The organism is Bacillota bacterium (genome assembly GCA_012839765.1).
Lineage (GTDB): Bacteria > Bacillota > Limnochordia > DUMW01 > DUMW01 > DUMW01.
The window spans coordinates 1-57,671 of the sequence record DUMW01000027.1; the positions used below are offsets into that span (position 1 = coordinate 1).

General features: G+C 55.0%; 47 protein-coding genes and 1 riboswitch (1 of these 48 running past the window's edge). Of the genes, 35 read left to right on the forward strand and 12 right to left on the reverse strand.

Annotated features, from left to right (window positions below; translation table 11 throughout):
- Positions 1 to 360 (forward strand): CPBP family intramembrane metalloprotease (locus GXX57_02470; protein ID HHV43520.1); only part of this gene is annotated, 360 nt, incomplete at its 5' end.
- Positions 361 to 683: 323 nt separating this feature from the next.
- Here GXX57_02470 and GXX57_02475 read toward each other — a convergent pair.
- On the reverse strand, positions 684 to 1,415 hold the full coding sequence (locus GXX57_02475) for an HAD family hydrolase (GenBank protein HHV43521.1): 732 nt from the start codon (positions 1,413 to 1,415) through the stop codon (positions 684 to 686).
- A 152-nt stretch (positions 1,416 to 1,567) separates the two neighbouring features.
- On the opposite strand from GXX57_02475, the gene GXX57_02480 reads away from it, so the two are divergent.
- The 9 genes from GXX57_02480 to GXX57_02520 all read left to right on the forward strand — a co-directional run bounded on the left by GXX57_02480 (position 1,568) and on the right by GXX57_02520 (position 16,287).
- On the forward strand, positions 1,568 to 2,383 hold the full coding sequence (locus GXX57_02480; GenBank protein HHV43522.1) for a carbon-phosphorus lyase: 816 nt from the start codon (positions 1,568 to 1,570) through the stop codon (positions 2,381 to 2,383).
- Positions 2,384 to 2,754: 371 nt separating this feature from the next.
- Positions 2,755 to 3,711, forward strand: coding sequence for a hydroxyacid dehydrogenase (locus tag GXX57_02485; GenBank protein HHV43523.1), 957 nt, complete (start codon positions 2,755 to 2,757; stop codon positions 3,709 to 3,711).
- A 33-nt stretch (positions 3,712 to 3,744) separates the two neighbouring features.
- Positions 3,745 to 5,094, forward strand: a complete 1,350-nt coding sequence (locus GXX57_02490; GenBank protein ID HHV43524.1) for a DUF4139 domain-containing protein — start codon at positions 3,745 to 3,747, stop codon at positions 5,092 to 5,094.
- A 199-nt stretch (positions 5,095 to 5,293) separates the two neighbouring features.
- Complete coding sequence (locus tag GXX57_02495; GenBank protein HHV43525.1) at positions 5,294 to 6,367, forward strand: hypothetical protein; 1,074 nt, start codon at positions 5,294 to 5,296, stop codon at positions 6,365 to 6,367.
- On the forward strand, positions 6,364 to 7,923 hold the full coding sequence (locus tag GXX57_02500; protein HHV43526.1) for a hypothetical protein: 1,560 nt from the start codon (positions 6,364 to 6,366) through the stop codon (positions 7,921 to 7,923). The genes GXX57_02495 and GXX57_02500 overlap by 4 nt, the downstream gene beginning before the upstream one ends.
- Positions 7,910 to 8,665, forward strand: coding sequence for a hypothetical protein (locus GXX57_02505; protein HHV43527.1), 756 nt, complete (start codon positions 7,910 to 7,912; stop codon positions 8,663 to 8,665). The genes GXX57_02500 and GXX57_02505 overlap by 14 nt, the downstream gene beginning before the upstream one ends.
- Entirely contained in the window at positions 8,652 to 13,064 is a 4,413-nt protein-coding gene (locus GXX57_02510; GenBank protein HHV43528.1) for a hypothetical protein, read from the forward strand. Before GXX57_02505 ends, GXX57_02510 begins: the two co-directional genes overlap by 14 nt.
- Positions 13,065 to 13,152: 88 nt before the next feature.
- Positions 13,153 to 14,235, forward strand: a complete 1,083-nt coding sequence (locus GXX57_02515) for a DUF2961 domain-containing protein (GenBank protein ID HHV43529.1) — start codon at positions 13,153 to 13,155, stop codon at positions 14,233 to 14,235.
- 228 nt (positions 14,236 to 14,463) lie between these two features.
- Entirely contained in the window at positions 14,464 to 16,287 is a 1,824-nt protein-coding gene (locus GXX57_02520) for a hypothetical protein (GenBank protein HHV43530.1), read from the forward strand.
- A gap of 139 nt (positions 16,288 to 16,426) precedes the next feature.
- Here the strand turns inward: GXX57_02520 and GXX57_02525 are convergent, their stop codons facing one another.
- The gene (locus GXX57_02525; GenBank protein HHV43531.1) at positions 16,427 to 19,030 is read right to left on the reverse strand and encodes a hypothetical protein; all 2,604 of its coding nucleotides are present in this window, start codon (positions 19,028 to 19,030) and stop codon (positions 16,427 to 16,429) included.
- A gap of 354 nt (positions 19,031 to 19,384) precedes the next feature.
- Between GXX57_02525 and GXX57_02530 the strand changes: the two genes are divergently transcribed.
- From GXX57_02530 to GXX57_02540, 3 genes are all read left to right on the forward strand, one after another.
- Positions 19,385 to 21,172: a hypothetical protein gene (locus tag GXX57_02530; protein HHV43532.1), complete on the forward strand. Its 1,788-nt coding sequence runs from the start codon at positions 19,385 to 19,387 to the stop codon at positions 21,170 to 21,172.
- Positions 21,173 to 21,252: 80 nt separating this feature from the next.
- The gene (locus GXX57_02535; protein ID HHV43533.1) at positions 21,253 to 22,533 is read left to right on the forward strand and encodes a sugar ABC transporter substrate-binding protein; all 1,281 of its coding nucleotides are present in this window, start codon (positions 21,253 to 21,255) and stop codon (positions 22,531 to 22,533) included.
- 104 nt (positions 22,534 to 22,637) lie between these two features.
- Entirely contained in the window at positions 22,638 to 23,408 is a 771-nt protein-coding gene (locus tag GXX57_02540; GenBank protein HHV43534.1) for a hypothetical protein, read from the forward strand.
- A 350-nt stretch (positions 23,409 to 23,758) separates the two neighbouring features.
- On the opposite strand, the gene GXX57_02545 is transcribed toward GXX57_02540, so the two are convergent.
- Positions 23,759 to 24,058: a hypothetical protein gene (locus GXX57_02545; protein ID HHV43535.1), complete on the reverse strand. Its 300-nt coding sequence runs from the start codon at positions 24,056 to 24,058 to the stop codon at positions 23,759 to 23,761.
- A gap of 644 nt (positions 24,059 to 24,702) precedes the next feature.
- On the opposite strand from GXX57_02545, the gene GXX57_02550 reads away from it, so the two are divergent.
- On the forward strand, positions 24,703 to 25,701 hold the full coding sequence (locus tag GXX57_02550; GenBank protein ID HHV43536.1) for a spore photoproduct lyase: 999 nt from the start codon (positions 24,703 to 24,705) through the stop codon (positions 25,699 to 25,701).
- A 1-nt stretch (position 25,702) separates the two neighbouring features.
- On the opposite strand, the gene GXX57_02555 is transcribed toward GXX57_02550, so the two are convergent.
- Both GXX57_02555 and GXX57_02560 read right to left on the reverse strand, forming a co-directional pair.
- The gene (locus tag GXX57_02555) at positions 25,703 to 27,091 is read right to left on the reverse strand and encodes an MATE family efflux transporter (protein HHV43537.1); all 1,389 of its coding nucleotides are present in this window, start codon (positions 27,089 to 27,091) and stop codon (positions 25,703 to 25,705) included.
- A 191-nt stretch (positions 27,092 to 27,282) separates the two neighbouring features.
- Positions 27,283 to 28,524, reverse strand: a complete 1,242-nt coding sequence (locus GXX57_02560; protein ID HHV43538.1) for a mechanosensitive ion channel — start codon at positions 28,522 to 28,524, stop codon at positions 27,283 to 27,285.
- 206 nt (positions 28,525 to 28,730) lie between these two features.
- Here GXX57_02560 and GXX57_02565 point away from each other — a divergent pair, with 206 nt between their 5' ends.
- Positions 28,731 to 29,876 (forward strand): amidohydrolase, encoded by a 1,146-nt coding sequence (locus tag GXX57_02565; protein HHV43539.1) that lies wholly within the window; start codon positions 28,731 to 28,733, stop codon positions 29,874 to 29,876.
- A gap of 31 nt (positions 29,877 to 29,907) precedes the next feature.
- Here GXX57_02565 and GXX57_02570 read toward each other — a convergent pair whose 3' ends face one another.
- Positions 29,908 to 31,194: a hypothetical protein gene (locus tag GXX57_02570; GenBank protein HHV43540.1), complete on the reverse strand. Its 1,287-nt coding sequence runs from the start codon at positions 31,192 to 31,194 to the stop codon at positions 29,908 to 29,910.
- Positions 31,195 to 31,359: 165 nt separating this feature from the next.
- Between GXX57_02570 and GXX57_02575 the strand changes: the two genes are divergently transcribed.
- From GXX57_02575 to GXX57_02610, 8 genes are all read left to right on the forward strand, one after another.
- Complete coding sequence (locus GXX57_02575; protein HHV43541.1) at positions 31,360 to 32,649, forward strand: hypothetical protein; 1,290 nt, start codon at positions 31,360 to 31,362, stop codon at positions 32,647 to 32,649.
- A gap of 153 nt (positions 32,650 to 32,802) precedes the next feature.
- The gene (locus tag GXX57_02580) at positions 32,803 to 33,057 is read left to right on the forward strand and encodes a (2Fe-2S) ferredoxin domain-containing protein (GenBank protein HHV43542.1); all 255 of its coding nucleotides are present in this window, start codon (positions 32,803 to 32,805) and stop codon (positions 33,055 to 33,057) included.
- Positions 33,057 to 34,781, forward strand: coding sequence for a PAS domain-containing protein (locus tag GXX57_02585; GenBank protein HHV43543.1), 1,725 nt, complete (start codon positions 33,057 to 33,059; stop codon positions 34,779 to 34,781). The genes GXX57_02580 and GXX57_02585 overlap by 1 nt, the downstream gene beginning before the upstream one ends.
- Positions 34,774 to 35,925: a SpoIIE family protein phosphatase gene (locus GXX57_02590; protein HHV43544.1), complete on the forward strand. Its 1,152-nt coding sequence runs from the start codon at positions 34,774 to 34,776 to the stop codon at positions 35,923 to 35,925. Before GXX57_02585 ends, GXX57_02590 begins: the two co-directional genes overlap by 8 nt.
- 19 nt (positions 35,926 to 35,944) lie before the next feature.
- Entirely contained in the window at positions 35,945 to 36,457 is a 513-nt protein-coding gene (gene nuoE, locus GXX57_02595; GenBank protein ID HHV43545.1) for an NADH-quinone oxidoreductase subunit NuoE, read from the forward strand.
- Complete coding sequence (locus GXX57_02600) at positions 36,450 to 38,333, forward strand: NADH-quinone oxidoreductase subunit NuoF (GenBank protein HHV43546.1); 1,884 nt, start codon at positions 36,450 to 36,452, stop codon at positions 38,331 to 38,333. Before nuoE ends, GXX57_02600 begins: the two co-directional genes overlap by 8 nt.
- Positions 38,334 to 40,331: a 2Fe-2S iron-sulfur cluster binding domain-containing protein gene (locus tag GXX57_02605; protein HHV43547.1), complete on the forward strand. Its 1,998-nt coding sequence runs from the start codon at positions 38,334 to 38,336 to the stop codon at positions 40,329 to 40,331.
- Between the two features lie 15 nt (positions 40,332 to 40,346).
- Positions 40,347 to 40,991 (forward strand): redox-sensing transcriptional repressor Rex, encoded by a 645-nt coding sequence (locus tag GXX57_02610; GenBank protein HHV43548.1) that lies wholly within the window; start codon positions 40,347 to 40,349, stop codon positions 40,989 to 40,991.
- Between the two features lie 108 nt (positions 40,992 to 41,099).
- On the opposite strand, the gene GXX57_02615 is transcribed toward GXX57_02610, so the two are convergent.
- The gene (locus GXX57_02615) at positions 41,100 to 41,333 is read right to left on the reverse strand and encodes a hypothetical protein (GenBank protein ID HHV43549.1); all 234 of its coding nucleotides are present in this window, start codon (positions 41,331 to 41,333) and stop codon (positions 41,100 to 41,102) included.
- 55 nt (positions 41,334 to 41,388) lie between these two features.
- Between GXX57_02615 and hslO the strand changes: the two genes are divergently transcribed.
- The 3 genes from hslO to GXX57_02630 all read left to right on the forward strand — a co-directional run bounded on the left by hslO (position 41,389) and on the right by GXX57_02630 (position 44,887).
- On the forward strand, positions 41,389 to 42,285 hold the full coding sequence (gene hslO, locus GXX57_02620) for an Hsp33 family molecular chaperone HslO (GenBank protein HHV43550.1): 897 nt from the start codon (positions 41,389 to 41,391) through the stop codon (positions 42,283 to 42,285).
- 134 nt (positions 42,286 to 42,419) lie between these two features.
- On the forward strand, positions 42,420 to 43,574 hold the full coding sequence (locus GXX57_02625) for a Gfo/Idh/MocA family oxidoreductase (protein ID HHV43551.1): 1,155 nt from the start codon (positions 42,420 to 42,422) through the stop codon (positions 43,572 to 43,574).
- A gap of 119 nt (positions 43,575 to 43,693) precedes the next feature.
- Entirely contained in the window at positions 43,694 to 44,887 is a 1,194-nt protein-coding gene (locus GXX57_02630; GenBank protein ID HHV43552.1) for an HD domain-containing protein, read from the forward strand.
- A 36-nt stretch (positions 44,888 to 44,923) separates the two neighbouring features.
- On the opposite strand, the gene GXX57_02635 is transcribed toward GXX57_02630, so the two are convergent.
- On the reverse strand, positions 44,924 to 45,694 hold the full coding sequence (locus GXX57_02635) for a MerR family transcriptional regulator (protein ID HHV43553.1): 771 nt from the start codon (positions 45,692 to 45,694) through the stop codon (positions 44,924 to 44,926).
- A 144-nt stretch (positions 45,695 to 45,838) separates the two neighbouring features.
- On the opposite strand from GXX57_02635, the gene GXX57_02640 reads away from it, so the two are divergent.
- From GXX57_02640 to GXX57_02650, 3 genes are all read left to right on the forward strand, one after another.
- On the forward strand, positions 45,839 to 46,189 hold the full coding sequence (locus GXX57_02640; protein HHV43554.1) for a hypothetical protein: 351 nt from the start codon (positions 45,839 to 45,841) through the stop codon (positions 46,187 to 46,189).
- Positions 46,190 to 46,206: 17 nt separating this feature from the next.
- Entirely contained in the window at positions 46,207 to 46,704 is a 498-nt protein-coding gene (locus GXX57_02645; protein ID HHV43555.1) for a hypothetical protein, read from the forward strand.
- Positions 46,705 to 46,846: 142 nt separating this feature from the next.
- On the forward strand, positions 46,847 to 48,634 hold the full coding sequence (locus GXX57_02650) for an ADP-ribosylglycohydrolase family protein (protein ID HHV43556.1): 1,788 nt from the start codon (positions 46,847 to 46,849) through the stop codon (positions 48,632 to 48,634).
- 33 nt (positions 48,635 to 48,667) lie between these two features.
- Here GXX57_02650 and GXX57_02655 read toward each other — a convergent pair whose 3' ends face one another.
- Complete coding sequence (locus GXX57_02655; protein HHV43557.1) at positions 48,668 to 49,093, reverse strand: threonine/serine exporter; 426 nt, start codon at positions 49,091 to 49,093, stop codon at positions 48,668 to 48,670.
- A complete protein-coding gene (locus GXX57_02660) occupies positions 49,093 to 49,860 on the reverse strand; it encodes a threonine/serine exporter family protein (GenBank protein HHV43558.1) in 768 nt (255 codons plus the stop codon). Before GXX57_02660 ends, GXX57_02655 begins: the two co-directional genes overlap by 1 nt.
- A gap of 302 nt (positions 49,861 to 50,162) precedes the next feature.
- Here GXX57_02660 and GXX57_02665 point away from each other — a divergent pair, with 302 nt between their 5' ends.
- From GXX57_02665 to GXX57_02675, 3 genes are all read left to right on the forward strand, one after another.
- A complete protein-coding gene (locus GXX57_02665) occupies positions 50,163 to 50,417 on the forward strand; it encodes a hypothetical protein (GenBank protein HHV43559.1) in 255 nt (84 codons plus the stop codon).
- A gap of 72 nt (positions 50,418 to 50,489) precedes the next feature.
- Complete coding sequence (locus GXX57_02670; protein ID HHV43560.1) at positions 50,490 to 51,437, forward strand: aldo/keto reductase; 948 nt, start codon at positions 50,490 to 50,492, stop codon at positions 51,435 to 51,437.
- Between the two features lie 39 nt (positions 51,438 to 51,476).
- Positions 51,477 to 52,526, forward strand: coding sequence for a hypothetical protein (locus tag GXX57_02675; GenBank protein HHV43561.1), 1,050 nt, complete (start codon positions 51,477 to 51,479; stop codon positions 52,524 to 52,526).
- Positions 52,527 to 52,535: 9 nt separating this feature from the next.
- On the opposite strand, the gene GXX57_02680 is transcribed toward GXX57_02675, so the two are convergent.
- Entirely contained in the window at positions 52,536 to 53,897 is a 1,362-nt protein-coding gene (locus tag GXX57_02680) for a hypothetical protein (protein ID HHV43562.1), read from the reverse strand.
- A 273-nt stretch (positions 53,898 to 54,170) separates the two neighbouring features.
- A riboswitch (cyclic di-GMP riboswitch) is annotated at positions 54,171 to 54,254 on the forward strand.
- 101 nt (positions 54,255 to 54,355) lie between these two features.
- Between GXX57_02680 and GXX57_02685 the strand changes: the two genes are divergently transcribed.
- Complete coding sequence (locus tag GXX57_02685) at positions 54,356 to 54,793, forward strand: prepilin-type N-terminal cleavage/methylation domain-containing protein (protein ID HHV43563.1); 438 nt, start codon at positions 54,356 to 54,358, stop codon at positions 54,791 to 54,793.
- 495 nt (positions 54,794 to 55,288) lie between these two features.
- Here GXX57_02685 and GXX57_02690 read toward each other — a convergent pair whose 3' ends face one another.
- Positions 55,289 to 56,137, reverse strand: a complete 849-nt coding sequence (locus GXX57_02690) for an AraC family transcriptional regulator (GenBank protein ID HHV43564.1) — start codon at positions 56,135 to 56,137, stop codon at positions 55,289 to 55,291.
- 163 nt (positions 56,138 to 56,300) lie between these two features.
- On the opposite strand from GXX57_02690, the gene GXX57_02695 reads away from it, so the two are divergent.
- Positions 56,301 to 57,383, forward strand: a complete 1,083-nt coding sequence (locus GXX57_02695; protein HHV43565.1) for a hypothetical protein — start codon at positions 56,301 to 56,303, stop codon at positions 57,381 to 57,383.
- Between the two features lie 175 nt (positions 57,384 to 57,558).
- On the forward strand, positions 57,559 to 57,671 hold the 5' end (the start) of the coding sequence (locus GXX57_02700) for a nitroreductase (protein ID HHV43566.1). Its footprint extends 403 nt past the window's final position; the window shows 113 of its 516 coding nt (coding positions 1-113); it begins with the start codon at positions 57,559 to 57,561; its stop codon lies off the right edge, out of view.

The following is a 57,671-nucleotide window of genomic DNA, read 5'->3' on the forward strand; positions in this document are numbered from 1 at the left end:
GCCATCATCCCCAATTACCTGCAAGGAAAAAGACTGTTGCCGACCCAGTTCAGTTTCCCGCTCCTCAATGTCCTGGTCATTGCCCCCACCTTTGAAGAGTTTCTGATGCGCGGTGCCATCCTGGGAAACTTGCAGAAAAAATATGCCTTTTGGACAGCTAACGTAATTACCTCTGTCCTCTTCGTCGCTCTCCATGTCCCTGGCTGGTACTTTATGGTGGTCCTCTGGGATAATCTCACCCAACCGGTGGGCGGTGCTCTTTCCATTTTTCTCGTGAGTCTAGGCTTTGGCTATGCCACCTACCGTGGTGGTTCGGTGATGGGGGGCATCCTGTCTCATTTCTTGAACAATCTGTTTTAGGAATCGAAAAGGGCCAGTACCCAGCACAAAGTGGTGTAACCGTCCCGATGGGTTGCCACTGCACTGGACCATCCTTTATGCCCCAAGGGTAAGTTAAGAGACTCCCTATTGCAGGGTCTATGTAGTATCATTGGGTCAACCCTTAGAACCAGACAAAGCCCTAACTCTCGGTGGATCCCCTACGAGTGGGAAAATCATAGGGCACGTGCACATATAAAGCGATTGGATCCCGTCGCGAGTACCAAAGAATGCTGCCATTAAGGCCGTGTGTACCTCCGCCAACAGAAGAGCCCACGTCCGACCTGGTTTGGGCATGAAGCTGACTATAGTCCTAGTTTGGCAAACTGCCTGCTTTCCACAAAGGCCACCAAGTCCCGAAAGGTTCCTCGAAAATGGGGCGTTCGGTAGAAGGGACCATCGTCTAACAGGCAATCCTCCACCAAGTAAGTGACGATTCCTAGGTCCGCCGCCACCAGATCCTCACAGGTATTGTTGCCAATCATCATACACTGTCGGGGACTGCGGTCCACCTTCTTTAGTATCTCTTGGTAGTACTCCACGTGGGGCTTACAGTAGGTAGAATTCTCATAGGTGGTCACCAGGGTGTAGGGCAGATCATGGAGGTTGCCCCAGCGGAGACGTTCTTCGATGGCAACCCGGGGAAAAACGGGATTCGTGGCGATCACCACCTGGTACCCCTCCGCCAGCAACCCTGCCACCAGCGACCGGGCTTGGGGAAGGGGAGTGGGCTTCAGGATCTGTTGAAGCTTTGGGAAATCCCGGACATAAAAATCATCCAACACCGGCAGAAGCTTGTCCACATCCAGATCAATGCTCTGTCGGAAATGGTCCCAGAAGACCTCTTCATTGCTTCGACTGGGATCCAGGGAATTGAGCATCGCGGTGGTGGAGGCCAACAGCTGCTTGACGAATTTCTTGGGATCTACGAAGGAAGCCACCTTGGCACCGATAGCTTGCAGGTAGGCCTGCAGGAATTCGTCGTAGCCAAAATGTACAAGCGTACCATCAAGATCAAAAAGCAGTGTGTCAATCAAGAAAGCCACCCCAGACTTTTACCCATAGACTGCCTCTATTCTACATGATCCCTTTGGCAAGAATCAAATGCGGGTTGGCAGGTATCCTAAGTGTTGGCGCAGAACTATTGGGTGACTAGCCCAGTGATTTAACACGAAAGGATGATTCCCCAGTGAAGATTACGTTCCTAGGTACTGCCGCGGCCGAGGGCATTCCTGGCCTATTCTGTCGATGCTCCATCTGCCAACACGCCTGGGTGAACGGGGGCAAGGATGTGCGCGCCCGTGCCTCAGTCCTGGTAGATGATATTTTCAAAATCGATTTCGGCCCCGATAGTTACCAGCAATCCCTTCGTGCCCAGCAACCTTTGCATCAAGTAAAACATCTGTTAATCACCCATACCCACAGCGACCATTTCTATCCTGAGGATCTGCATATGCACAAGCAACCCTTCATTGCCGCATCTTCCCCGGGGCATCTCCTCAACATCTATGGATGTCCGGCGGTAGGAGAAATACTGGAAGAAGAAGCGAAAACCGACGACAGTGTGGTGTTCCATCCCCTGACGGCCTTCGAGCCCCACAACATCGAGGACGCCACGGTGGTACCCTTGCCCGCAGAACACTCCAGCCGCGGCCAGCCCTTTATCTATCTTTTCCAGCGGAATGGGATCACCCTTCTTCATGGTTACGATACGGGCTACTTCTTCGAGGAGGTCTGGTCCTACCTGGAGGGCAAGACCATCGACGTAGCCCTGTTAGACTGCACCGCGGGCAAGTTTCCCAGTAGGGGCCATATGGGGATCCCCAATATTCTCGAGGTAAAAAAGCGCATGCTAGAATCCGGAATCGCTACGGAAAAGACGGTCTTTGTGGCCACCCACTTCTCCCACAACGGCCAGTTGCTCCATCATCAACTGGAAGAGCGGCTGCACCCCGAAGGTTTCCTGGTGGCCTATGACGGTATGGTGTTGGAAATCGAAGCCTAATTCAGAAGGGGCAAAGTCCCAAGGGAGCCAGTGGCCCCTTGGACTTTGCCCTCCTGCCCACGAAAGCCAAGGCTCCCAAACAAGCTTTCCCTTCTCCTTTACCCGCTCCCCAGCTAGCATTCGGCGGAAGGAATTGCCCAAGATACCGAGAATATTCTAAGCAGGTGGTCCTTGCTCCCCCCCAAGAGACTTGTACTACCGATCTGAATCAGCCCCGGGATAGGGAGATCCCCAAGCCGTCTTTCAACACGGATTTCCGTCGGATAGGTCCCGGGATTAGTTCTGTAAATCACAATCGTTGATGTGCCCATAGTTTTTGTTTAGGAGGACTAGGATTGAAAAGAAAAGCACTGATTTTAGCCGACGAACCAATGCTGACGTTAGTCTTTGGACCAAGGCAACGGGCCTTGTTAGCAGAACTCACCGACCTAGAGGTTTTCTCTGGGGATTACCGGGACATGGACAGTGTCTTGGCCTCCCTGAAGGACGTAGAACTCCTGTTCGGTACCTGGGGGATGAAGACCTTGAACGAAGAGTTCCTGGCCGCGGCCCCCAAGTTAGAGGCAGTCTTCTATGCGGCCGGTTCCATCCGGAGTTTCGTTACGGACGCCTTCTGGCGTAGTGGCATTACCATCTGCAGCGCCTGGGCCGCCAACGCCATCCCCGTGGCGGAGATGACCCTGTCCTTGATTGTCCTGTGCCTCAAGCAATTCTTTGCCCACAGTAAGAATTACACCAGTCCCGAAGGATACCGGCGCCGGCCGGTGGCGGGAGCCTATCAGAGTACTGTAGGACTCATTGGTCTTGGGATGATTGGACGCAATGTGCGGCACCTGCTCAACAATCTGGAGCTAGATGTACTGGCCTACGATCCTTATCTCTCGGAGGAAGAGGCTAAGGAGTTGAAGGTAACAAAGGTATCCTTGGAAGAGCTTTTCGCCCAAAGTGATGTGGTCAGTCTCCATGCCCCCAACATCCCCGCAACCCGGCACATGATCCGGGGCGAGCACTTCCGGGTGATGAAACAGAACGCAAGCTTCATTAACACCGCCCGGGGTGCGTTGGTTCACGAAGGGGAGATGATCGAAGTCTTGCAGCAACGACCGGATATCACCGCCATCTTGGACGTAACCCATCCGGAACCACCGGAGGCGGGATCTCCCTTGTACACCTTACCCAACGTCATCCTGACCCCCCACATTGCCGGATCCATGGGGCAGGAGTGCTGGCGGATGGCCCAGTTCATGGTGGAAGAATGTCAACGTTATCTAGCCGGTGAGAAACTGTTGTATCAAGTGACCGAAGAGATGATGAAAACCATGGCGTAACAAAAATCCCCTACTTTAAGGAGGCGACGCCCGATGAAGCGCAGTTTGATTGGGATCCTACTTGTCCTTATTGTCTCCTGTGGCGTGGTGGGAGCCACCGGTAGTCTAACCATCTACCAGGATAACCTCGGTCTGGTTAAACAAAGGGTAGACATTCCCCCCACCGCCAAAGGACAGAATTTCTCGGTGACCGGGATGGCCACCCAATTGCTTGTGGATAGCGTCCAGCTGCAGTTAGCCTGCGGCACGTCCATCGCAAGACAGTGGTATGTGGGTGAAGTCACTTCCTACGGAGCGCTTCTGAAGGCTTACGTAGGGAAAGAAGTGCTGTGGCGATACGAGGAACAGGGTGAGAGCATCACCAAACCGGTAAAGCTAGTGAGGGCGGACAGCGGGTTCACCGTGATCCAAGTGGAGGAAGAGCTGTGGGTCAATCCACCGGGGACGATCCTCTTCCCGGCCGATACCAGCCCCTTCCACTCGGCTATGTACTTTGAGGTCTCTGAGGATGTGGCCGCCACCACAGGTAGCATAGCCTATCTTACCCGGGGACTATCCTGGAGCGTCTACTATGACCTCCTCCTATCGGAGGATGAGCAACAGGCCACGCTCCTTGGTCGGGCGCAGCTGTCTAACCAGTCAGGGGCCTCCTTCACCGATGTTTTGGTACGTCTGGTGGCAGGGGAACTGAACACCGACTCCACCGCAGGAGTTTTCAACTTCGCCATGGAAACAGCGATGCTAGCCCGGGCCACCGCGGTCCCTGAGTCACAGCAGTTCTTTGAATACTACGTCTACGATCTGCCGGCACCGGTCACCCTCGAACAGGGGGCCCGGGTCTTTGTGCCCTTCATGGAGCAAAGGGACCTGACGGTAGAAAAAAGCTACATCTTAGCCCAAAGCAACGCCCTAGATACTACTAAACGGTCAATTGAAACATGGATTACTCTACCGGTGGAGGACCCCGTACCCGCAGGACTGGTCCGGGTCTACCAAGGGGATGGCACCTTAGGGGATCTAATCGGGGAGACCCGCATCGCTCACACCTCTTCAGGTGAGAGGTTGGAATTGAAAGTAGGCACCCCCTTCGACCTCGATGCGGAAAAGGTCATCCTCGATCAGTCATCGGCCACCGAGGTCCTTGGCGAATTGCGAAAGACCACCAACACCTACAGGATCGCCATCACCATCGAGAATTATAAGGACCAAGAGGTTGTGGTCACCGTTCCCCAAGGCCTGCCCTGGGATAATTACGAGGTGACCGTAGAAAGCGGTCATCCCATGCGGAAGATTGAACATCGGCTGGTGGAATTCGATGTGACCGTGCCGGCCCAGGGTCAGGCTCAGTTGGTCTATGTGGTGGAAACTGTCTCCATCAGATAAGTAGGGTGGCGGGAGCCTTTCCCGCCACCCTTTTCCAGCGGTCCCCACCCGGACATCCCTGGTTCTCCACCCACTTTTGTCACCGTCCCCAAAAAGGAGGGAACCGCCACCAGGAAGGCGAAGGGATGGAGAAGGAAACAGGGCTATGCTGCCTTGTGAATCTTTGGTTTACAGAGGAGCAATGTAGTACAAGGGTAGGGTGACCGCGGGTTTGAAGGAACAGATCATGGCCTATCTGGCTCAACAGAAGCGCAAACAAATCGAAACAAGGAAGATCGAGGACCATGTGCAGGCGAGCCTGGGTGAAGACTACTGGAAGGCAGGAGGCTATCCTCTCTTTGCCCGGAAGATAGGGGAGCTGGTGGAGGAGGGCATCCTTGCCCCCATCAAGGCCTGGCAACGGAATGGCCTGAATCCACCCCTATATAACGGCTATCGGATCCTGAAGCTAAGGGATAAGGGAGACCCTGACCTTACCAGGGAACTGCTTACCCAGTATCATCCCTTGCTCCAGATGCGCGCATATCTCGACCAACCGGACCAATACCAGGCGGATCGGGTGTATCTGAAGCTCCTTAGTGACTACTTGACCCACAGGGAACCCCTTTCCACGAAGCTCACCGTAAACGAAAGATCCTTTGCCATCTTCAATGATGAGAAGTTTCTGGCCTCGCCCCGGGGACAGGCCCTCTTGGCCCGGGTGGGTTTGACTTTAGCAGACCTGCATTGTTATCCCACCTATGAACCCTTTTTCTATTACCAACGGGGCATCCCAGAGGGGCAGATCAATGTGTTGATCGTGGAAAACAAGGATACCTTTTACTCCCTAAAGTCCCTCCTGCAAAGGGGCTACTACCGTTGGGATAATCTCGCGGTGGACCTTCTCGTCTACGGAGAGGGCAAGAAGATCCTCCGCAGCCACAGCTACTTCGAGGAATTGGATCAACTTCCGGTTCTCCCCACAGAGTTTTTCTACTTCGGTGACCTAGATCCGGTGGGGGTTAACATTTGGCATCGCCTAAGCCAGGTGCGGCCGGTGAAGCCCTTCGTCTTTTTTTACAGACACCTGTTACAGGACCATTTTTCCCGGGCCCCACAACTACGGACCAGGCAACAAGTGGGAGAGACCTCCCTGCGGGCTTTCCTAGCCCACTTTGCCCCCAGGGAAGCCCAATTGATCGAGGAGCTTTTCGCCCGCCATTGCTATTTGCCCCAGGAGGGGCTTCATTTCGCCAAGCTACAAGCCTTGGCCGCGGGGGGAGAGGAAAGATGACCCATTGGCAGGACATTTTCGCAGGCTTTGCCCAGCGTATGAACAATATTGCCGCCTTCGCCCCCCTGTTACAGCTAGCCCAGAAGACCTCGTACCAAAGGTATTCCCTACCGTCCCTGGGTTTGGCGGTGATGCTATTCATCCTCGAGGATATGCTTCGGAACACCAAGCAGAGTACCTACGAGAACATCGCTTCGTTCCTTAGGGAGATAATCCTCCGCCACTACCATGAGGACCTTACCCGGGAGGAGGCCCTAGAGCTAACCTACTTCCTCGTCAAAGAGGGCCTCATGAATCAGGGACAACCCCATCAATACACCTACCCCGATTTCGAACGGGGGGAAAACCACACCCATAAGTTCCACTTGGTGGAACTGGCCGAATACGACGTGGGGGAGCGGAAGGTGCTGCTTAAGCTTTCTACCACAGGCCTTGACCTTCTGTTCAAGACCAAGGAGATATACAACGAACTGCAAATCTCCATCGCCCAGTTGTACCTGCGGCAACAGATCCAAAAGGGGGTCTTTGACGGGGCCCTACGCACTGTGGAGGAGCTGGCCTTGGCCGTACGCACGGAGAAAGAAAGGATCCAGCGGCTTGAGCAGCGAATTATCCAAGACGTGCTGCAGGTGGCCAGGGAACAGGAACTAGAAAAACAACTGGAGCGCATCGACAACCAGCTGCAGCGGGAACAGGAGGTTTTCCGGGAACTGACAGAGCTCATCGACCACACCCTATCCCAGTACCAGGGGGGAAAACTGAGCCCCACCGAAGAGGCGGGACTCCAGTCCATGATGACCGTACGCAGGCGACTGTTGGATGTCATCTATGAACATGAATCCTTGTTTAAGGACAAGCTCCGGGTCCATCAACTGATGCTGGAGGCCATCGAAGCCATGATCCTCACCTCCTTCACCACGAAGGTGAACTTCGAGACGGAGTTTCTACAGCCGGTGGTGACCCAAAACGCTCCCATCACCGTCCTGAAAGGGATTATCGATCCCGTATTACCAGTAAGGATACGTAAAGCCTTCCATCCGGCCCGGGCCTTTCTGCCCCAGGTATTGCCCAAAGAAGCGGAAGAAGAGCTCAGCGCACAAGAGCTTTTGGAACTGGATGCCCAGCGGCAAAGGGAAGCGGAAAGCAGGGAACGGGCCCTGTACCAGGAGCGTCTAAACCGCCTAGAAAGCTATTTATCGCTCCTTTTGGAGCCTTTGCTCCGGCAACGGGAGATCCCCGTAAGCCAGATCCTAGCGAAGCTAGAGCAAAAGGATCCGGAGAAATACCGGAAGATCACAAGCCAGATGGACTTTTACGCCTGCCTAGTACAACTGCACCAGCTGGGAGTAGTCCCCATCTACAACGAAGCCCAGGTAGATCTGTTGGTGCTAGACGATCTACCAAAGGTCTTAGTAAAACTGGCCACCACCAATCCTGCCATCCAGGGGCTCGGAGCCTTTGAAGTGCTGGCCACCGAAGGAATCATCACCCTGCCGGCAGGCTATGTCATGAGCGATTTTCTACTCAGGAGGGCAAGGGAAGATGGAATGGACTAAGGAAGATGTACAACTGGCCTTCCGGATCTTCATTGAGCTGTTGGACCGACAGGTGACCGATGAACGGGAGCTGCTTTACGCCTATCAACGGAAAGAAGTCAGGGAGATCCTCGAAACGGTGATCGAAGCAGAAGCGGGGGTAAAGATCTTCGCCCTCGCAGACCGGCTCTACCTTTCCCCGGGACTAGACAACCGGATCTTCGGCTATACCAACGAGGAACTGCGGGAAAAAATGAAGCTCCAGGACAACCAGGAGCTCTACTTGGCGTATTTCACCATCCTATGCCTACTGGCCAAATTCTACAACAGCGATGATCAGAGTCTCGCGGCTCGGCAGTTTCTGCCCTTGGAGGAACTGGAGGAGACCATCACCGCCTATCTCCAACGGGTTCGGGAAACAGCCCCGAAACAGGTGGAAGAGGCCAGCCAAGAGCTACAGCTGAACCTAGCCAGCTGTGCGGAGATCTGGCTGGACATGCCCGCCTTCGACGAATCCCTCAAGCATCCCCGACGGGGCCGGAACAACCGGATCAGTTTCCTTTTGCGGGTGCTGAGTTTCCTGGAGAACGAGGGATTGGTGCAGATCATCCAAGATGCGGAGGTGCGCCTACTGCCCAAACTGGAGCACCTCATCCTCCGCTATTACTTCCACAGCCAACGGAAAGATGAGTTGTTAGCGCTCCTTTCCACACCCGAAAGCTTTACCAAGGGCCTAAGGGGGACAGAAAATGCCGCGCATTAACCGGATTCGCCTAGGGAACATCATCTACGACCACGGCAAAAAACATATTGGAGACATCTGCTTTAGTCTCGGAGGACAGGATACGGTCTTTTTGTTGGGCAACGGGGGAGGGAAGACGCTCCTGGCTCAACTGGTCCTGCAGACGATTCTCCCCAACGCCCGGTTGGGCAACCGAAAGCTTGCGGACCTGCTTCAATCCCAGCGCTTTACAGGACATGTGGCGGTGGAATGGCGGCTAGACAGTACCGGTAGGGCGGAACAGTATCTTTGTACGGGGTTTTGCTTCACCAATGGTCTCACCCCCGAGGAGCCCATCCGCTACTTCAACTATCTGTTCGATTACGAAACCAAGGGACCAAAGAACTACTCCCTCTTCGGGGAAGAAGATGTAGATGGGCAGCTTTCCATCACCCAACTGCCCTTCACGGTGGTGGATGGGGTACTGGGAATCCGGACACCCATCGGCTACCAAGAACTGTGGGACTGGCTAGAGGAGCGCAAGGACCAAGGGGTACAACTGTTCCGCCAGCAGCCCAAGGTCTATCAGGACCGTCTACGGGTGTATCAGCTATATGCAGAGGAATGGGAAAACATCCAGAAGACCAATGGCACCGAGGGAGGCGTAAGCCGGTTCTTCGAACGGGCCAAGACCACCACTCAGCTTTTGGACCAGCTACTCATCCCCAGTATGGAGCAGGTGATCTACCGCAGTGAAGAACGAAAAAAAGAACTCCTGGCCGGGTTCATCGAACATCAGAACCTCCTTTTACAGATCCCCCAAATCAAGCAGAATATCCAGGATTTCAATGTGATCCAAGACGAGGCAGAGGGGCTGGTAGAGGAAGTCAAGAAGCTCCATAACAGAGAAGTCGAGGCCCAAAGAAAGGCCGAAAACCTCTTCCGCCTGGCCCAAGGAGTTTACCGTCAACAACAGGAAAGCAGTAAGCGATGTGCCCACTTGGAGGAAGACTTAGGCCAAAAACACCAAACCCTCCGGGAACTCAAATGGCAGGAAGCAAGTTACGAAGTCTTCAAGCAGGAGCAAGAAGTTCAAAGGCTAAGGGAACAACTAACCCTAGCCCAGGAGGAACTGGCCCGGCGCCAAGACCAACTGGCGAAGGCCCAACAAGAGGAACGAAAACTCCACGCAACAATCCAATACCACCGACGGCAACGGGCCCGGGAAGAACAGGAATACTATGCCCATCAACTGGAGCTTTTAGATAAAGGGGAACCGGAACTGCAGGAAGAACTAGAAACCACCAGTGGCAAGGCCCGGTTCGCCTGGGAGAAGAAGAGAGAGGAATTCACGGTAGCCCGCCAAAGGACCAAAGAACAGCTAGTCCAACGGGAAGAAACCCTGCAGGAGTTGCAGGGTAGAATTCAGACCCAGCGAACCCGTCTCGAGGAACTGATCGACACCATGGGCCGGCTAAAGGGTTGGTTTGAACAATACAAAGCTAAAGAAAAGCAAATCCTGGTCCTGGTCCCCGACCTGAACCGCCTTACGCCCCAGGACACCCTCCGACAACGGCAAAGGATGCTAGACCAACTGGAGAAACAGACGGAGGCCTGCCGCACAGAGATCGACAACCTCACCCAGGAAATCCGTCAATGGTGGGAACACAACAGGGAATTGACCGGGAAACTGGCCATCCTGCAAGGACAACTGACCGGGATCCAAGAAAACCTCGCCACTTTTGGGCGGACCAAAGATCAGTTAGTACAGTTGCTCCATGGGGCGGGGATCTTTATCCGGGATCCCTTTGAAGAACCGGGACTTTTAGCCCGCGTCCATAGTTTGTGGGAGGAGGCCCAGCGGGAATGGATCGCTGCCCAGGCCAAACTGGCCAGTCTCGAGGAAACCGCGGCCACCATCACCCACAGCGAATACTTCGTCCCCCACCGGGAGCTGGTAGCCATCCAAGACTACTTGGCCCGACTAGACATCCCTGTCATCCTGGGTAGCCAGTGGCTCCAAGAGCATTTTCAGGATGAGACGGCCCGGGAGGAGTTTTTGAAACAAGAGCCCCTCCTTCCCTTTAGCATCGTCATCGAAGCCGGGCAAGTAAAGACCATCGGTCGGTACCTGCGCCAGATGCGGGATCTTTCCTGTGAGTTTCCCATCATCCTTTGGGTGAAGGGCGCACCCCAAAGGACTACGTCCCAAGGGGAGCTTGTATCCATCGGACCTAGGGAACAGTACGTTTTCCTTCCGGAAAGCAGGTCCCTATATACTTCTCCCCAGGCCTTCCAGGAATTCAAGGAAAGGCTCCAGGAGAGGATTAACGAACAAAGGAACCTGGTGCAAGGCCTCCGGGATAGGGAAGAGGAAAGACGCTATCTGAAAGAACAAACCCAACACTTCTTCCGAACCTATACCAAGGAGCAAATCCTCCAGTGGCAGCAACAAGCGGAGGAACTTACCAAGCAGTGTGCCGAAAGGGAGAAGGAAATAGGAGACACCAAAGCCCGGTGTAACGAGCTAGAAGAAAGACAACGTTTGACCCAAGAGAATCTTAGGGACCTAGTGGAAAAACAACACCGCCTGGCAAGCCTGGTGGCAGATCTCGAGGAGTTTGTGCAGTGGTATCACCAGTACCAAGAGCACCAGGCCACCAAAGCCAAGGTGGAAAGGGAGATCGCCCACCTCCAACAACAGCGGACCCTGCTCGAAGAGGCCACCTCCCGCATCCAAGGGGAAATCTCCGCGCAAAGGGTGCAGTTAGCTAGCCTAGATAAAGCTTTGGCGGATCACCAAAGGGAACTGGTGGATTTGGCTTTGGATAGAACAAGCCCCCTGGCTACCGACGAGGATTACGCCACCTGCCGGGCCCACTTAGAAGCGGTAAAACTCCGCTTAGCCCAAAAACAGGTAGATCGCCAGAACCTGGAAAAACTCCTGGCCAAGGCCAATGCAGAATACGCGGAGACCCAGGCCCAGATCCAGGCTAGCGGCATCAGCGAAGAGATCCTTGCCAGCGAGGCCCGACCCGTAAGCAGTGAAGAACTAGCCCAACAGATCAGGACACGCCAGGAACTAGAAAGGGACTGCCGCGACCAGGAAAAGAAGGTGGACTCCTTGGAATCCACTCTGAAAGGGCTAGAATTCATCAGGGATCGGTTGGCCGCGGAGGTGGAAAGGGAGTATCAAAGGCCCCCCTACCTGACCTTCGACCCGGCCACGGCCCAGGCCCAGTATCAATACCTGAGGGAAAGGTTGGCCCAGGTGCAGGGGGAAATCCAAGACATCCAAAAGGCCATCGACGAAGAACGGGCCTGGCAGCAACAACTGGCCATTGCCGGTGACTTGCTGCGGGAAAAGGTGGCCTCTCTAGACAAACCCGCTTCCACCGATATCCCATTGGATTGGCGCCACTACGGCACCGAGCCTTTGAAAGCCATTCAGGCGGCCATCCGGGAACAGGAGGAAGCCGCAGACCGCGTGCGGCAGCAACAACTGGAGGTGAGGGAACGTTTTCGAAAATACTATTTCCGGCTCCAACAGACCAACAATCCCAAGGTGAACCAGTTTCTGCGGGATGTTCAGGCCCTGATGGACGAGGATCGGATCTACAACTTCGATTTCGTGGAAACCCAGTTTCTGCGCATCTTTGAAGCCCTCGACTACTACCGTCGGCAGGCGGAGGAGACGCTGCACCAGTGTGAGACCAGTTTCCACCAGCTGGTGCAACTGAGTCTTCGCCGGGCCCGGGAGGTCCACCGGAGCATCATGGAACTGCCGAAGAATTCCCGGGTAATCCTCTATGACCAGCCCGTTCAGGTGATCCGCATCGAGTGGCCCATGCAAGAGGAGGCCCAGGCCCAACAGAGTATGGAACAGTACCTGGAGAAGCTGCTCAGAGATCTACAAGTCTGGAAGGCCCAGGGCATCGACGACGATGAGCTGAACCGGCGCATGGAGGATATGCTTTCCACTAGAAATTTGATCAACGTCTTAGCGCCCATCGAGACCTGTCGGGTCACGGTGTATAAACCCCGGAAGGAGTCCATCGCCAGGGTGGAGCGTCCCGAATACTTCCCCTGGGATGAGGTAACCCGCTGGTCTGGCGGGGAGGAATACAGCGTATACATCACCATGTTCATGATCATGCTCACCCATATCCGCCGCCAGTCCGAAGGGTTGCTCCACTCTTGGAAGGTCCTCTTGGCCGATAATCCCTTCGGCGTGGCTTCGTCGGATCACATCCTGGACACCATGTTCCAGGTGGCCCGCGGCAACCGGATTCAGCTTTTGTGCCTTACGGCCCACCGGGAGGCCAGCATCCTCAAGCATTTCCCCACGGTCTACAGTCTCCAGCTGCGGCCAGCTTACGGAAAGGAAACCCTGACCGCCGAGCAAATGGAAAAGGGATTCTATGCAGAGATTAGTACTTAGGATAGGCAATTTTGCGTGGTGGCAAGGAGAATTCCTGCTCACCACCGTCATCACCATCAAAGGAAAGTCAGTAAAGGAGTGAGACTGCATGAGCAAATTCAATGGCCTGGGAACAGACTTACATAACCTGTTCCTGTTGTCGTCGGCGAAGACCCGCTCTATCAGTGCAGAGAATTTTACCGGCGCCAAGGGGGAGGGAGGGAAGGCCACGGAAGGGACGGGCGCCCACTTCGCCCGGGAGCTGGGGCCAGGGTGGAAGATCTCACCTTCGGTATTCGTGGAACCAGGAACCACCTTCACCCTCGCGGACATCACCGGCCCCGGCGCGATCCAGCAGATCTGGATGACCTGCCACGCCAAGTTTTGGCGGAGCCTGGTCTTGCGCTTCTACTGGGACGGCGAGGAAGAACCCTCCGTGGAGGTACCCTACGGGGACTTCTTCTGCAATGGCTGGTGTCAACTGGCTTTGGTGGGTTCCCTCCCTGTGGCCGCCAACCCCAACGGCGGCATGAACAGCTACTGGGAGATGCCCTTTAGGAAATCCGCCCGGATCACCATTGAGAATGTGGGTTTTGAGAACGCGGTCCTCTATTACCAGATCAACTACTGCCTGACGGAAGTACCCGATAACGCCGCCTATTTCCACGCCCAGTGGCGCCGTAACAACCCGCTGCCCTACAAAGAAGTGCACACCATCCTGTCCGATGTGAAGGGTCAAGGGCACTACGTGGGCACCTACATGGCTGTGGGGGTCACCAACAACGGCTGGTGGGGAGAAGGGGAGATCAAGTTCTACCTGGACGGGGACAAAGACTATCCCACCATCTGCGGCACCGGTACCGAAGACTATTTCGGCGGCGCCTGGAACTGGGAGTTTCCGCCGGGGCAATACTGCACTTATTCCACCCCTTACCTGGGCCTTTGCCAGGTAATTAAGCCCGATGGCCTTTACCGAAGTCAGCAGCGTTTCGGCATGTACCGCTGGCATGTGAGGGATCCCATCCGCTTCGAAGAGGATCTCAAGGTCACCATCCAGGCTTTAGGCTGGCGGAGTGGCTCCCGGTACTTGCCGCTTCAGTACGATATTGCGACCACCGCCTTTTGGTATCAGACAGAACCGCACCATCCCTTCCCCACGCTACCCTCCAGGGACGAACTGGAAGTCATCTAGGGCTCGGGGGAGCCGCAGGCTCCCCCTGGCCTTCGGGCATATCCACCAATATTTCATCGTTTACTACAAAAAATAATGTTCTAAAAGCAGGAGTTTGTCCGGTCTAGAAGAATTAGATCAACATTACGTGAAAAAAAATAGGACCGATGGGTCTTAACACATAGTTCAACCAGAGGAGGAAATACTGTGACGGAGCGACTTTTGCCGTTGAAGCTGCAACCGCTACCCATGGTGGAGATCAAGCCCCAAGGCTGGCTAAAGGACCAGTTAACCATCCAGAGTAAGGGTCTAAGCGGACATATCGAGGAGGTTTGGGAAGACCTAGGCCCGGACAACATGTGGCTGGGCGGTACCCGGGACGGTTGGGAACGGGGTCCCTACTACGTAGATGGCCTGTTACCCTTAGCCTATCTCTTGGAGGATCCCGCGCTTAAAGCCAAAGCCCACAAATGGATACAGGCCTTCTTAAACTACCAAGATGAATCAGGCTGGATCGGACCGATAAAGGCCAATGACCGAGGCACCTATCCCCGGGATCCCTGGCCGATTTTCGTCGTCTTCAAGGTCTTTGTTCAGTACTACGAGGCCACCAAGGAAGACCGGGTGCTGGAGGTCATGCTGAAGTTCTGCCGGACCCTACATCAGCAGCTGGAGTATATGCCCCTGCGCTCGTGGGCGATGTTCCGCTGGGCCGATATGGCTTGGTGCGTCCAGTGGCTGTGGGAAAAGACCCAGGAAGACTGGTTGCTGGATCTGAATAGGAAGCTAGCAGAACAAGGTTACAACTGGCCGGATCACTTCACCAACTTCACCTACCAACGGCCTGCCACAGAGTCTAAGTTCGAGACCCACGTGGTGAATAACGCCATGGGTATCAAGACCGGCGGGGTCTGGTACCGCCAGTCCCAAAGGGAAGCAGATCGACAGGCAGCTTACCGTGCCATCGAAAACTTGGATAAATACCACGGACAAGTAACTGGGCTTTTCACCGGTGACGAGCACTTCGCCGGTAAAGATCCTTCCCGGGGCACCGAGCTTTGCGCCGTGGTGGAGTATATGTTCTCCCTGGAGGTGCTCATGGCCATCCTGGCCGATGTGCGCCTGGCGGACCGCTTAGAGCTCATCGCCTACAACGCGCTCCCCGCCACCTTTAGCCCTGATATGTGGACCCACCAGTACGACCAGCAGGCCAACCAGGTACTGTGCAGCATCGTGGATCGGGGCTGGACCAATGGGGTGGAGGCCAATATCTTCGGCCTGGAACCCAACTTCGGTTGCTGCGCCGCCAATATGCACCAGGGTTGGCCGAAATTGGCGACCCACACCTGGATGAAGACCCCCGACGGGGGACTGGCCACCATCGTCTACGCACCCAGCACCGTGACCACCAACATCGGCGGACAGAAGGTCTCCCTCACCCAAGACACCCAATATCCCTTCCGGGAGACGGTGACCATCCGGGTAGAAACAGAGCAACCGATCCGGTTCCCCTTACATCTGCGGATCCCCGGGTGGGCCAAGGGGGCTTCCGTCACCTTGCCCGACGGTACCCAACCGGAGATAACCTGTGGGGAGTACCTGATCGTCGACCGCACCTGGAACGGGGGAGAGGAAGTAACCTTGCATTTCCCCATGGCGATCACCGTAAAAAGAGGCTTCAACGGTTCCGTGGCCATCCAGCGGGGTCCCTTGGTATACTCGTTGAAAATCGGGGACCAGTGGGTACTGGTGGACGGCACCGATCCTTACGGTGACTACGAAGTCCATCCCACCACCCCGTGGAACTACGGCCTGTTGGTAGATCTGGAAAGCCCCGACAGTAGTTTTGAAGTACGGCTAAAACCGGTGGGCGACATGCCTTTCTCCCCGGAAGGAGCGCCGGTGGAACTGGTGGCCCAAGGGAAACGGATCCCCCAGTGGCAGCTGGTCAACGGCTCCGCAGGGCCCATTCCCCAAAGTCCCGTAAGTTCCGATGCTCCCACTGAAACGATCATCCTCATCCCCTATGGGTGCACCAACTTGCGGATCACCGAGTTTCCGCTGGTAAAGTAAGCCCTTCCGGCGGATAGAAGAGGGGCCCGGTCACTGCCGAACAAGGCACTGGCCGGGCCTTTTTTTTACATAATCTGCGGACCATACGAAAAGGCCCACCGGAGCAATCAGACATCCGGTGGGCAGCCCGTGATTACCCCTACAGGGTCAAGACCACGGGGTCGTCTCCGGGGGTAAAGTCAGGGGCGTGAAGGTATAGGTTACGGTCCACATAGACCGCCAGACCCGGTAGATACTCTCCCGGGATCCCCGGCGCTTGCCAGGTGATCTTTAGTTCCTGCCCCCGATAGGGAATATTCTCCATCGAGAAATGCTCAAGTCCCAAGGGCAAGGGATCGATGGTAATCTTTCCTTCCTCGGTAATCATCAGCCCCACCACATGTCGCACGTACAGATCCACCCACCAGGAATGCATGTAGTCCCGGAAAATGCTCAAGGGGGCACCGGTCAAGGGATTGTACCGCTCGTAGAAGTCCGCCCGGGGAGTCAGATGGTTGCGCACCGCCCGGTGGAACAAAGTGGCCGCCTGGGGAAGCAAGGTCCGATCCAGCTCCTTGGCCGCGGTGGCAAAGGCCTCGATGACGTGGCTGGTGGCCGCGGGCCACGCGGGTCCCTGCCAGAAACTGTTGGGATCAAAGTCTGAGTCCTCCTTGGACAGAGCAGGAACAGGATGGGGCAACCAGAAACGTTCTGGGTTCAACAAGTGCTCCCTGAACACCCGCAATTGCTCGGCGGTACCGGCTCCGGCGAAGAAGGGATAAAAGGTGGTGATGGTGATCGTACGGGCCCACTCTTGACGACGGGGATCCAGATCCCTGTAACATCCCGCCTTGTCATCCCAAAGCAGTGAGTTCAAAGCCGCCGCGGCCTTCTGGGCATACTGGGCGAAGTAGGTGGCATCTTCGTCTTCACCGAGGGCTGCGGCCAGGGCCGCCACCGCCTGGAGGTTGATATATGCGTAGCTGGTGGCATCGATGGCCTCGTAGGGCAGCTCCGGATCCGGCCAGCGGTAAAGGTCATCCATCCCGGTCTCCAGCTGATGCTCCACCGCAAAAAGCCCATTGCCGTCCGTATCCCGAGCCCGGATCCACCACCGCAGGTTCATGGCTAAGGCGGGGTAGACCCGCCGCACCAAATCAAGGTCATGGTGAATCTGATAATGGCGCCACACCGCATAGGGCAGCAAAGACAGACCCGTGCGGGATGCATGGTGCAAGGGCACCAGATTGGTTCCCGGCGTAGTGTACCAGGGGAACCGGCCGTCCTCGTAAATGGCATGACACATATTAGCCAAATGGCCATATCCCACCTCGGCATCCCGGGCCCAGTTCAGATCCAAAGCCATGAAGGGGGCACTATAGCAGCAATAGGTTTGGTAGGCTTGCCTGCCCTCCAAGACCACCGGGTACTGCAAGTAGCCTAGATCGCCCCCAGCGGTGGAAAACCGTAGCAAGAACCATCGAAAGGCATAAAGCTCATCCAAACCAGGATCCGAGGAAGAAAAGCGGGGAATCTCTTCCTGATAAAACCGCTCCCAAACCTGGCGGTTTGCGCCAATGGGATCCTCTTCCGCTAAGACCCGGGATAGGTTCGCCACCGCCGTTTCCCGTTGGGGATGAACAGCACAGGCCACCTTAATCGTCCGGTACTCGCCCGGCTTCAAGGAAGCTTCTAAAACAAACCGATAGGTACCCGCGGGGGAGGTCTTTACCTCCTTTAGTTCTTCGGAACTACCGATGGCCACCGACAAACCCTCGGCCAAAATCCCACCAAAAGCCCTGGGATCCTGCAACACCACGATCCCCTCCAGGTATGTGGAAGACTTGCTTCCCCCAGGGGTCTCCCGCCAATCGTGGGCGTTGCGTAGATCACCCCTTACGTTAAGCTTCCAGTCCAGAGGAACCTCTGCGGGGTTGTAAAGGTGGATCATCGCCACCAGCACATCATCCTCGGTGACACACACTTGCCGAAGCTCCTGGACCACACCAAGTAAGACTTCTTGTTCTGTGGCGTTATGGATCTCCACGGCCTCAATATTCACGTTGGGCTGGGGACTGGGTGTGGGATTTGGGCTCAGCAATGCATGATCGGGCCACCAGTTGACGGTGTAACCGTTAAAGGCCGTACAGATTTCACCCAGTTCGTAGGTGGCATAAAACACTTTGCTCTGGGTCCCTGTATACAGGGCTACGTTCCTCCCGCCACCCACACTGTTTTTGTCGGCCCGGTTGCCCACCAGGTCCAAAAGGGGAGACGGGGGCACCGCCAATCCCGGCAGCTGGGACCTTTCCGGAACCTGATCCGTCACCATAAGCCGTATCACGTGCCTACCTGCGGGTAGCTCCGGCAGTAAGATGCGGCTGCGGGCAAAGTGTCCCGGCTCCTCTCCCCAGCCACCGGTCTGCCCGTAGGGCAACAGTCCCACTTCCACACCGTCCACCGTCACCTGAAAATAGCCACCCCCAGCAAAAGCCCGGGCATAGCTGACCGTCAACACAGGGGAGCTCCATGCTTCCTCCAGAGAAAAGGCATACTCCACAAAGTGCCCGATAGCACTGCCAAATTCCCTACCCAGCACCTCACCGGTAATGGCACCGGCCTTGAAGTCTCGACCTTGGGACCCTAGTTGTGTAACATAAGAAGGGCCCGGCAGGATAATCCGCGAGGACTGGGCGAGGCAGCGGGCCACTGGACACAAGAAAAGCACCAGCGGCAACAGCGCCAGCAATAGTGGGTATTTCATCATATCCGCTCCTTTGAAATAGTACTATAGTAATAACGACCGCCGCACTCTCCTTCGTCCGTCTTCATTATAGGTGACGACGCACAGTAACACAATCTACTTTGGTGGAAAACGCTATGGAACGATCAAAATACCGAAGAGTAGCCCCTTTGGACCCCATCCCCCCCTCAGATCATTGTCCTTCTTGCAAAAACCGGACCAAAAGGTTAAATTTCCTATCGTTTAATAAAGGAAAAATTGTACCAATGTAGAACTATAGAATTACGGACCGCCAACTACCTTCTACAAAAGGAAGCTCGAGCCACCAGCGGTGGCTCTGCCTTCCCACATTTCACACGGAGGAGATGGTAAGCGTTGGGTCTCATCAGAATGTTGACACCTCTGGAAACAATGTCATTGATCGTCCTTTGTTTGCTACTGCTGTTGGTTGTGGGCAACACCCTCATCCCGGTGGCTTGGGCAGAATCGGCAGATCCCGCCGCGCCATCAGAGGAAGACTCCGTGGTGGTACTGCCCACCCTGGTAGTCCTCTTCACCCAAAGCGACCTGAAGACCGCCACCCAACAGGATATTGCTGCCTTCCATGGCCAGATGGCGGCCATCAAGGAGTTCTTTATTCAAGAGGGTGGCCAACACATCGAGCTGGAGCTGGACTACCTACAGATCGATCGGCCTTTGGCCCTGGCGGAATTCGGTTCCCCGGGGGACGGACGCTATCATCTGTATGGTAACAACGCGCTCCCCTTCCTGCGGCAAAGTGGCATTGATCTTACATACTACCCCATCATCATCGCCTTCTGGCCGTGGCGGGCCCCAAACGAGTTCGGCGCCACCAAGGCCTACGGTGGAGCCGCGGAACGTCCCTTCTTCGGTCGCTACCTCTACGGCACCTACAACTCCCAGGGCGTCTTCGATGGGGACTACCGGGTCATCAGCCGGGTGGGGATCCATGAGACCCTGCACAATATGGATGCCCTCTTGCACCATTCGGGAGTGGAACGGTTCTGGCATGCGGATCATATGGCTACTTTGATGCCAGAATTACTGTCGGAAATCCCCGGTGCCTTCTTACCCCGTTTTACCGATGAAGAGATGCTGGAACTGGCAGAAAAGGAGAAGAACCGCCAATACTCTTTCCCTTGGCAGGATCAGATGGTCTTCTATCGTCAGATGATGCGGCGCACCACCCCGGAGGAATGGCGTGCCTTGAGTTGGGGATACCGAAAACCCCTCGAAGAGCTTAACCGCATCACCAACGACTACTACCTCGAACCCCTCTACAACAATATGTGGGTACCGGCCGATGATCCGGTGTATGTGCCGGTGGTCCTGCGGGATCACGCAGGTCGCCCCGTCACCACGGCCACAGTGACCTTAGAAGACATCACCCTCAGCTATGAACCTTACACCCATACCGACGGGCCCTTGGTCCTGTACGAAAACGGCTTGTACTGTGGGTGGGTGGACCCCGGCGTAGAAGGGACCCTCAGCATCCAGGCCCAGTTCGGGGACCAGCACCTCAACTCCCAAGTGACCATCCACCGTCAACGCCGGATAATGCTCCAGGCCCCGGCCCGGGTGGAATGGACGATGGATGCCGAACCAATGGGCAAGATTCCGGTCACCGTCACCTGGGAACATCTTCCCCTTGACCAGGTTATCCTGGAGGAGCTGCCCACCGATTACGTCCTTAGCGCCAGCTGGCAGGGTGCTCCCCTGGAGGTGGAACCGGTGGAGGGACATCGGTTCAACGTGCTGGTAACTCCGGATCTAGTTGAAAAACCCACTTCCTTGGAAATTACCCTCGAGGTAGAAAGTCCCCTGGGTTACGATCAGCGGCCCGTGATAGTGGATAGCAAGGTTTCTTGGTCCATGCGGGTTCGGCCGGTGCGGGGAGAAGTAGGTCAACCAACGGAAATCGAAGTGTTGGTCCTGGCCGGTGGTCGGCCCAGCAGTGAAGAGTTTGAGCTCTGGGGCGAAACCGCGGATGGGCAGAGGCTGACCTTTGTACAGCGCAGTACCGGTCGCTATGTGGCTTCCTGGACACCCCAGATTGCGGGCACCGTTGCCATGAAAGTGCACGCGCGTAAGGCCAATACCACCTATTACACCACCGAGGAGTTTACCGTCGAGGTACAGTAACGACAATTGCCTTGAAGGTTCCCAAGGCAATTTTGCAGCAACATAGCATTCATAAGTACAAGAGAATGGAGGTTCTCAGTATGAAGCGTGCAAGCTTTTTCACCTTGGTCCTGTGCCTTGTGATAGCCCTGGTAACAGGATCAGCCCTGGCAGAACGGGTACGAGTTAAAGCAGTTATCTGGGGTTCGCAAAACGAATTGGAAGTGGAACTGGAGATTGCCGAGAAGTTCAATGAGCTATATCCGGATATTGAGCTAGTGGTAGAGACCTACGGTGGCGAGTACAACGACAAGATCCTGGTGGAAACCGCCGGCGGCGTAGGACCCGATGTGATGTTGTTAGACTCCATCTCGGTACCCTACTGGGCGGAGAAGGGGATCCTGATCGACCTGACACCCTACCTGGAAAAGGAAGCTCCTGATTTCCTCGACCAGTTCTTCCCCAATGTAGTGGACGCCGGAAGGATCGGAGACAAGCTCTACGCCCTTCCCAAGGACTTCACACCCCAAGTCCTATATTACAACAAACGGTCCTTCGATCTATCGGGCATCAGCGAGCCTTCATCGGGTTGGACTTGGGATGAGTTCATGGAGAAGGCCCCGAAGCTTAGAAGTGACGAACCGCGTCGGGAGCGCTACGCGGTCTACTTCAGCGATTGGATTTACCGTTGGATCAACTGGGTCTGGTCCCTGGGTGGGGAGGTCTTGGGTATTAACCAGGACGGCTACCTGCAGGCTTCCGGTTTCCTCAATTCCCCTGAGACCCTCCGGGCCTTTGAAGACTTCATCGGCTTGCGGAACGACCGGGATGTGGCCATCGCCTCGCGGGATATCGGCATTCTGGGTGTGGATCCCCTGCTGACAGGCCGGGTGGCCCTGTGGGGTTCCGGTCACTGGTGGCTAATCACCCTGCGCCGCATGCGGGCCTTTAATCCCGATGAGATCCGGGTGGTAAACTATCCCGAACGGGAGACCCGGGCTAACCTGATGGCCGAGTCGGGCTTTGCCATGACGATCAATACAAAACATCCAGAGGCCGCTTGGGAAGTAATCAAATTCTTGACCGGCCCCTACGCCCAGGAGAAACGGGCCGAAAGCGGATTGGCTATTTCCGCCAACATCAGTGTGGCCCAGGAATTCGCCTATGCGGATCCTATCGAGATGGGCTTCCTGGTGGAGGTACCCTTCATGCGGGTCCACGTCATAGAGCATCCGTCCTCAGACCAGATCGCCTCGGCCATCGACAAAGCCTTGCACTCGGTAATCTATGACGGTGAGGCGCTAGGGCCTGCCATGGAAAACGCAGCCCGTGAAGTGGATGTCATCCTGAAGGAGACCCCCTGGTCCCCGATCTTTCACTAAGACTAAGGTAACTAAGGCTAGGGAGGAAGTCGTCTCCCTAGCACAAACCCCGGCATAACGGGACTCCTTTGGTGTCCCAAATATAAAGAAAGGAGAATGACCTAATGAACAGAAGACTAAGTCTCATCATCACTGCCATCACTGTCCTTGTTTTGTCGGTGGCACCGGCCTTCGCGGAGAAGAATCCCCAGCGGGCAAAGGCCTATTTCCTCGCCACTCCGCCCACCATTGACGGGGACCTTTCCGATTGGGATCTGAGCACTCCCTCCATCATCATCGGAGCCGGTTCCAACGTCATGCGGGGAGACTGGGAAGGGGAGCACGATCTCACCGCCAAGATCTACATTGGTTGGGACTATGGGTATCTCTATTTCGCGGTGGATGCCATTGACGACTGTGTTCTGGGCACCTTCGATCTCAGCGACTACTGGGCTCGGGACCGGATCAACTTCGCCTTTGACGCCCTGAATAACACCACCGCGGATGCCTTCACCACCGACAGTCCCGGTCGGACCCGTTGGCAAGACGACGACTACTGGATCTACGTCATCCCCTTCGATGGTGACGAGGAGCAGGGTTCCCTGTCCATGCAACACAACAGCTTCTGGAAGACCCCGCCGGGCTTCCGCGTAGCCTCCTCCCGCACCGACAATGGCTACGTATGTGAGATTATTGTGCCCATCAGCGAACTGCCGGAGATGTGGGTAGACGAGGGTGTAGTCATCGGCTTTGACGTGTTCATCACCGACGGAGACGTCGACGATTGGGGTATCCTCACCATGTCCGAGATTATGTGGGGCAGGTTCGATTACCCCGGCACCGCCATCAAATGGCAGTACTGGAAAGTGGGAGCACTGGAGTTTGTGATGGAGTAACCCCTACTCAAGACGCCAGGGAACCTTTCCCTGGCGTTTCCCTTTCTAAACCTACTGGATATCCACCGGGAGAAAGATGCCCGTGGCGGCAATCCCAGACTAAGGGCCAAAAGGGGAGGAGCCCACAGAAGAGATTCCTGCCCAAAGAAGGTGCGACAACAAGCCGAAAAAGGGGCTACACCATGGTGGGATTCGCGAGGTCAAGGAAAACTCCACCTCGCTCCGCCGACCACAGGAGCGGTGAATCAACTGTTAGCCCCGTTCCCAGCCCTTCGATGCGAAGATGCCGGCCGGCTTTGATCATCTTTCGCGAAAGCTAAGAGGTCCTGTTTTCCCTTCGACATGACAGTTTATGGAAGAACCGGATCAGGGGAAACCGAAGACTCCCGAGAGATGGGAGGCTCAGCTGCCTCCACTAGCTCTCCCGGCACAGCTTCCTGTAATCCTCCCTGGTGGACACTCCTGATCAACCAAACTTGGTCCTGGAAGACAAGTTCCACCATCACCCGGCATGTTTCGTGTATCCCCAGGCATGGGTTCTTGAGGGTCGCCCCTACTGTTACAATGACCCGATCCGCGTCCGCAAGCTCCCACTCCATATGGGTTTCGCTGCGCATCTGATCCCCAGCCTTAATCCAGGGTCGGTCCAATTCCTTATAAATTCGAACTCCTCCCTGGTCACCCGTACGGTGCGGTCTTCCCAAGGAGCGACTAGCTGCACCGGGATCCAAGTACACATAACAGGACACATCCACTTCCGAAGCAAGGTGAGGAGCAATGGAGAACACCGTTCCCAGAAGGTAGTGGGACGAAAACTCCTGGGCGATATTCCTCGCATGCTCCAGGATCAGGACAATCCCTTCCCGATAGGTCAGCTTTGGCTCCCCATGTTCCGCTTGTCCATCATCCTGGGTCCCCCGCAGTTCTCTAGGAGAATATTACGATATTTTCCGACAAAACCACCTACATCCGGTACACCTTCGCGTTATCGTAGTGATTCCATCAACAACTATCTAATCCTTCCTTAGCGGTCGGTCTGTTTCCTTTACTGCTTGGGGTGTAAAGCAACAAGGACCCGCTGAACTAGCCATCCCTGGGCACTGTGCTAGCTACTTTGAGATGACAGTGTCAATAGTCTGTACAACACACCCAAAGCCGTTGCGCCTTGCTGCCAACCACAACCCGCCCAACAATAAACTCCCAGCCAAGCTCTGATACTACGGGGGAAGAATAGGGGGGAAGGGGGTTGGTGGCCATCAAGACATTTTCATTACCGAGACAAACCAAACTCTTCATGCCTACCCAGGTGTATATAGAAGAGAAAGCCTTAGACTATCCCCTAGGGCGCCACCTGCAGAACCTTTTTGCCTTACGGCAGATCCCCATCACCATGGTCCCGTCCCATAATCAGCTGAATATCCCCGGCAGCACCTCCGCAGAACGGTTTCACCGGGCTAAAGAAACCTTGGTGGTGGGAGTAAAAAGGGATCTTAACTTTCGCCCCTGCCGACCCTCCGCGGATTTCCGGCTGGTAGAAAACACCAGTTGTCCGGGGAAATGCCAGTACTGCTATCTGGCCGCTAATCTGGGAGAGCGGATCTATCCTAGGGTGTATGTAAATGTAGATGAAATCCTACTAGCAGCAAGGAGGAAGATCCAAAGCCGCATCCCGGAACTTACTACCTTTGAGGCCAGTAGTTCATCGGACCCCGTAGCCCTGGAACACTTCACCGGTTCTTTGGCAAAAACCATCGAATTCTTCAGGGACCAACCCTACGGCAGGCTGCGGGTGGCGACCAAATTTGCCGCCATCGAACCTTTCTTGGCGTTGGAGCACGGTGGACACACCAGATTTCGCTACAGCCTCAACACAGAACGCATCATCCGAGAGTACGAGGAAGGCACCGCCCCTTTAGAAGCACGTCTACAAGGATCAAGGCGCCTTGCGGAAGCGGACTATCCCATCGGCTTCATCATCGCACCGTTGATGATCTATCCCCAATGGCAGGAGGAATATGGGCAGCTTTTGGATCGGGTGCGGGAAGTCCTAGGACCCTGGGGGAAGAGGGAAATCCCCTTTGAACTGATTATGCACCGCTTCACCGCCCGCTCCAAAAGACTCACCCAGGCGCGGTTTCCCCAGTCCACCCTAGATTTCGACGCCGCCGCACGAACCCATAAGGGTTTCGGAAAATATGTCTACACACCAAAGAAGGCCCAGGAATTGGCCGAGTTTTTCCAAAAAGAAATCCCCCGCCGTTTTCCGCAGGGGACTGTCGCCTACTTCACCTAATTTAACCCTGGTTGGATTGCAATTGGTTTTTCACCACGGCCTTTTCCCGCCAGCGGCCGAAACGGAAGACAACGTAGTGCAACACAAAGCCCATGTAGGGACTAAGGGCCAAGGCGATCCACACACCGGCCACCCCCAGCTGGGGAAGAGAGGACAGGTAAGCCGCCACCGGCACCCGCACCACCCACAGGGAAAGGAAAGTAAGGAGCATGGTAGAAAGGGTATCGCCCGCACCCCGCAAGACACCGCCTAGGGTAAACATCAAGGCCAAGGGTACATAACCCAGACTCATATATCTTAGGTACTTAGCGCCTTCCTCCAGTACCCCCGGCTCATCGGTAAACAGGCGCAGGAAAAGCTCCGGAACAAAGAAGGAGAGAAGTGAAAACACCAGGGTGATGGCTGCCCCCAGGATGAAGCTCCAGCGCACCGTTTCATACACCCGCTGGACTTTCCCAGCCCCAATGTTCTGCCCCACCAGGGCAGAGACTGCGATACTGATACTCATCGCGGGCATGAAGGCAAATTGATCTACCCGGGCACCGGCCCCAAAGGCAGCCACCACGGTAGCCCCAAAGGTATTCACCAACGCAGAGACCACCAGAGCCCCTAGGGAGACAAAGGTTTGCTGAATACCTGCGGGCAGGCCCAAGCGGAAGGTCAGCTTCGTCAACTGCCAGTCAAAGCGGAAGGTCCCCCGCTGGTAGCGCACCAGCCCCGAGGAAACGTAGAGGTAACGTACAGACAAGATGGCGGAGACCACCTGGGAAAGGATCGTGGCCAAGGCAGCACCCCGTACCCCCATCTGGGGGATAGGACCCAAGCCGAAAATGAAGATGGGATCCAGGATAATATTCATCACCGTGGCGTAGGCCAGGTATCGTAAGGGGGTGCGGGAATCCCCCAATCCCCGGAGGATGGAACTGGTCACGTTGTACAGGAAGGTGGCGATCAATCCCGACATGAAGATGCCCAAGTAGGCATCGGCCTGCTCCATGATCTCCGCGGGGGTACGAATCAGCCTCAACAGGGGCCCGCGAAAAGCTACCCCAATAATCGACGCTAAAAGACCCAACACCGTCAGAAGCAACATGGAGTTGTTGATGGTTTTCGTCACCTGCTTGTGATCCTGGGCACCAAAGTACTGGGAGACAAGGATGGTCGTCGCCATGGTCACACCGTTAACCAAGGCGATCAGGGCGAAGATGATGGGAAATCCAACCGAAACCGCCGCCAAAGCATCAGGACCGAGAAACCGTCCCACCCAGATACTATCTACGGTATTGTATAACGCCTGGAGCAAATTCCCCAGAAACATGGGAAGGGAGAACACAATCAAGTGTTTTGCGATACTGCCTTGGGTGAAGTCTACCGTTTTTTTCGTTTCCAAGTTCAAAACCTGCCCAACAATATGTATTACTCGGCACCAAGATACCTTTGGCCCAGGTGCACAAACCCTTGAAACCATCAAGAATACACCGATAATACTACGGAAAAGGCCAGGCTTTGTCAAGGGAAAGCCAGTGTGAGCAAAGGATTAGCCCCTTTCCCAGGGCGGCGGAAAAAGTCCGCCGCCCCTCCCTAGTCCACAGGGCGCATCGCTCCATTGACACGATTTGCCCCCAAAGTCTGCAGATCATATCCCGAGGGACTCTGAAACACCCGCAGATCAAAGTGGGGCACCGCGGCCAGGATGTGGTCGAAAATGTCCGCCTGGACCCCCTCGTAGTTCACCCAGGCGGTATCGTTGACAAAACAATAGATCTCGATGGGCAGCCCCTCCGCCGTGGGTTGCAGGTGGCGCACCAATAACATCATGTCCTGGCGGATCCGGGGGTGATTGCGCAAATACGCGGTGACGTAGGCCCGAAAGGTACCCAGATTGGTCATCCGTCGACCGTTGACGATATGGGAGGGATCCACCTGGTACGCCTGGTTGTACTCGGCGATCTCCCGCCGGCGGCTTCGAACGTAGTCCCTAATCAACTGGATCCTTTCATACCGGTCTAGCATCTCTTCATCACAGAAACGGATGCTCGATTGGTCGATCATGATGGCCCGTTTGATCCGCCGTCCCCCGGACTCCGCCATCCCCCGCCAGTTACGGAAGGGATCCTCCACCAGCCGGTGGGTGGGAATGTGACTGATGGTCTTGTCCCAGTTTTGCACCTTCACCGTGTGTAGTCCCGCCTCGATCACGAAGCCGTCGGCCTCGAACTTAGGCATCTCGATCCAGTCGCCCACCCGCACCAAATCGTTATTGATAATCCGAATCCCCGCCACAAAGGACAGAATCGTATCCTGGAAGATGAGCATCAACACCGCGGTGAGGGCACCCAGGCCGCTTAACAGCACCAAGGGCGAAACCCCCAAAAAGAGGGAAATGGCCACCACACCCGCGGCAAGATAAATCACCAGTTTCACCGTCTCCAGATACCCTTTGATGGGACGGCGGGACCCCCATTCGGAAGCACCGTAGATGGCAAAAAGGGCTGTGGCCAGCCTGCCCAAAAACCCAGCGATAATTAAGATCATCCAGGCAGCGGTCAGCTTTTCCACCACGGGCCCAGTAACCGGTAGCCACGGGGTCCCGAGGTTAAAGATGATCGCGGGCACGAGGGGAGTGAGGCTGTTGAAGACCCCATGTTCCACACAGATATCATCCCAGGTGATCCGCGTCTGGACAACCATTTTATGTAAGAACGAGATAACGTAGCGTCGCACCAAAAGGTGCCCGATGATACTGACCAACAACAAGCCCACCAAGGTGAGCGCCTCGGCAAGGAAAGGCCGTTCAGCCAAAATACCCAGCAGGTCCGACATCTACAATCACCTTCCTTATATAATGCATTATACCCCAAGGGGAATATAATGCATTATACCCCAAGGGGACTCCTTTCCCAACCAGATCATACCACCCGGCCCACTGGTTTTCCGAAAAAGGACCTTGTGTGAATCACAGCGAAGGATACATCCAAGCTTTCACATATATTATGGACTCTCAAATCTAAGGGAAGGGTGTGAAGAACATGCTGGCAATAGTCAACGGTAAGATACTCACCATGGCTGGAAGAACATTTGATCCCGGGACTATCCTTATTGAGGAAGGAAGGATCGTCGCGGTGGTGGAGGGGCAACCGGAGCTAGGGGACAAAGAAGTCATCGATGCCAACGGCAAGGTAATTACCCCGGGACTCATCGATGCCCATTGCCATGTGGGCCTGTACGAAGAAGGGATCGGCTGGGCCGGCAACGATATCAATGAGATGACGGACCCGGTGACTCCCTTCCTACGGGCCATCGATGGCATCAACCCCGAGGAACAGGGACTGAAAGACGCGGTGATGGGTGGGGTCACCACCGTCTGCACCGGCCCGGGTAGTTCTAACGTCATTGGTGGCCAATCGGTGGTGATCAAGACCCATGGCCGGGTGGTAGATGAAATGGTCCTGAAGGCCCCCGCAGGGCTAAAGGTAGCCTTTGGAGAGAACCCCAAGCGCTGTTTTGAACAAAAGAACGTAAAAACCCGCATGGCCGTGGCCGCGATCTTGCGCACCCAACTGGCCAAGGCCCAGGACTACTTGGCCAAAAAGCAACGGGCCACGGAAGACCAGGTCCTAGACCGGGATCTGGGGTTGGAAGTGATCGGCCAGGTCTTAAGGAGAGAGATCCCCCTTAGGGCCCATGCCCACCGGGCCGATGACATCATGACTGCCATCAGGATCGCGGAAGAGTTCAATGTGGATTTAGTGTTAGAACACTGTACCGAAGGGCACAAGATCTCGGACATCCTGGCCCAGAGGGGTTATCCAGCCATCGTAGGTCCCACCCATAGCTCCCGGAGCAAGTATGAGCTTAAGGACACGGCCCCCGCCAACCCCACCATCCTCGCGAAAGCAGGAGTCCTGGTGGCCCTCATGACTGACCATCCGGTAATCCCCATCAACCACTTGATTTTGACCGCGTCCTTAGCGGTGAAGGCGGGGATGGACAGGGAAGAGGCCCTCCGGGCGGTAACCATCAATCCCGCGCAGATCCTGGGAGTAGAGAAGCGAGTAGGCAGCATCGAAGTGGGAAAGGATGCGGACTTGGTCCTGTGGTCCCAGGATCCCTTGGATGTGCAGGCCAAGGCAGAGCGGGTACTGATCAACGGCAAAGTGGTGTATCAACAATAGACAAGGGGCCGCCACGGCCCCTTTTTTCCTTCTACAGGATCAAACACCAGATCTCCTCTAGCCTTTGAAAGTAAAAGGAGACTATTTGCGTATCGCTTTGCAACACCCGCCCGAAGCTGTCCCGCTGGGTGTTACGCAGTTCCACCTCCACCTGGATCACCTGGCGATACACCTCGTTAGTACGGGGATGGCGCCACTCCTCAAGTTCCCTTTCACCAATAATCCCAATCCGGTCCACATATCGATACTGGGTTTCCACGAAGTTGCGGGCAAAGAAACGGAAATCACCCTCCTCCCACTGGACCTTCAACCGAGGGTGCAAATGCCACTGGTAGATGCGGTCAAAGTCCCGGTCCACCAAAAGCCACTTGAGGATGGAGTCCACCGAAGCATTGCGGGGATCCGCTTCCCTTAAAGTAGCCGCCAGGAAGGGATGGGCGAACATGTCACCAATATCTAGTTCCATCCAGCTGCCTTCCCGGCCCGCGCTGAAGTAGGCCGCGCCCACCAGGAAGAGATAAACCAAGGCCACCAGACCCACCACCTGCCAGATGGAGGCCCGGGTGCTCCCTTCCCGCCGCACCGGTGAAAGGGCGGGGACGGACCGCCGCGCATATTCCTCCGCACTGAGGGTAGACTCCACCTGCAGATTCAATTCATAGGGGATCTCCCGTTTAACCAGGTCCACCGTCCGCTTTTCGTCACTGGGATCAAAGGGACCGGCAACGATTAGAACACCGTCTTCCCACCGAGCGGAGACTAGACCCAGGCGGGGCAGGCCAAAGCGTAAAGCAAGGTGATATCTCACCAGCCCCGCAACCATCCCCGGCCGATCCCAAAGGCCACCCAGGGCCAAGAACCAGTGCAGACTCCGGCGGTAAATCCAAAAAAGCATAGGCACCACCAGAATGGTCAACAGGCGGTAAAGCTCCGTCACCGCCTGACTGGCTGCGGTGGTACCGGCCCACCACCAGACCAGGATCAGTAAAGCCACAAGCACCGCATCGACCAGCCGAAAACGCTGGAACCGTAGGGGGAGCCACCGGGTAAGCAGCACATACAAAGCTCCGGTGCCCAACAAAACAAGGAACAACCCCATAAGATCCCGCGGAAAAAACACCGTCTTCCCAAAAGACCCGATATACTTCAACACCACCAGCACCGGCCCCACGGGCAACGCGGCCAGGGCACCCAATAGGCAGGCCAAAGGCAGGGGTAGGGCAGAGCTCAACCCCCCACAACAGGTACTTTCCAGTTGGGGATCTCGGACACAGCGCAGGGCCAAATCCAGCGACCCGCGGACTTTACGAAACCACACCGTACCACCCCCGGGGGTGCATAAATTTCTTCTTAAGGAAACATCTTCTCCCCGGTTACCCTCAACTCCTGCCCCCGGCCCAGGAGGAATTTCCCCCGCCCCAGCGAAAGATAAGTAGATATGTAATAATATACGACAAATTAACCGACGGTGAGGTAACAACCCATGTCTCCAGTTTCCCTAAAGGACTTAGCTATGTTTTACTTCCCCCTGTGTTCCACCAGTTTGCTGTTTTACCTGATCCAGACCCTCCTCCATGGGGGATTGGCCCGCACCCCGGATTTCCCCCTCTCCCTCAGCGCCTTCGCCCTGGCCCGTAGCCTCACCCTCATGATCTGCGCCTACGTCTTTACCATCCCCCAGACCATTACCGCCCTGGCCAAGGACGCGGTCACCTTCCAGCGGGTCTGCCGCCATTTCCAACACCTCACCCTCCTCACCGGAGGGTTACTCGCCTTCCTGGGCTGGACCCCCCTGGGTCCCTGGGTCTTTACCCGCCTTATGGGGGCCACGGGCCCTTTGCTCATCAAAAGTCAGCAGGCGATCCGGCTCCTGGTCCTGTTGCCCTTGGTAATGACCCTCCACCAAAGGGAAGTAGGGCTCCTCATCAGAGCGAAGAAGACTCACCCGATTCTCGTCGGCGCCCTGATCCAACTGGTCACCGTCGGCCTGTTAGTCTTCGGCCTCGGTGCCACCGGTCTGCCCGGGGGTGTGGTGGGATCCCTAGCCTATGTGGGCTCCTTTGGGGCCAACTACTTATTTTTGCGCCAGGTGCCCAAGGCCCCGTGGCCAAAGGAAGATTCAGCAGAATCCCTGGCCCTGACCGCCATTAGGAACTTTTCCCTACCGTTGATCCTCACCGCCTTTGTGGGCATGGTCTTTCCACCGCTGGTCAATGCCGCGCTTACCCGTTCTCACAATCCCAATTTGTTTCTCCCGGCCTTTGAAATTGGCTTCCACTATGGTATGCTACTGGTTGGTCCGCTTTTTCAGCTGCACCAGTGCGGTTTGAATTTCACCGCTAAGGCAAACCGGCGGCAGGTTACAAGATTCACACCCCTGGTGAGCGGCGGCAGTGTTTTGGGTTTGTTACTTGCAGGGTTTACCCCCGTAGGACGTTGGGTCTTCCTGCGTCTTTTGGCCGTGGATTTACCGGTAACCCAGGAGGCCATTAGGGTAGTACAGGTCATGGCGATCCTGCCCGTACTTGCCGGTGCGAGGGAGTATCGGTGGGGCCTTTTCATGGGAACAGGGCAAGCAGCCTACATCGGCCGGGGAAAGGCCCTGAATCTGGGGATAACCTTGGCGGGTGTGGTGATAGGTATCCGGTGGTTTCCCTGGCCCTCCGCGGTCAGTGCTTTGTGGCTGTTGGTCCTGGCGGAGGTGGTGGAGTACGGCTATCTTCGTTCCCGCCCGGTGATACAGTGCGTAACCCAAGACCACCACTGTCCTTAAGTCTAAAACTTCCCAGCACCAGGACCGTCCTGGGGGGGAGTCTGTGCCCAAACTTCGAGAAATTATGCACGAATTGCCTTGACATTGCCCTAGGCATGTGTTATTGTTGACTCGGGAAAAGTTTCACGAGTCTTGGGCTGGGGAGTGGGTGCCGTGATTACCATCGAAGTTTGCGTCGGTAGCTCCTGTTACTTGAAAGGGGCCCACCAGATTGTCCAATACCTCCAGGAGGCCCTGCAAGAAGCGGACATCACCGACGCGGTGGAACTGCGTTGCGTCTTCTGTCTTGGTCAATGCCAGAACGGTCCCAATCTGTTGGTGGATGGTAAACTGTTAAGCGGCATCACACCGGAAAAGGCCAAGGAACTGATTCACCAGGTCATCCTGCCGCAGGTGAGGGGAGAGTAATGGGGATCATCACCACAAACATTGCACATTGCAAAGACTGCTATAAATGCGTTCGCCGGTGCCCGGTAAAGGCTATTCGGGTGATCGATGGCCATGCCCAGGTCTGGGATGAACTATGTGTACATGATGGATCCTGCATAAATGTGTGCCCCCAGGGGGCCAAGAAGGTCGAGTCCCACCTGGAGTTGGTGCAGGAGCTCCTAAGGGGACAAGCACCGGTCATCGCCAGCATTGCTCCTTCCTTCACCGCGGTATGGCCTAGGCAGGCCAAGGCCTTGCCTGAAATACTCACCCAATTAGGGTTTACCGCCGTTCAGGAGACAGCAGTGGCGGCGGAAGTCGTGGCCCAGGCACATCGACGGGAGCTTTTGGACCGCAAGGCTAAGGGCGGACCACTTCCCGTCATCACCAGCAGCTGTCCGGCCGTGGTAGAGCTGATTGAAAAACATTTTCCTGAGAGTGTAGAACTGATTGCCAAAGTAGTATCCCCGATGATCCTCCACGGGTATATGCTGAAAGAACAATACGGGCCGGACAGCCGCGTGGTTTTCATCGGGCCCTGCGTGGCCAAGAAGGCGGAAATGCACATTGAAGAACACCGGGGAAGCATTGATGCGGTGCTCACTTTCACAGAACTGGAAGAGCTTTGCCAGGGCGCATCCTTGGACCTCTCTGGCACTGCCGGGGATTTTTCCCCGCCCCACCCAAACCTAGCCCGACTTTTCCCCTTAGAAGGTGGGTTAATCCGGACTGCTGGGCTGGATCCCTGTATGCTGGCCGGAGGCCTGCGGGCCATCAGCGGCATCCAAGAGTGCATTGAGTTCTTAACGGAGCTTCGGCAGGAGCGACCCGCAAACCTAGAGATGGTGGAGCTCATGTCCTGCAAGAACGGTTGCATCGGCGGCCCGGCCCTGGGGTCGGCCCGTTCCTTGGAGGTACGCCGGCAACGGGTCATTCATTGGTACGAGCAGGAAAGGAAAACACCAGCGCCCATGGCGGCTTTAGACGAAATCCCCAGGCGCCACTACCGGGTAAGGCCAGAGGCCCAGCTGCCCACCCCCTCCGAGGAGGAGATCCGTAAGATCCTGGCCCAAATCGGCAAGTTCAGCCCCGAAGATGAGCTCAACTGTGGGGCCTGCGGTTACGATACTTGCCGGGAGAAGGCCATTGCGGTCTACCGGAAGGCCGCAGAAATCGAAATGTGCATCCCCTATATGCGCAAGCGGGCCGAATCTTTGGCCAATGTGATTATGGAATCCATTCCCAATGGGATTGTGGTCTGTGACCGGGATTTGAACATTGTCTCCTTGAATCCCGCAGCAGAGAAGATGTTTCTCTGCAAGCTAGACCAAGTAAAGGGCAAGAAGCTGGGATACCTACTGGATCCCAAACATTTTCGGCAGGCCCTGTCCACCGAGGAACTGACCATTGTGGAGGTGGCCTACCCGAATTACAACTTAACAACAAAGCAATACATCCTCTATGTAAAACAAGAGGGCATCGTCATTGGCATTTTCGTGGATATCACCCAGGAGCAAAGGCAACAGGCTAAGTTGACCTCCCTGCGACAGGAAACCTTACTCAAGGCCCAGGAGGTCATCGACCGGCAGATGCGGGTCGCCCAAGAGATCGCCGGCCTTTTAGGGGAGACCACCGCCGAGACCAAGGTGCTGCTTACCCGATTGACCAACTTCATCAGGGAAGAGGGTAACGGTCATGGGTGATTTTTACGTGGAAATTGGTATCAGCTGCCTGCCTAAGTACACGGAAGAGCTGTGTGGCGACACCGTCCGCACCACCGCCACCGAAGCTTCGGTGGTAGGGGTGGTCTCCGACGGGTTAGGCAGTGGGGTGAAGGCCAGTATCCTCTCCACCCTCACCACCAGCATCGCAGCCCGCATGTTTACTTCCGGGGTTTCCCTGGAGGACATGATGGAAACCATCGGGGCCACCTTGCCCCTTTGCAGGGAGCGAAAGATCGCTTATGCGACCCTCACGGCCCTGGAGATCCGCCGGACCGGACAGGCCTATTTAGCCGAATTCGATGCTCCCGAGGCATTGCTCCTCCGGGGGGGACAGCCGGTGGTCTTAGAACGCACCCCCCGGCGGGTGCGGGGAGGCACTTGGACGGTGAACGAAGCCCACTTCTGGATGCAAGAGGATGATTACCTGGTCTGTGTCACCGATGGGGTGATCCACGCAGGGATCGGTGCCAAGCTGGCCCTGGGACTGGGGGAAACGGGACTGCGGAATTATCTTGAGCAGGAACTTACCCCCCAGATGGAAGCCCAGACCGTAGCGGACCGGATCCTGGATTACGTCCACTTCCTGTATGATGGCCGGCCGGGGGACGATGCCACGGCCCTGGTGCTCAGGACCCGCAAGCCCCGGCGGTTGATGGTACTGGTGGGCCCCCCTAAGGATCCCGCCCTGGATCCGGTACTGGCGCGGAAACTGGCGGCCTTTCCCGGAAAGAAAGTAATCTGCGGAGGCACCACCGCTACGCTTGTGGCCAGGGAGTTGGAAAGGCCCCTGACCATTGATCTGGAGCAATTTCCCGTGGATCATCCACCCAGCGGCCAGATCCCGGGAATCGACCTGGTGACCGAGGGAATCATTACCCTCTGTACCACCGCCGAGATGCTCACAGACCAGAGGGATAGATACCAAGAAAACTCACCTGCGGGGCAGTTGAGTCAACTGCTTTTGGAAAGCGACTACATCGACTTTCATGTCGGCGGGGCCATCAATCCGGCCCACCAAAACCCGGATTTGCCCTTTGACCTGGCGCTGAAACAGCAGGTGGTAAATAAAATCGCCGCGGCCTTGAAAGAAAAAGGCAAGCGGGTGCAACTGCAGTTTTACTAAATAAAGGAGTGAATCGTTCGTGGCAGCCAAACAAACCACTTCGGAGGAAATCCGCAGTTTTGCCAAGGTGAACGCGATCATTGAAGCCCACGGCAAAAGACCTGAAGCCTTGATCGCCATCCTCCAGGAGATCCAGGAGGAATACAGATACTTGCCCGAAGAGGTTCTCGCCTATGTGGCAACGGCGCTGAACATCTCACCGGCAAAGGTGTACGGTGTGACCACCTTCTACGCCCAGTTTTCCACCGTGCCCAAGGGAAAATACGTCATCCAGGTGTGTGATGGTACCGCCTGTCACGTGCGGGGGTCCAATCCGCTGATCGAGACCATCCAAAAGACCCTGGGGATTTCCGAAGAGAAACCCACCAGTGATGACCTGCTCTTTACCCTGGAGACGGTTTCGTGTCTTGGCGCCTGTGGTCTGGCCCCGGTGATGCTCATCAACGACAAGGTCTTTGGAGAGATGACACCGGAGAAAACCAAGGAGTTGCTGGAGAAATTGAAGAGTGGGGAGGTAACCCTTGATGATTAAATCTGTCGCGGATCTGCGCAAGATTAAAGAACAGTTTATCAATACCACCAAACGGGAACGGAAGCGCATCTCCGTCTGCGCAGGTACCGGTTGTGTGGTCAACGGATCTTTGAAGGTCATCAAGGCCTTCGAAGAGGAAATCAAGAAGCACGGCCTTTTGGTGGACCTGGAAATGCTCACCGAAGGCTCCGAAGGTGTACGGGTCTCCAAGACCGGTTGTCACGGATTCTGTCAGATGGGGCCCTTGGTATACATCAACCCTGGGGATATGTTGCTGGTGAAGGTAGCCCCCGAGGATGTGCCGGCTATCGTCCAGTCCTGCATCATTGAAGACGGGCTGCCCCCGGAGAAGAACCAGTATCACCACCCCCAGACCAACCAAACCTATATCAAAGGTGAGGAGATCCCCTTCTACAGCCAGCAGAACAGGCAAGTGCTAGCCAACTGCGGCCACGTGGATCCCACCAACCTGGAAGAATATGTGGCCAATGATGGGTACTTCGCCCTGGCCAAGGTCATTACCGAATACACCCCGGAAGAGGTTTGCCAGGTGGTAATCGATTCGGGACTGCGGGGCAGGGGAGGCGGCGGTTTCCCCACGGGGCGAAAGTGGCTGTTTACCCGGCAGGCCCAGGGCGATAAAAAATACGTTGTCTGTAACGGAGACGAAGGGGACCCCGGCGCTTTCATGGACCGGTCGGTCATGGAAGGTGACCCCCACAAGTTAATCGAAGGCATGATCATCGCCGCCTATGCCGTAGGCGCCGACGAGGGATATATCTACGTCCGGGCCGAGTATCCCTTGGCCATCCAAAGGTTGCAGCAAGCCATCGCGGATGCGGAAGAACACGGTCTTTTAGGCGACAATATTCTCAACAGCGACTTTTCCTTCCGCTTGCATATCAGCAAAGGCGCCGGCGCCTTCGTGTGCGGTGAGGAGACGGCCCTGTTGGCCTCCATCGAAGGCGGTCGGGGAATGCCACGGCCCAAACCTCCCTATCCTGCCACCAGTGGATTGTTTGGCAAGCCCACGGTGATCAACAACGTGGAGACCTTTGCCAACGTGCCCTTGATCCTGTTAAAAGGCGCCGAAGCCTTCCGGGCGGTGGGGACGAAGACGAGCCCTGGCACCAAGACCTTCGCCATTACCGGTGAAGTGGCCAACACGGGACTGATCGAAGTGCCCATGGGCACTAAGCTCGGCGACATCGTCTACAAGATCGGTGGCGGCCTGCGGTCCGGCAAGGACTTCAAGGCGGTCCAGATCGGTGGTCCTTCGGGTGGATGCCTCACCAAAGAGCATCTGGACGTACCCTTGGACTTTGACTCCTTGAAGGAATATGGTGCCATGGTTGGTTCCGGCGGACTGGTCATCATGGACGAAGGCACCTGTATGGTGGAAGTAGCACGCTTCTTCATGAAGTTCGCCCAAAACGAATCCTGTGGTAAGTGTGTTTTGTGTCGCGAAGGTACCAAGCGGATGCTGGAGATCCTGGATAAAATCGTTGCGGGCCAGGGTGAACTGGCGGACCTCGATCTTTTGGTGGAAATTGGGGAAGCGGTGAAGGACGGATCCCTATGCGGCCTGGGTAAGACAGCGCCCAACCCGGTACTCACCACCCTCCAGTACTTCAGGGACGAATATCTGGCCCACGTTGTGGACAAACGGTGTCCCGCTGGAGTCTGTCAGTCCCTGAAACGGTTTGTCATTGATCCGGAGAAATGCCGCGGTTGCAGCAAGTGTGCCCGGATTTGTCCTGCCAATTGTATCAGTGGCAAGGTCAAGGAACCCTTCGTCATTGATCAAGAGGCCTGCCTGAAGTGCGGCAGCTGTGTAGCGGCTTGTCCCTTCGGCGCAATTGAGGAGGTGGCTTAAGTGGGTAAACTGACCCTGAATAACCGAGAAATAACCTTTACCGATGAGAAGAACCTGTTGGAGGTTATCCGGAACGCAGGCATCGACCTGCCGACCTTTTGCTATCATTCCGATTTGAGTGTCTACGGCGGATGCCGCATGTGTGTAGTGGAAATCGGCGGAATGGGCGTGGTGGCTTCCTGCTCCACACCGCCTAGCGACGGTATGGTGGTACGCACCCACACCGCAAGACTCCAAAAGATCCGCAAACTGGCTTTGGAGCTGATCTTGGCCAACCACGATCGGGAATGCACCACCTGTAAGAAGAGCGGCGATTGCCACCTGCAGGATCTCTCCCACCGGCTCGGGGTAGATGAGATCCGCTTCGGACACCGGGACAAACACCTGCCCATCGACGCCAGCAGCCCCAGTGTAGTGCGGGATCCCAACAAGTGCATCCTGTGCGGCGACTGTGTGCGCATGTGCGAAGAGATCCAGGGCATCGGCGTCCTCGGCTTTGCCAACCGCGGTTCCGATGTGGTGGTCACCCCCGCCTTCGGCAAGAACATGGCGGAAGTGGACTGTGTCAGTTGCGGCCAGTGCGCGGCGGTGTGCCCCACGGCGGCCCTGACCATCAAACATGAATATGACAAGGTCTTTGAACAGATCAATGCGGGCAAAACCGTAATTGCCCAGATCGCCCCCGCGGTACGGGTGGCCATCGGCGAAGCCTTTGGGCTGCCCTCGGGGGAGAACAACATCGGCAAACTGGTGGCGGCCTTGAAATACCTGGGCTTCAGCAAGGTCTTCGACACCAGCGTCACCGCAGACCTGACGGTGCTAGAGGAGACCGAGGAATTTTTGGAGCGGGTCACCACCGGCAGCAACAACTTGCCCCTGTTTACCTCCTGCTGCCCGGCCTGGGTGAAGTTTGCGGAGCAGTACTATCCGAACCTGTTGCCGCACCTATCTTCCTGCCGGTCGCCCCAGCAGATGTTCGGTTCGGTAGTGAAGCGGTATTACTCCGAGAAACTGGGCGTAAAGCCAGAGGACATTTTCCTGGTATCCATCATGCCCTGTACCGCCAAGAAGTTCGAGGCCAAGCGGCCTGAGTTCACCACCAACGGCGTGGCCGATGTGGACCTGGTGCTCACCACCCAGGAAGTGGTGGCCATGTTGAAAAACGCAGGCATCGACTTCCCATCCCTGGATGTGGAGCCCTTTGACAGCCCCTTCGGCTTTGCCACCGGAGCGGGAATCATCTTTGGTGTCAGCGGTGGCGTCAGCGAAGCAGTGCTCCGCTATGCCGCAGAAAAACTGGGGGCCAACATCAACAACGGTGAGGTAGAGGTGGTAAAGCACATCAGTCCCGAGGGCATCACCGTCTTGACGGCCCAGCTAGGCGATCAAACCCTGAAACTGGGGGTGGTCAGCGGCTTGGCCAATGCCCGGGAACTAGTTGATAAACTAGATGAACTGGATCTGGACATCATCGAAGTGATGGCTTGCCCCGGCGGTTGTGTCAACGGTGCCGGCCAACCCCAAAGCTTTAACGGTGACCGGCGTAAGCAGCGGACCAAGGGCTTGGTAAATGCCGAAAAGATGACCCAACTGCGCAAGTCCCAGCAGAACCCCAGCTTGATGAACTTGTACAACGAGTGGCTGGAGAAGCCCGGCAGCACAGTGGCCCATCAGGCTCTGCACACCGAATACAAGCCCCGGCGGCGCTTAGCAGGGCTGGGAATCACCCTGGAGGAAGGGGCCCAGACCGATGTGGAAGTCTGTATCGGAACCTGCTGCTACCTGCGGGGTTCCTACGACATCCTGCAGCAGATCTCCAAGGAGATCCAGACGGCTGGGTGTGAAGAAAAGGTTAACTTGAAGGGCACCTTCTGCTTTGAACAATGCAGCGGTGGCCCGATGGTAAGAATCAACGATACCCTGATTGGCAACGTCACCCCGGAGAAGGTACCGGAGCTAATCAAGCAGATTGTGGAACTAACGACAGAAAAACAGTAAGGGAGGTCGACCCCGATCGCTCAGCTCGTTTCCATACCGAAGCCAACTTTAGAGAGACTGCCCCGGTACCTGCGCGTGCTGTACCGAGAGAAGGAAAGGGGCACCGCCTTCATCTCCTCGGGGGCATTGGGACATGAAACCGGGGTCGACGAATTCCAAGTACGCAAAGATCTGCAGTATGTGAAGATCAGTGGCCGCCCGGGGAAAGGCTACTTCATCGATGACCTCATCTACAGCATCGAAGAATTGTTGGGACTGAACAAGGTAAATGAGGCGATCGTCATTGGTGCCGGTCGCCTCGGGCAGGCCATCAGCCTTTATCCGGGATTTGACCGTTATGGTCTGCGCATCGTCGCCCTTTTTGACAACGATCCCTTCAAGATCGGACAAAAGGTAGGGAACAAGCCCATCCTCAATGTGGCGAAGATGCCGGAATTAATTAGAAGGATGGCCATCCCAATGGCGGTGATTACCGTACCTGCCGAACACGCACAGGCCGTGGCCGACCAAGCCATCCTAGGCGGGGTGCGAGCCCTTTGGAACTTCGCACCGGTGGTCTTGGAAGTGCCACCTGGCGTCCATGTGCGTAACGAGGATCTTGCCGTTGGGTTGGCATCTTTATCCCATCACTTGGCCAAGGCCACGAAGCGAAGAATCTAAGACGACCCCCGCACACTGTGGATCCTGGCCCTTCTTCGGACACGTCAAGGTTACAGATCCCTGCCATAGGCTCAAAAGGCCATACCCACACCGCAAGGATCTGTAACCTCAGCCCCCCTTAACGTGAAAATACTTGATTTCCTTCGTTTCGGATATCCACTGCCCACAACCCGGAAGACAAAGCACAGACCATTCACTAGACCACAGGATACCTCCCAGGAACTTATCCCCAAGATCGCCGGGTGTATCCAATCGGTCCGCCCCGTGGTACAATACACCTAAAGCCAATACTGCTTTGGCCTGGCGACATGCCGCAGGACACCAAAGGGTGATGCGGTTCATCGTCGTAAACTCTTTGGGAGTTTTTGTAGTATAATCATCTGGGAGTTGATTATCTGTGAGTGATAAACTCATTCGAGCTATGATCGCCAACAAGCAAGCGAGGATCTTGGTGGCAAGAACCACGGAGACAGTGGAAACGGGAAGAACCATCCACGGCACCTATCCCACTGCCACCGCGGCCTTCGGTCGCTCTCTTACGGCGGCGGCTTTGCTGGGAGCCATGTGCAAAGCCGATGAACGGGTGCTTTTGCAGATTATCGGCGACGGGCCCTTGGGCCGGATCGTGGCCGAAAGTAGTCCCAGCTTGGAAGTGAGGGGCTTTGTCACCAATCCCCACGTCCATCTGCCCTTGAACCCCCAGGGGAAACTGGCGGTGGGACAAGCGGTGGGGAAGGGGCACCTGTACGTCATCCGCCAGACGGGGCTAAAGACCCCCTACCAAGGTGGTGTGACCTTGGTGAGTGGTGAGATCGCGGACGACTTGGCCTACTACTTTGCCCGTTCAGAACAGATTCCTTCCGTTGTCTCCCTGGGGGTCTTGGTGAACCCCGACAATTCCGTCCGGGCTGCGGGGGGCTTGATTCTCCAAGTACTGCCCGGAGCGGAGGAGTGGGTTATCGATCAACTGGAAAAGCGGGCCCAACAACTACCTCCCATCAGCCGCCTCATCGAAAACGGAAAGACCCCAGAAGCCATCATTCATCTGTTGGCGGCGGATCTAGAACCGGAGATCATCAGTGAGGAGCCGGTAGCCTACAAGTGCAATTGCTCACGGGAACGATTCGCCACCGCCCTACAGGTCGTTCAGGAAGAGGAACTGCGGCAAATGATCACCGAAGATCAGGGGGCGGAGCTGGTGTGCCATTTCTGCGGCAATAGGTATCAGCTTACGGCCCAAGAGCTAGAGGACATCCTGGCGGCCAGAGGGAAAGAAAATCCGTCGACACCTTGAAATGGGGCAGGGATCATCCTGCCCCTTCCAGAATCTATACTAAGGTTGAAAAGTGTTTCTTCGGGCATTGTAAAGGTTGTTAACAAAGTCCCGGAAAACAACGATCAATTTCAATGAAGGGGTGGACAGGATCTATGGAGCGACTGCGCATCGGAATTGTGGGTGTATCGGGCCGCGGAACAATGGCACGTCTATGGCACAATGAAAACCAGAAACGTTCCGTAGTGGTGGCGGGAATGGACCCATCACCGGAGTTTTTGGAGCAGTTTAAAGCGACGGTAAACCCCGATGCCTTCACCACCACAGACTTCTATGAATTATTGGAACAGGACATCGATGCAGTGGCCATTTTCTCCCCGGACAATTTCCACGAAGAGCAGGCCATCGCCGCGCTCAAGGCCGGCAAACACGTTTTCTGCGAAAAACCCATGGCCATTACCACCGAAGGCTGCGACCGGATGTTGCAGGCCTGGAAGGAGTCGGGCAAGCACTTGATGATCGGACATAACATGCGGTACATGCGCTTTGTCCGGACCATGAAAGAGATCATTGATGCAGGAGTCATCGGTGAACTGAAGATGGTCTGGTGCCGGCATTTCATCGGCTATGGTGCCCGTTTCTACTTCCATGACTGGCATGGCACTAGGGAAAATGTGACCAGTCTCCTGCTCCAAAAGGGGGCCCACGACATCGACGTCATCCACTGGCTAGCTGGCGGTTTCACATCTTCGGTGGTGGGTACCGGTGGCTTGGACTACTACGGTGGCGACAAAGACAACGATCTCCGTTGTCCCACCTGTCCGGAGAATAAGACCTGTACCGAAGTGCAATCCCGTGCGGAGCCGGCCCGTCGACAAATGTGTGTCTTTAGGAAAGAAATCGATGTGGAAGATACCAACATGATCCTCATGAACCTGGACAACGGCGTGCGAGCTTGCTACCTGCAGTGCCATTTCGCCCCGGACATCTGGCGGAACTATACCTTTATCGGAACCGAAGGACGTTTGGAAAACGTCAATGGGGAGAGCAAGATCACGGTGTTGACCCGGCGTTCCAACACCTGGCGGGAATACGCTCACCGTACCTATGATGTGAAACCTCCCACCGAGGGAGGCCACGGCGGTGCCGATCCCTTGATCGCGGAAGACTTCCTGGATCTAGTCTTTACAGGGAAGAGTGAGATTGCCGATCCCATCGCCGCCCGGATGGCCGTGGCCACAGGGGTAGCCGGTGCAGAGTCCATCCGGAACAACAGCAAATTAGTCACCATCGATAAACCCCAGCTGTAGAGGGTTGCTCCAAGGAAAGGTGTTCCAACTTTAGGAACACCTTTCCTTGAGTAGATGTTGGCGGTCCCGGAATCCGATTGGATTCTATACATCATCAAAGTAGAGGAGTACTAAAGGTCATGCCTTTCGTCTTCAATGAGATTCCGGTGAAACAGTTACTCTTTGCGGTGACTGGGGCGCTGGATATCGCCGATGAATACTTCCGCATGCACGCGATCCGGGTTTTGTTTGCCAGTCTGCGGATCGGCGAAGAACTGAACCTGGACAACACAACACTGAAGAGGCTGTTTATGGCGGCGATCCTGCACGATGTGGGAGTGCTAAGCGACCAGGAGCGGGCAGAGCTGATGGCCTTGGAAGTCCCCCAGGACAAAGTGGAGCTCCACAGCCGGCGGGGAAAGGAATTGCTCCAGAGCCTGCCGGAATTCGAAAACCTAGCCTCGATTGTGGGATACCATCATCATCCTGTTTTCGCCATGCCAGAGACAGAAGAAGCTTTCCTGGCCAACATCATCCATCTGGCGGATCGGATCGTGGTGGCGGCCGGGGACGGCCTGCTGGAACCGGGCCAGGTGGAGGAAAGCCTCGGATGGGTCCGGGAAAACGCTGGCATCCAATTCGATCCCCGGATCGTAGCGGCCTTTGATCGCCTCACGGACTTGCCGTCCTTCTGGCTAGATCTCACCACCGATTACGTCTGGGAGCGAGCCATGGATTATTCCTATCTCATTGCGGACAAGTTCGTCGATCCCTTTGTCCTGGGTCGGCTTTTCGCCAAAATGATCGACCTGCGCTCTCCCTTTACCAGCCGTCATTCCTTCCTGGTGGCGAGTACAGCCAGACGTCTCGGCCAAGAATTCGGTTTGTCCCAAAGGGAATGCAATATGTTGGAATTGGCCGGACTCCTACACGATCTGGGTAAACTGGCGGTACCCAATAGCATCCTAGAAAAGGAAGGAAAGCTCACCTACGAAGAACGGAACCATGTCACAGTGCACCCCTATTTCACCTACCAACTGTTGAACGGGATTCCTGGACTGGAGATGGTAAAGGAATGGGCGGCCTTCCACCATGAACGCATGGACGGCCGAGGCTACCCCTTCCAGATCCCAGGGGAAAACCTCTCCCTAGGCTCCCGGGTATTAGCCGTAGCCGACGTCTACGCGGCCCTCAGCGAAAAACGTCCCTACAAAGACCCCCTTCCCCAGGAAGAAGTCATCGCCATCCTCAGAGAAAACGCCGCCGGAGGGGGATTAGACCCCCACGTCGTGGAAACCGTAGCAAAACTCCCTGTTCACGTAGATTCCGCCTAGATAATCGTAGTGCCCCGGACCCCGGGGCACTAACACCTAATCCTGTTCCTTATTCCCGGTATAGATGAGGATGGCATCCCGTAAGAATTCCGCAAGACCCGGCTGCTCCTTATCATAGTACTGCCGGAAACGCTCGTCTTCCACATACATGCATGCCAGACCCCGATGGGCCTCCTTGTTGTAGGCGGGCCAGCAGAAGGACAACCATTGCCGGTGCAATTCTGCGGCTTTCTGGCCCAGCTCTCCGCCGGGATCCCCAGTGGCAAAGGCTGCCTTCAGGGTCTCCATCAGCTGCTGGCCCGTTTCCTCCCACTGCCGATACTCCTCTGCACTCAGGCCCAGCAGTCGACGATTCCCCTCGTCCACCGCTTCATCACCGTACTTCTCCCGGGCCTCTTTACCGTATTTCCGCTCGTTTTCTTCCACCATCTGCCGTTTGAAGGCCGCAAATCTTTCTTCATTGCTCATGGTAATTCTCCTTTCCGCTGCCGCAATGGTCTTTTCCACATTGCGGATTAGAAGATCCAACCGGTCCCGCTTTTCCAGCAACTGTTGCCGATGGCGTTTCAGGGCCACCACCGGGTCGAAGTCGGGGGAGTGGAGAATAGCCTTGATCTCTTCCAAGCTTACCCCCAATTCCCGGTAGAAGGGGATCTGCTGTAACAATTCCACCTGCTCCTGTCGATAGATGCGGTAACCGGAAGCGTTAACCTCCGCGGGCGGCAGTAGTCCAATCTGATCGTAATACCTAATGGTGCGGGGGCTTACCCCGGCCAGGTCCGCCAAGCTTTGCACCGTGTATTCCAACCTCGTGCCTCCCTTCGGGAACATTGTACACCTTGACGTAACATCAAGGTCAATAGCGGGTCAAAAGATCCCTTCCGGAAGAACGGGGCAGGAAATGGCAAAGGTTCCAGCGAAAAGGGAGAGTAACACGATGGGGATTGCACGGTGAAAGCGATGACACGGGAAGAATTGGGGGAAAAGTTTGCCCGGATCAAACCATGGCAAAGACGCGGTGAACGCGCCCCCCACAAGCCACTGCTCTTGCTTTACGCCCCGGGACGCCTGTCCGAGCGCTGGTTGCCTTGGGCGGAAGTGAAGGCAGATCTGGGTAGACTGCTGGAAGAATTCGGTCCACCGCGCCGGACCAAGCCAAGGGGTCCCTTTGTTCATCTGTGTTCCGACGGATTGTGGACCTTCTTTCCTTCGGGAGTTGTAAGCCTAAAGGACAACCCTAGCGAGTCTGTCTTCGATACCAGATCGCCGGTGGCTTTCCCGAGAAGGTTTACCAACTACTGAGGGAGGACCCCGGGCTGGTGCAAGTCCTCGCGGAAGATCTTCAATACACCCATGTCCCCACATCCCAGGGGGATATACTGAAGACTGTGGGATTGAACTATCGGTGGGTGAGAAGGCCCGATCGGGATCCGGCTTTTCGCGAAGGGGTCTTGGCAGTCTATGACTACCAGTGTGTCATCTGTGGGTTTGATGTGAAACTCGATCAGGGACCCATCGCTTTAGAAGCCGCCAATATCAAATGGTTCCAGGCCGGTGGCCCTGATGTGGTCAATAACGCTTTGTGTCTGTGCGTCCTTCATCACAAGCTTTTCGACCGGGGAGCCATGGGGATCAAGAAGGTGGCGGGACAGAATCTCTACATTACTAAAGTCTCCCCGACGGTCACCGGCACCTGTGGTTATCAAGAGTGGGTCCGTAGGTATGAAAACCAAAGCTTCCGTCCCCCAAAGGGGAGTCTTTACTACCCGGAACCGGGTTTTGTCCAGTGGCACCTGGAGGAAGTGTTCAGGGGCTGAATCCCCGGGATGTCCTTGGTCAAAATTGTACTAGTTTAGGTCAATCTGCCCCATGGTCTTTCGCCAAGCTTTTCTATACTATACTAGTACAGCTTGTTTCCGGTACATAGTCAACCCATTACAATAAGAAGGAGGTATCCCATTGGCAGTCCAGTTGAGCAAACAGCAATACTACGACAGCATCTATGGCGGTTGGTTGGGCAAGAACATTGGGGGAACTTTAGGTGCGCCCATGGAAGGGCGCAAGGAAGTGCTGAATCTAGAGTTCTTCCCCCAGAAGGGGCCTTTACCCAATGACGATTTGGACCTGCAACTGGTCTGGCTCCATGCCCTGGAAACTTACGGACCCCATCTCGATGAAACCCATCTGGCGGAGGCCTGGCTTGCCCATGTCTTCTTCAATTACGACGAGTACGGTTACGGGTTGACCAACGCCCGCAAGGGCCTGCTGCCACCTCTGTCCGGTTGGTTTGACAACCCCTTCACCGACTGTATGGGTTCACCCATCCGTTCCGAGATCTGGGCCATGGTCACCCCTGGTCGGCCGGACCTGGCCATCGGCTACGCTTGGTGCGACGCGGTAACAGATCACGCCGGTGGGGAAGGACTCTATGGTGAAATGTTCTTTGCCGCCATCGAAAGTGCAGCTTTCATCATCAAGGATCGAGATCAATTGTTAGAGATTGGACTGTCAGTAATCCCCAAGACTTGTCGGGTTTATGCGGCAGTACAAGAAGTGATCAAAGCCCATAGAGAGGGGCGGGACTGGCTGGAAGCCAGAAACATAGTCCTGGAAAAGCACGGTCATCATAACGCCACCGATGCACCCCAGAACATCGCCTTTACCGTCTTGGGCTGGCTCTATGGCAAAGATTTTGGCGATGCCATCCTCAAGGCAGTAAACTGCGGCTACGATACCGACTGCACCGGAGCCACCCTGGGGGCTATCCTGGGTATCATCTTGGGACGTTCAGGTCTGCCCAAGGAATGGATTGAGCCGGTGGGGGATGAAATCAAGGTTACCCCCACGGTGCATGGTTTCGAGGCCCCAAAGGACCTGAGGGAACTTACCGAACGCACCTACCGCATGGGCCTCAAAGTCCTCTTGATGCGGGATGCCTTGGCAGGCCTTTCCGAGGAAGGACTAGCCATTTACCCCGCCACCGACGATCTCACCGAAACGGCGGCAAAGCTTTGGGCAAGGAATGTCACCTCCTACCGCCGCTCCCTGTCGAGCCTGGAGGTCACCGTGAACATGGGACCCGAAGGACCCACGGTGTTCCCTGGCACCAAGCGCACCTTGACGCTCGAAGTACAAAACACCCTCACCAGTCCCTGGGTGGGTACCGTCACCCTGGAGGTGGAGAAGGGTTGGCAGTGTTCAGAGCACCGTTTGGAGCTGGCCCCCGGTGAAAGTACCACTGTGGAGCTCAGCCTCTGGCCCCCCCAGGAATTGCCAGCCTATCTACGGATGCCCCTCGTCTTCAAGCGGGAACTAAACCAACGGGTTTGGAGTGAACAACGCATTCCGGTGGTCTTTGAAACGGGACGGTTCTACCGGGTGCGCCAAGGGGAGGGGAAGGAGACCATCATGGGCTTCAGTGGTACCCATTTAACCTTGCCCCCAGGACCCTGCACCGCGATCACCCAGGTCATCTCCCCGAAGGAGCAGCGGGTTTACCTATTAGTGGCCACCACCGGCGGTCTTAAGGCCGTCTTGAACGGCACCACAGTACTGGAAAGCACGGGGACCAGGGACTTCATGCCGGCCTATCATCGTGCGCCCAAGGAAAACGTCTGCCAAGTGGACCTGCGGGCCGGAACCAACGAACTAGTCCTGGAGCTTGAAAAAACAGAGCAGGTGATCTGCACTTTCCTCACCAGCGAACGTCCCCTCCATGGAGTACTGGATCTGGTGTTCAAGGCGTAATCCTCCTTCCCGGCCCCTGGGCCGGGAAGTTTTTTATCGGCGTCGGAAGTACACAATGGAGTTGGCCACAATCAGGCCAATGGCAATACTGGTAGCCAGGAGAATGGTGATAACCGTTTCCACGATTCCCTGCTCGAAGTTTCCTTGCACAAAGCTCAACATCGCATAATAAGCATTGGCCCCGGGCACTAAGACGAAGATGCCGGGGATGATGAACAAAGAGGCGGGAGCCCGAAACCGCCGGGCCATCAGTTCCCCAGATACACCGATCGCGGTGGAAGCAGCGAAGAAGGCCACCAAGTCATTCCCCTTGGACAGGCGCACTAAAAGCACCACCAGCCAACCTAAAGCCCCCGGAACCGCCACCCATCTTTTCAGTCGATCGGGAACCCGGTAAAGCTGCCCAAAACCAATGGCCACAATCCCCGCCAGGAATAACTGAAAGAGATAGTCCCACATCAAAAGATCGCCACCTTTGCATTCAGGGAGAGAACTGCCCCCACACCGAAGGCCAGGATCAAGGCCACCAGCAAGGCATCCAGCACCCGTGCCGCCCCCGATAGGAGATTGCCGGCGGTAAGATCCCGTATTCCATTGGTAATGGTAATCCCGGGAACATACAACATCAGGGCCCCCACGATGGCCGTGTCCACGGACAAACCTTGGACAAGGCGACTGGCGGCCAACACCCAAAAGGTCACCCAGACGGCACCGGCGGCAGTACTTAAGATTCGGTAACGTGTCATCCGGTTTAACCAGGAACTGAGCAGATGGGCAGTACAGCTGATCAACCAAACAATTCCTCCGTCGAGCAAAGACCCGCCAATCAAATAAGCAATGCTGCCACAGGCTAGTCCTACCTGGGGGGCAACCCGCCAGGGGGACAGTGGCTTTCTTTGGCTGAGTCTTTGCAAGATCCCAATGGCTTCCTTGGGATCAAGGGTACCGGCCACCAATCGGCGGGAAACCCCATTGACCTCATCAACCACGCTTAAGTCATTGGTAGTAGTAGAAACTCGTAGGACCTGGGTCCTCCGGTTTCCTTCCCGGTCTTCTAAGGTGAGTACCAAACCTGTGGGAATAGCAAAGACCTCTGCTTTTACCATGCCCACCCCTTTAGCAATGGTCCCAATGGTGGATTCGGTCCGATCGATTTCCGCGTTACTGCCCAACAACAGACCGCCGGCCAAAACACATAACTCCACCGCATCATCGATAGTGATCACACAACACACCCGCCTTAACCAAATCCAGTTTCCTTCTAGATCATACCAATGAGAAACCTCACGGTCAAAAGGATTTTGTAGCCCGGTACCAGACCCCTTGCTCCTTGTTCCTTCTTACTTGAAAAAAGCGACTTGAAATCTGGGACCCTCTTTTGGGCTGTATTCGCCCTTTTTCCCTTGTCGCATCACGCTTTGTAGAAGTTTTGATGTTATTCTATAAATTTAGGCCTTGTCCCCTGAAGTCAGAATGACTATAATAGCAATTGTGTGCAGAGTAACAATGTTGTACAGGAGGTTGTGTCGTGAACAAGGTAAGACAGTACGCCGGCGAAATGGAACAGATTCGGCGTAAGCTGCACCAGGCATGGGAAAGGTCCGGGGGAAATACGCAGGATCCCGAGGTGCAAAGGTTGGCCATAGAGTTTGACCAAATCATGATGTCGTTCGTTCAGCTTCCAGTCACGGCCCAGAACGGCGCTGACCAGTCCTCCGGGAACCACTGTGATTGGGAACTTTCTGGTGCATTGACCGATGAGGTCACAAAAAGGATTATCTAGGTCAAGTAGCGAAATATGGTAAGAAGGTTCTCCCGGGAACCTCAATACATAGCTGGACAGGGAGGAGAGCCTATGCGTTATCGCAAAGTAGGCAAGAGTGGTTTGAGGGTAAGCGAGATCGGTTTGGGAAGTTGGCTTACCTATGGTGGTTATGTCGATGATTCTATGGCGAAGGATTGTATCATCAAGGCCTATGACCTGGGGATCAACTTCTTCGACACCGCCAACGTCTACCATCGCGGTGCTGCCGAAGAGGTCCTGGGAAGAGTACTGAAGGATTTTCCCAGGGATTCCTATGTCCTAGCCACCAAGGTGTATTTCCCCATGGGCGATGGGCCAAACGATCGCGGGTTGTCCCGTAAGCACATCATGGAACAATGCCATGCCTCCTTGAAAAGGCTACAGACCGACTACATTGACCTATATCAATGCCACCGTTTCGATCCCAATGTACCCATGGAAGAGACCTTACGGGCCCTAGATGACCTGGTAACCCAGGGAAAAGTCCTTTACGTGGGTGTCAGTGAATGGAATGCGTCCCAGATCACAGAAGCACTCTATCTTGCCGAGAAGTTCAATTTGGATCCCATCATCTCTAATCAACCCTGCTATAACATGCTGCAACGGAAGATAGAAGCGGAACTGTTGCCACTATGTACGAAAAAGGGCATCGGACAAGTGGTATACTCTCCCTTGGCCCAAGGGGTCCTCACGGGTAAATACAAGAAGGGGCAACCCATTCCCCCCCAGTCCCGGGCCAGCGAGGAAGGGGCCAAACAGTACATCGAATGGCTACTGACGGACGAAAACCTGGAAAAAGTGGAAAAGCTTGAGGCTCTGGCCCAAGAACAAGGGCTTACGTTAATTCAACTGGCCCTAGCATGGATCCTGCGCCTACCCATCATCAGCAGCGCCATTGTTGGGGCGAGGACTCCGGAGCAGGTAGAGCAAAACGTCAAGGCTTCCGGAGTGGAGCTTTCCGCAGAAGTGCTGGATGAAATCGAGAGGATCCTAGCCTAGTCTAGGATCCTCCCTGGAGTAAACTTAAAGGTGAGGCCCATGCAGCAATATTTGGAGATTCCCAGGGAAATCTGGTCTGCTTTGTACCAGGCGGCGGACCAGTACTTTTCCGCACAGCCTTGGAAACACTTCGACGATACCCATCTATTCGGGATCCAAGACCCCCGGACCAAAGATGTCAGCTATTGTTGTGTCCTGGGGGCCGCCGAAAGCACTTACGGTCTGCTTGCCTATCGGGGAGAACGGCCCTTAAGCCAGCATCAGATGCTCTTGGACAGTAACCCGGGCTCCTTTGAATTCACCCAGACCTTCCTGAAGCTAAACGCCCTCATTGTCCTCCGTTCCAGCCGAGAAACCCTAACACCGGAAGATGCGGACGTAATCCGCCTCCTCGGGTTTGAACCGGAGGAAAGGGAAACATGGCCCCAGTTCCGTAGCCTGGTTCCAGGAAGTCCCCCGATTCTGCCTGATACCGAAGAGATCCTCCTATTGACGGAGATCTTGATCCAAACGCTAGATATTGTGGAGCATAATAAAGATAAGCCCTGGCGATTCGCCTACAATGGTATCTATGGAACCCATTTCGTCCGCATGGCGGAAACTACCCCAGTAGGAGAGATCCTTTGGTCCGATGAGTGGGTAAGCTCGCCTTTGGCCAGTGAATGTAGTGCTCCATCGTTTAAGATCAAGGATACGCCCTTGGTTCAACGTGTGCGCAGCCTACCTTTTCGGACCCAAGCCTGCCTTTATGTGGATCTGCGGTGGGTCACATCCTGTTGCGTGAATAACGGAGGCAGCCGGCCGGTTTTCCCCAAACTCTTCGTAGTTCTCAAGGCCGACACCGGTGAAGTGGCGGGTTTTGAACTGTTCGCGGATCATGAAAACGACGCGCTTATCGAGCAACGCTTCGTTGCTACCCTCGATGAATTGGGATACATTCCGGAACACATTTTCACCACCAGCAGTCGCGTCCAGGATATCATCGCTCCGCTGGTGGCAGGAACCGGTTGTCGGGTGAGGCGGGTGGGGCTTTTGCCTTTAGTGGACGACTTCATGGCCGGCTTGGACCAGTTCATGCAGAAGTGGTAGTGAATCGCGTCACAGCTTTTCCTGGATAGTCATCCGCTGGCGCAAGGCTTTACTGCCTGCGGGATGATGCCAGATCACAAGACTCTCCACGATCTCCCCACTGGTATAGCCGATCGCTCCGGCAATGGCCGGATGAACCGAAAGTACTAGGCTAGTGAGCAATGCCACCACGGCCGCGATCAGATTCGCGGTCTTCGCCCGACCGATAATCCCCGTACTACCATTCTGCATGATAATCCCCCAGCAAAACTCCCGCCAGGCACAGGCAATGGGGAACAGGGCGAAGACCCCAAGGACACCCCGCGCAGTCTTGGTCACCGTCGGGGATACACCAATAACAGACCCAAAGACCCAGTTTCCCAGGGGCGTGAGGGCCAAAGAAAGCATCACCAAAGTCAGCACAAGGCCCACCAGCAAACAGAACCGGCGCACCACACCCTCCTCATCGGCACCATACACAAACAGACACTGGTGAAGGGAACGGGCGGGACCAACGATGACAGTCATCAGACTCAAGGCCACGGCATAACCAGCCAAGTCTTCCGCCGGTGCCAAGGAAAACCTGGCAATCCCCGCCTGGATCACCGAGGGGATCAAGGCCGCGATAAGGCTCATCACCCCGAGAGGAATAAAGAAATTCCGTACCATCCCCATGGTTAGCTCCCCGTGGTCCTTGGAGGGAAGGTGAGTCACTCCCCGGGAAAGCGAACCGAAGGACCAAACAAAGTAACTAAGAATGATTAACAGCTCAAAACCGATGCCGGCGACCCATGCGATACTGCCGGCCTCAATGCCAGTGAAGACCTGACCTGCCACCACCCAAGAAAGGAAGAAGAACAAGACCACCACCCGCATCGCAGTGGCAACGGCCATGATTCCCGTCCGTACCAAACCAACAGCCATTCCTTGATAGGCATTCCTCAAAGTTTCTACAAAGGGGAGGAAAGCGGCAATCCGCAGGGCCCGATAGGCAAGATCCAACTGATCAGGATCGTCGATCTTAAACACATATTGCAGCACAAGCCCCCCCAGGGGTGTATAGCCCAAAAGGCTCAGCAGGAAAAAGACAACAGAGATGACCTGCCAGTTAAACCTGCGAACAAGTCGATAGCTTTTCTGATCGTCCACAAAGGCTAAGAAGACCTGGGTAGACATCAGTTCCGGTGCCTTGATAACATTCACCATCGACTTGACGATACCAAAGACGGCAATGTTAACCTCTGGATTGGGCAAACGAGCCAAAGCGCCATCTACGATGGAATGGGTTGAAGCGATCAGAAATGGTGTGGCCCCCAAAGGGAGGAAAAAGCGCAACAACTTCCAGAAAGTCACTTTAGTTCCCAATGGTCTATCCCTTTCTAACCCGCGCATCGCCTAAAACCGTACAGACTCATCTCTATGCACGGACTAAGTAGAAATGTTAGGCTGTTCCTAATGGTTGATGTGGTCGTGGCATAGTGGAGTGAGTAAGTCACAGAAAACATCCCGAGGTCGTGTAGCAATTAGGAAGCGCCTTTCTCTGTAGTGTAGTCTACCCCTTGGTTCTTGTCAAGAATAGACAAAAAGGTGAGAATAGGTCTTGTGTATATCTAATGGTATGTGGTAGAATATCTCATGTTAATAACTGAATGTCATGTTACTGTATGTAACTTCGGAAGCGATGAACCCTGATTGTATGTGGTCACTTTGGATCAGGGTGAGCTAGTAGTGAAACCGGCCGAGGTATCGGCCGGTTTGTTTTTTTTGTGGAGAACGATGACGAAGGGAGGGAAGCACAACTCTTAGCCTCTGCCGTTAATACCGTAATCTATTCGAGGGGGGAATAATCTATGTTTAAATTATTTAGAAAGAAAAATGAAGAAGGATTTACCATTGCAGAATTGTTAATCGTTATTGTAGTGTTGGGAATCCTCGCCGCCATTGCCATCCCTAGTTTCACTGGTCTCCAGAAAAGGGCCCGCAGGGCAGAACTAGAGAGCAATGGAAGGGCCATTGTGCTGGCTTTGGAGATGTATAAGATTGAAACAGGAAAGTATCCCGACGTTCAAACGCAAGAGAATAATATTAACGAGCTAAAAGTTCCCCTTCAGGGTTATCTGACCAATGTTGAACAGATCCTGCAAACAGTCCCCAGTGGAACCTACAAGAAAGATACACCAGAAGGGGGGTATACACTTACCTTGGGCGATGGAGATGATACTGAGGTTACTTTCGTGAACGGCGTACTTCAAACGGAATCTGAAACGGAATCTAAACCGGAACCGTAATCACGGGGCGTACAGGGAGATACGACGGTTAGGTAATCGACCTGACGTTGCAGAGTCGGATTGGGTGATACTGGATAGTACACCAGTATCACCCTTTTCTATATTAATCGGGAGTAAGGAACGCGTACACTTTCATATAGGATCTAGAACTGACTGAATTCCCGGAAATACCAATATCTGAATCCACAGTGCTTTTTTCTCTGGTCTGGGTTGCAAGGCTGTCTCTCGTAGCTTGGCGTGCTGAAACCGACTTGATTTCAGGCTTTATTGAGGGCATCAAGAGGAACACTTCCTGCCAAGACGTGGGAAACCGCATCCTAAAAGATTCTCTCAGTGGGATCATTTCTTCTTGCAATCTTCCCGCACCGAAACTGCCAGAACAGACCCGCGACATCGCTTCTTTTAGGATAACGTTCGGTAACTTCTTCCGGTTACGGCAAGGCATTTTCTCATCAATAGTCCTTATACCAAGCGAATCGAGTCCAACACGTAATACTACATCGACCGCTTGCGAAACTGTAAGGGGGTAAGGCCTTCGTATTTCCGGAACATCCTGATGAAATGACTTGCGCTGTTGAAGCCCACCCGCTGGGCGATTTCCTCCACCGATAGTCTAGTGTTCTGTAAAAGGGTTTTTCCCTGGGTAAGACGTTCGTTCAGCAAGTATTCATAGGGACTGAACCCCGTATGCTTCTTGAAGATACGAGATAGGTGATACTTACTCATCCCCACACTCTGAGCTAATGCATCAAGATTAAGGGGACGATCGTATCTTTCCTCGATCTGCCGGATCACCCTGTCGACCGGAGAGGGGAGGGTATTGTTACCGCTTCCCTCATAGCTTCTCAGCAAGAGCTCCGTAAGAATCTGCACAATAAGACAAGAGGCTTGAACGTCGAGACGCGGATCCTTCTGCTTCATCATGGTATGGATGTCCTTCATGTTTGCGAGAATTGAACTGGTTGCCGGTACATGAAACACCGGCCCTTGGATCTCATAGAGCCGCTCCACATAGCCCGCACTTTCACTGCCATTAAAGTGAATCCAGGTAATCTCCCAAAGATCCTGTGGGTCAGTATAATACAGTTGGTAATTCATACAGTTAATCAAGAATCCCATACCCGGGGTCAGGGTATAGGACTTCTCCCGGTATTCCAAGTAGCCCTTTCCATTCAGAGTGTAAACCAGCAACATACTGTTCAAATCCTGACGTTCAGTGCGATACCGTTCAGTGGCCCACAAATGTCCGCCAGATTGCACGTAATAGAAGAGAGAACGGGCCATTCCCGCAGGCGTGTGATGAATAGACCAAGACCTACTATCCCAACCTAGGGCTGTCACCATCTGCAACCCCCAGCAAGATCTGTCGATTTTTTAGCAACTTATCCTAATGATACCCATTCTGCAACGTAGTATAATCATAACATGATCATGCTATTTTGCCCAGACTAACCAAAGGAGGCTCTTTATGTCCATCACACCCTGTCGCGAAAAGTGGAAGGGTACTATGACAGATCGCGAGCGTTTCAACCGGCAGATGCACTATCAACCCTTCGATCGTACTTTCAATATGGAGTTTGGGTACTGGAACGAAAACTTCGAGACATGGGAAATCTTCAAGAAGAGCAATATCCGCAACAACGCGGAGGCGGATCGTTTCTTCAACTTTGATCGGTTTGAGCTAATTGGGGGCAATGTTTGGTTATCCCCATACTTCAAGACCGAAATCGTCAAAGAAACGCCCACCACCAAGATCGAGATCAATCCCGATGGGCTATTGGTGGAAGTGCCGAAAACGGGCCATTCCACAATTCCTCGATGTATCGGTTCTTCCATCCAAACCCCGGCGGACTGGAAAAGGGTAAAGGTCGAGCGATTTCGCCGGGATGATCCCCGAAGGAAAGTAGATATCGAGGCTTTGAAGAAAAAGCACCCGGAGGATCGAGACTATCCTTTAGGGGTATGGTGCGGCTCTATGATCGGAAAAATCCGGGACATGCTGACGGTGGAAGGACTGGCCTATGCGTGCTATGACTACCCGGACATGGTCGAAGATATGGTGGAGACCGCCTGCGTCCTTGTGGAAGACTTTCTCGACCAGGTCTTGCCCCATTTCGACTTTGATTACGCCGCGGGATGGGAAGACATATGCTTCAATCACGGTCCCCTGGTCACCCTAGACTTCTTCAAGAACGTTGTAGTCCCTCGCTACAAGAGGATTAACCGGAAGCTTAAAAAATATGGGATTGATATTTGGTATGTGGATTGTGATGGAGATGTAAGACCTCTGTTACCCTATTTCCTGGAATCTGGTATCAACTGTCTTTTCCCCTATGAAGTAAACAGCTGCAGTCATCCTAAGGAACTTTTGGACGAGTATGGCAAGGAATTGCGGATCATGGGGGGCTTTGACAAGATTCAACTGATCAAAGGCAAGGAAGCGATCAAGAAGTACATGGAATCATTGATCCCCTTGGTGGAGCGGGGAGGATACATTCCCTTCTGTGATCATCGCTGTCCGCCTGACGTTACCGAGGAGAACTACCTGTACTACCTGGATTTGAAAGAAGAAATCTTCGGCATAAAGTAGTTGCTAGACAAGGCCCGGTGCAATACCGGGCCTTTCTCAGAACTGGTCAAAAAAGGCAGATAAGACCCTATTCCACACGGGCCTATTCATTGAATGAAATCTCGCCCCTATGGTATAGTATAGTGTGACCACCCGATTCCTGGAATTGGCCGGATCCCACAGGAGGAGGTACATTATGGATTTCCTGAGTCTTGCCACAAAACGGCAGAGTGTCCGTGGCTTTTCCCAGCAACCGATTGAGAAGGATAAGCTACAGAAAGTCCTAGAGGCCGCGAGATTGGCACCTTC

Bases quoted from the DNA above. Each gene is read 5' to 3' on its own strand.
- GXX57_02485 (HHV43523.1), top strand. From the start codon at position 2,755: ATGCTGACGTTAGTCTTTGGACCAAGGCAACGGGCCTTGTTAGCAGAA.
- GXX57_02490 (HHV43524.1), top strand. From the start codon at position 3,745: ATGAAGCGCAGTTTGATTGGGATCCTACTTGTCCTTATTGTCTCCTGT.
- GXX57_02500 (HHV43526.1), top strand. From the start codon at position 6,364: ATGACCCATTGGCAGGACATTTTCGCAGGCTTTGCCCAGCGTATGAAC.
- GXX57_02505 (HHV43527.1), top strand. From the start codon at position 7,910: ATGGAATGGACTAAGGAAGATGTACAACTGGCCTTCCGGATCTTCATT.
- GXX57_02510 (HHV43528.1), top strand. From the start codon at position 8,652: ATGCCGCGCATTAACCGGATTCGCCTAGGGAACATCATCTACGACCAC.
- GXX57_02515 (HHV43529.1), top strand. From the start codon at position 13,153: ATGAGCAAATTCAATGGCCTGGGAACAGACTTACATAACCTGTTCCTG.
- GXX57_02520 (HHV43530.1), top strand. From the start codon at position 14,464: ATGGTGGAGATCAAGCCCCAAGGCTGGCTAAAGGACCAGTTAACCATC.
- GXX57_02525 (HHV43531.1), bottom strand. From the start codon at position 19,030: ATGAAATACCCACTATTGCTGGCGCTGTTGCCGCTGGTGCTTTTCTTG.
- GXX57_02535 (HHV43533.1), top strand. From the start codon at position 21,253: ATGAAGCGTGCAAGCTTTTTCACCTTGGTCCTGTGCCTTGTGATAGCC.
- GXX57_02540 (HHV43534.1), top strand. From the start codon at position 22,638: ATGAACAGAAGACTAAGTCTCATCATCACTGCCATCACTGTCCTTGTT.
- GXX57_02550 (HHV43536.1), top strand. From the start codon at position 24,703: ATGCCTACCCAGGTGTATATAGAAGAGAAAGCCTTAGACTATCCCCTA.
- GXX57_02560 (HHV43538.1), bottom strand. From the start codon at position 28,524: ATGTCGGACCTGCTGGGTATTTTGGCTGAACGGCCTTTCCTTGCCGAG.
- GXX57_02565 (HHV43539.1), top strand. From the start codon at position 28,731: ATGCTGGCAATAGTCAACGGTAAGATACTCACCATGGCTGGAAGAACA.
- GXX57_02575 (HHV43541.1), top strand. From the start codon at position 31,360: ATGTCTCCAGTTTCCCTAAAGGACTTAGCTATGTTTTACTTCCCCCTG.
- GXX57_02585 (HHV43543.1), top strand. From the start codon at position 33,057: ATGGGGATCATCACCACAAACATTGCACATTGCAAAGACTGCTATAAA.
- GXX57_02590 (HHV43544.1), top strand. From the start codon at position 34,774: ATGGGTGATTTTTACGTGGAAATTGGTATCAGCTGCCTGCCTAAGTAC.
- GXX57_02600 (HHV43546.1), top strand. From the start codon at position 36,450: ATGATTAAATCTGTCGCGGATCTGCGCAAGATTAAAGAACAGTTTATC.
- GXX57_02615 (HHV43549.1), bottom strand. From the start codon at position 41,333: ATGAACCGCATCACCCTTTGGTGTCCTGCGGCATGTCGCCAGGCCAAA.
- GXX57_02625 (HHV43551.1), top strand. From the start codon at position 42,420: ATGGAGCGACTGCGCATCGGAATTGTGGGTGTATCGGGCCGCGGAACA.
- GXX57_02630 (HHV43552.1), top strand. From the start codon at position 43,694: ATGCCTTTCGTCTTCAATGAGATTCCGGTGAAACAGTTACTCTTTGCG.
- GXX57_02655 (HHV43557.1), bottom strand. From the start codon at position 49,093: ATGTGGGACTATCTCTTTCAGTTATTCCTGGCGGGGATTGTGGCCATT.
- GXX57_02670 (HHV43560.1), top strand. From the start codon at position 50,490: ATGCGTTATCGCAAAGTAGGCAAGAGTGGTTTGAGGGTAAGCGAGATC.
- GXX57_02675 (HHV43561.1), top strand. From the start codon at position 51,477: ATGCAGCAATATTTGGAGATTCCCAGGGAAATCTGGTCTGCTTTGTAC.
- GXX57_02680 (HHV43562.1), bottom strand. From the start codon at position 53,897: ATGCGCGGGTTAGAAAGGGATAGACCATTGGGAACTAAAGTGACTTTC.
- GXX57_02685 (HHV43563.1), top strand. From the start codon at position 54,356: ATGTTTAAATTATTTAGAAAGAAAAATGAAGAAGGATTTACCATTGCA.
- GXX57_02690 (HHV43564.1), bottom strand. From the start codon at position 56,137: ATGGTGACAGCCCTAGGTTGGGATAGTAGGTCTTGGTCTATTCATCAC.
- GXX57_02695 (HHV43565.1), top strand. From the start codon at position 56,301: ATGACAGATCGCGAGCGTTTCAACCGGCAGATGCACTATCAACCCTTC.